This window comes from Kitasatospora sp. NPDC036934 (assembly GCF_055608425.1).
In genome coordinates this window covers 1-41,063 of the sequence record NZ_JBVJQR010000044.1, presented here as the reverse complement: position 1 = coordinate 41,063, position 41,063 = coordinate 1, and the positions used below count along the sequence as shown (strand labels likewise).

Genomic DNA, 41,063 nt, shown 5'->3' with positions numbered 1-41,063 from the left:
TGGCACGCTGTTGAGTTCTCAAGGAACGGACACTTCCTTCGGACCGCCTTCCAGCGGGCCCTCCGGGCGCTTCGTTCTTTCGTGTTTCCAGCTTACCAGATGTTTTCCGCTCCGTTTTCCGGAGTTTCATTCATCCGATTCCCGCTGGCGGGATTTCCTGCGAACTTCGTTCCGAAGCTTATCAAAGCTTTCGGAGTGTTCCGTCCGTGGGATTTGCTTCATCGGAGGGTGCGCATTTCGTGAAATGCGTTTGCCTCGATCTCGGCGGTGTCGTAGACACTAGCGCCCGGGGCTGACCGTTGTCCAGTCAGTCCCAACCGTTGAAACCTACTAGCCCACCCTCACCACGTCAATGGTTTGGCCGGGATGCGAGAAGAGTAGCAGGTCAACGGCCTGTTGATCACATCGACTCAGGCGGCGACGGGCTGGAGGTCCGCCCGGTCGGCCGCCTCCACATCGCCGAACTCTCCGCTCGCCGCGGCCTTCCGGCCCAGCACCAGCGCGTAGAGGAGGAAGGCCACCTCGGCCAGGGCGCCGATGGAAATGCGCGCCCAGGTCGGCAGGCCGGACGGAGTCACGAAGGCTTCGAGCACGCCCGAGACCGCCAGGACCGTCGCCAGGCCGATCGACATCCCGATGATCGAGCGGCCCTGTTCGGCCAGCGCCACCGCGCGGGTGCGCGGGCCGGGGTCGATGACCGTCCAGCCGAGGCGCAGGCCGAGGCCGCCGGCCACGAAGACCGCGGTCAGCTCCAGCAGTCCGTGCGGGATGAGCAGGCCGAGGAAGATGTCGAGCCGTCCGGCGGAGGCCATCAGTCCGATGCCGACCCCGAGGTTGACCACGTTGGTCCACATCACCAGGAGCACCGGAATGCCCAGAGCGATCCCGAAGAGCAGGCACTGCACGGCGACCCACGCGTTGTTCGTCCAGACCTGGGCCGCGAAAGAGCTGGCCGGCCGGTCGGAGTAGTACGCCTCGTACTCTCCGCCGGGGCGGGTCATCTCCCTCAGCTCGTCCGGGGTGATGAGGCTGTTGCGGACCTCCGGGTGGGTGGCCATCCACCAGGCGAGCAGCACGGTGAGGGCCAGCGAGACGGCCGCGACCGGCACCCACCAGCGACGGGCGCGGTACAGCGCGGCCGGGAAGCTCACCGTGTAGTAGCGGGCGACGTCCTGCCAGCCGTTGGTACGGGCGCCGGTCACCGCGCTGCGGGCCTGCGAGACCAGGCTGGTCAGCCGGCCGACCAGGGCCGGGTCCGGTGCGGCGGCCTGGACCTTGGCGAGGTGGCCGGTGACCCGCTGGTAGAGGCCCACCAGCTCGTCGGCCTCCTCGCCGCTGAGCCGGCGCCTACGGGCGAGGGCGTCCAGCCGGGCCCACTCCCCCTGGTGGGTGGCGACGAAGACGTCCAGGTCCATTCGGCGGCTCCATGGTCGGCGATGGCGCGAGGCGCGCGTGAGCGGTCGCGCGGGTACGTGCGGACACGTGCGGGCCCAGCATGCCAGCAGCAGCCGCTGCCCCGGCCGTCGGGATCTCACTTCCCGTGCGCCCACCGGGCGCCGTATGTTTGCGGCTGCGGATCAGACTGCGGAGAGCGGGCAGTGGGGGGCCGATCCAACCGCACTCCCACCTCTCGCATGAGCGTGAACGGACAGGTGTCTTGAGCGACCTGGTGACGGGTGAGGCGGTCGTCCTCGACCTCCAGACGGCGAAGCTTCCGAGCAGGGCGCTGGCCATCGTGCTCGACCTGCTCATCGAGTTCGCCGCCCTGTTCGTGTCCGTGCTGGTGATGAGCGTCGCCCTGTCCGACATCGACAGCGCGGCGCTGGCGGCCACCATGCTCGGGATGACGGTGTTCTACCTGGTCGGCCTGCCGGTGATGATCGAGACCCTCAGCAACGGGCGCTCGGCCGGCAAGGCCGCGCTCGGCCTGCGGGTGGTGCGCACCGACGGCGGACCGGTCCGGTTCCGGCACTCGCTGGTGCGCGGGCTGGTGGGCTTCTTCGAGCTGATCGCGATAACCGGCGCCCCGGCCGTGATCACCTCCGCGCTGAACTCGGACGGCAAGCGGCTCGGCGACGTCTTCGCGGGGACGGTGGTGATCCGCGAGCGCACCCCGGGCGGGGTCGGCGCGGCCGGCCCGCTGCCGCCGGTGCACCCGCAGCTGCTGCACGACATGGGCCGCGAGCTGGTCGCGATGGACCTCTCCGCGGTGCCCGAGGCGCTCTGGCTCGCGATCCGCCAAGTGCTCAGCCGGATGGGCCAGTTGGATCCGGGCGTGACGTTCCGGATGGCCATCGAGCTGGCCGACGACCTGGCCGCCCGGGTCGGGCACCCGGTACCGCCCGGCCTGCACCCGGCCGCCTATCTGGGCGCGGTGCTCACCGAACGCCAGCGCCGGGAGTGGATGCGCGCCCAGCAGCGGTTCGCGGCCTCCGCCCCCGTCCCGATGCCCGCCCCGCACCCGATGGCCGCCCCCGCCGTCACGGCCGACGACCGGCCCCACCGCGTCCTCGGCGTGCCCGCCGCTCCCGCTCCCGCTCCCGTTCCCGCTCTCGCGCCCGCAGCTGTCGCACCCGCCCCGGCCGCCCCCGCCGCGCCGTCCTTCGTCAAGCCCGCACAACCCGCCGCACCGGCACCGGCCCCCGCCACCGGCTTCGCCCCGCCCGCCTGAGCTGAGCCCGCTTGAGCTGAGCCCACCTGAGCCCCGCCCCGCTACTCCCCCACCGGCCAGGCGTTCGGCGGCGACGCCAGCTCCTCCAGCTCGATCCCCTCCGCCGCCAGCACCACGTCCCCCGCCAGGTGCACGACCTGCTGCTCCCCCGTCTCCAGGTCCGCGACCTGGTACCGCTCGACCGACAGCGGCCCCGAGTCCGTCTCATGGGTGTCCACGCCCTCCAGCAGCCACCCCTGGTCGAAGGTGCGCGGCGCCAGCACCGGCTCGGTGAACGCCACCAGCCGCACCCGCGCACTCGCCCCCTCCCGCAACCGCAGCATCCGGGCGGTGGCGACCAGGAAGCCCGGCGAGCGCCCGGCGAACCCGTGCGCCCGGTCGTGGCCCTCCACCGTGTGCTCACCACCCGGGTCGGCCGCGTCGGTGCGCACCCAGGCGACCCCGTCCACCGCGCCGCCGCGCACCTGCCAGCCACCGGCCCGCAGCTCCATCCGCAGCGGCCGGGCCCGCGAATCCACCGTCAGGTCGACGCTGCCGAGCACCCGGCCGTCCGGCGCGTAGGTCTTGGAGACGTACCGCCAGCCGGCCGCCCCGGGCGCGCAGCTGAAGCGCTCCTCACCGAGCAGCAGGTGGTCGTGGGTGTCATGGAGCGAGTACCGGCCGTTGGGCATGCCCGAAAGCCTACGTGCGCCCGTGATGCAACATTCCCCGCAGTTGCGCGCATTAGAGGGTCGGACGGCGCGGGAGAGACGCCGCCCGGACGACGAGGGGGGTGCGGATGGCGAAGCAGACGCGCGACGCGGAGTTCACGGAGTACGTGACCTCCAGGGGCGGCTGGCTGCGCAAGGTGGCCTATCTGCTGTGCGGGGACTGGCACCGGGCCGACGACCTGGTGCAGGAGACCATCACCAAGCTGTACGTGCACTGGTCGAGGGCGAGCCGGGCGGACAACATCGACGGCTACGCCCGCCGCACGCTGGTCAACACCTTCCTCGCCGAGCAGCGCACCTCCTGGTGGCGCCGGACGGTACGGACGGAACTCGACCCGGAGGCCCTGGCCGCGAGCCTCGACCTGGACGCCTCGCTCGACCTGCGCCGGGCCCTCGCGGCCCTGCCGCCCCGGCAGCGGGCCACCGTCGTCCTGCGCTACTTCTGCGACCTCTCGATCGACCAGGCCGCCGAGGCCCTGGGCTGCTCGACGGGCAACGTCAAGAGCCAGAGTTCGCGGGCCCTGGCGGCCCTCCGCAGGACGCTCACTCCCCACCCCGTCGCAGCCGCAGAGAGGACGTCATGACCACGCACTCAGTTCTGGCCGCCCGCCTGGCGGACCTGGCCGACGAACCCGCTCCGCCGCCCGCCTTCGACACCACCGCGTCCATCGCCCGGGGGCGGGCCCGCCTACGCACCCGTCAGCGAGCCACGATCGGGGCGGTGGCCGTCGCGACGGCGCTCACGGTCGGCCTCACGGCCATGTCGCCCCGGCCAGGGAACGCGACGCCCGCAGCTCCACCGGCCGCGGCCACCCCGACGCCGGCCCCCACCCAGACGGCCGTCGACGGCACCCCCGCGCTGACCTCCGAGTTCAAGGTCGGCTGGCTGCCCGACTGGGTGGACCGCGAACACGGTCTCGGCTACACCGCGGGCACCTTCGGTTCCAACATCACCGCCGTCGAACCGAAACTGGGCTTCCGGCGCCTCCAGATCGTCCTGCTCGCCCCCGGCCCCGAGCCGGCGCTCGGAACCCACCCGGACGAGGCCAAGGTCCCCGCCGCCCCGATCAACGGCCGGACGGCGTACTGGGTCGAGCATCCGTCCGAGCCCCGCTACGACAGCAGCGACCGGGTCCTCCGCTGGCAGACCGTCGACGGCCGGTGGGCAGTGATCCGGGCGACGCACCTCGAAAACAGGGTCATCCCCGACGGGGACCTGATCCGGATCGCGGAGTCCGTCACGGGCGGCAGCCGGGACGTCCCCATGCCGCTCTGGCTGAGCAGGCTGCCGGCATCGATCCGGCCGGACTCCGCCGCCGTGGTCCGCAACCCCGGCACGGTGCCGTGGGAAGCCCGGATCGTCCTCGCGGTCGGCGGCAAGACGGTCACCGTCACGGCGGCTCCGGAGGGCGACCTGAGGGACCTCCCGCCCGACTCGCAGTGTCGGCACGAGGGAGGCCTGCAGGTCTGCGCCTCCACGTCGCCCGACGTCGTGCCCCGGCTCGACCCGGTCGGCGGACCGGCCGGCCTGCTGAAGCTGGTGCACGTCACCGGCGCGGACGAGAGCACCTGGACGACCAGCAACCTCCGCTGACCCCGGACGCGCCGGTGGCCGGCACCCCGCCCAGGGGTGCCGGCCACCGGCGTTCACTGCTCACCGCATCAGTAGCGGTACTGCTCCGCCTTGTACGGGCCCTCGACCGGAACGCCGATGTAGTCGGCCTGCTCCTGGGTCAGGGTGGTGAGCTTCACGCCCAGGGCGTCCAAGTGCAGCCGGGCGACCTTCTCGTCCAGGTGCTTCGGCAGCACGTAGACGCCGATCGGGTACTCCTCGGTCTTCGTGAACAGCTCGATCTGGGCGATCGTCTGGTTCGCGAAGGAGTTGGACATCACGAAGGACGGGTGGCCGGTCGCGTTGCCCAGGTTCAGCAGGCGGCCCTCGGAGAGGACGATGACGGTGCGGCCGTCGGCCTTGCGCCACTCGTGGACCTGCGGCTTGACCTCGGTCTTCACGACGCCGTCGAGCTTGGCCAGGCCGGCCATGTCGATCTCGTTGTCGAAGTGGCCGATGTTGCCGACGATGGCCTGGTGCTTCATCCGGGCCATGTGCGAGGCCATGATGATGTCCTTGTTGCCCGTGGTCGTGATGAAGATGTCGGCGGTCTCGACCACGTCGTCCAGGGTGGCGACCTGGTAGCCGTCCATCGCGGCCTGGAGCGCGCAGATCGGGTCGATCTCGGTGACGATGACGCGGGCGCCCTGGCCGCGCAGCGACTCGGCGCAGCCCTTGCCGACGTCGCCGTAGCCGCAGACGACGGCGACCTTGCCGCCGATCAGGACGTCGGTGGCGCGGTTGATGCCGTCGATGAGCGAGTGGCGGCAGCCGTACTTGTTGTCGAACTTCGACTTGGTGACCGAGTCGTTGACGTTGATCGCCGGGAACAGCAGCTGGCCGTCACGGTGCATCTCGTACAGGCGGTGGACACCGGTGGTGGTCTCCTCGGTCACGCCCTTGATGGTGGCCGCGACCTCGGTCCACTTGTTCGGGGTCTCCTTGAGCGTGCGGTTGAGCAGCTCGAGGATGATCCGGAACTCGTCGTTGTCCGCGGTGGACGGGTCCGGAGCGGCACCGGCCTTCTCGAACTCGACGCCCTTGTGGATCAGCAGGGTGGCGTCGCCGCCGTCGTCCAGGATCATGTTCGGGGTCTTGCCGTCAGGCCAGGTCAGCGCCTGCTCGGTGCACCACCAGTACTCCTCCAGGGTCTCGCCCTTCCAGGCGAAGACCGGGATGCCCTGCGGGTTCTCCGGGGTGCCCTGCGGGCCGACGGCGATGGCCGCGGCGGCGTGGTCCTGGGTGGAGAAGATGTTGCAGGAGCACCAGCGGACCTCGGCACCGAGCGCCGTGAGGGTCTCGATCAGCACCGCGGTCTGGACGGTCATGTGCAGCGAGCCGGTGATCCGGGCACCGGCCAGCGGCTGCGCCTCGGCGTACTCGGCGCGGATGGACATCAGGCCGGGCATCTCGTGCTCGGCCAGCTGGATCTCCTTGCGGCCGAACGGCGCCAGGGAAAGGTCGGCGACCTTGAAGTCACCGGTGATGTCGGTCGACATGCGTCTGCTCCTCGCTGATGGGGGTGGGGCACGGCCGAGGTCCGGATGTGCGTTGCGCATGGCGGGCCGTACGGGTGCACGGCTACGCCGGGGCGACCTGGTCCATGGATCACGGACCGGTTCCCCGCTGCGCAGCACAAACCGCCGGAGGACCTCTCTCCCTCGACCGGCGCACACCCTACGGGTGCGGACCGCCGATCGACCGCCATCAGCAGCGACGTTCTGGCTCTGGTGACGAATCTACACCGGCCGCCCCACCCGCCGTCCGCGGATGACCGATTTCGAGCGCCGGATCCGACCGCCGCCCGACCGGGATCCCACCCCGGAACCACCGGGGCGGACGGCCGGGCGGGCGGCCCGTCAGTGCCCCGGGTCCGGGCCGGGCCCGCCCGGGGTGGCGGCCGGGTCCTCGCCGGCCGCGGCCTTCTCGGCGCTGTAGACGTCCGGCTCCAGGTAGATCGCCCGGGCGATCGGGACGGCCGCGCGGACCCGCTCCTCGGCGGCGTCGATGGCCCGCGCCACCCGCTCGGCGCTGTCCTCCGCGTTGACGGCGATCTTGGCGGCGACCAGCAGCTCCTCCGGGCCGAGGTGCAGGGTGCGCATGTGGATCACCCCGGTGACCGCCTCGCCGTCCACCAGCGCGGCGCGGATCCGCCGCACCGACTCCTTGTCGGCGGACTCCCCGAGCAGCAGCGACTTGGTCTCCAGCGCGAGCACCACCGCGATCACCACCAGCAGGACGCCGATGCACAGGGTGCCGACGCCGTCCCAGACGCCGTTGCCGGTGATCACGGTGAGCCCGACGCCGAACAGCGCGAGCACCAGGCCGATCAGCGCGCCGGTGTCCTCCAGCAGCACCACCGGCAGCTCCGGAGCCTTGGCGGTGCGGATGTACTGCACCCAGCCCTGGCTGCCCTTGGCCTTGACGGACTCCCGCACCGCGGTCAGGAAGGACCAGCCCTCCATTGCGATGGCGAAGAACAGCACGCCCACCGCCCAGCCCCAGGAGTCCAGCGCCTCGGGGTGGTTGACCTTGTGCCAGCCCTCGTAGACCGCGAACAGGCCACCGACGCTGAACAGCACGATCGCCACCAGGAAGCCGTAGACGTAGCGCTCGCGCCCGTACCCGAACGGGTGCTCCTCGTCCGCCGCCCGGCGCGCCCGCTTGCCACCGATCAGCAGCAGCACCTGGTTGCCGGAGTCGGCCACCGAGTGCACGCCCTCGGCCAGCATCGAGGAGGAGCCGGTGAACCCGAAGGCGGTGAACTTGGCCGCCGCGATCGCCAGGTTCGCGGACAGCGCCGCCACCAGTGCCTTGGTCCCACCCTCTGTGCTCATGCGCCGAGACTAGCGCCTGTCGGGTGGGCTCAGGACTGCGCGGCGGCGAGCCCCAGATAGACGGCGGCGAAGTCGGTCAGCGCGATCAGGTCGGCCAGCGCGTGCAGCGGGTCCGGGCGGGTGCTCGCGTACTCGGTCAGCCGTACGTCGTGGGCGGCGGCCAGCCGGTGCGCGCGGCTCGCGCCGAAGCTGCGCGGGCGCTCGTCGTCCTCCGTCACCTCGGCGGGGCCGTCCTGCTCCTGCGCGGGATCCGGGGTTCCGGTGCCGGGGACGTGCCGGAGCAGCAGCACCTGGAGGTGCAGCGGGTCGGGCTCATCGACCCGGTCGCGGAAGAAGTCGTCCGGGTCCGCGCCCGCGCCCAACTGGCCGGTGAACATGCCGCGGTGGGCGGTGAGCACCTGCGGCAGCGACCCGGCCAGCGCCGGGCGGCCGGCCCGGTCGGCGAGCTGGGCGGCGAACCGGGAGACGGCGGCCCCGGCGACCGGGCCCTCGGCCCACAGCAGCGGGACGGTCCCGGCCAGCCGCGCGGCCAGCCCCTTGGCCGGGTTGGTGTACGCGGCGGCGTCCGGGCGGCAGCGCACGGCGGTGGCGTCCAGCAGGTCGGCGACGGCCGGCAGCGCGTCGTACGGCAGCTGGGTGAGGCCGAGCTTCTGGGCGAGCGCCAGCAGCGGAGTCAGGTGGGACCACAGCGCGGCCGGATCCTCGGCCGGGAGGTCCGGCTCGGCGGCCGGCGCGGCGGGCCGGCCCTCCTCGGGCAGCACCGCGGTGACGTACGGCAGCGGCAGCGCGCGCACCTGCAGCGCGGCCTCGGCCAGCGGGCTGCCGGCCGGGGCGGTGACGACGATGGCGCAGCCGCGCGCGTAGGCCTGCTCGGCGAGGCCGATCAGGCCCTGTTCGCCGCCGTCGGCGGAGCTGATCACCAGCAGGTCGAGCGGACCGGCCCAGCCGGGCAGCTGCCAGCCGAGTCCGGCGGTGAACACGGGCGGGGCACCGGCCCGGTCGACGCGCGGGGCGGCGGCCTCGACCGGCGGCAGCGGGGTGACCAGGGCGGCGGAGCCGCCCAGCGCGGCGAGGATCTCGGCGGCCGTCAGGGCGCTGCCGTGCCCGGCGACCAGGACGGCGCGCGGGCGGCCGTCCGGGCGCAGCCGGTCGAGGCCGGCCGTGTCGGCCTGCCGCAGCGCGGTGCGGACCCGGGCGCCGGCGCCGGCCAGGGCCAGCAGGGCGCGGTCGTGGTCGGCGCGCTGGAGGGCGGCCGGGTCGTCGAGCAGGGTGTCGTCGAGCATGCGGCGGGCCTCCGGCTGTCCTGTGGTCGGCGGGCGCGGGTGGGGCTGTCGGGCCCCAACAGGATCAGGCCGGGCGGCGGGCCTCGTCCACCAGGAGGACCGGAATGCCCTCGCGGACCGGGTACGCGAGGCCGCAGTCCGCGCCGGTGCAGAGCAGTTCGGGGTGCTCCTCGGTGCCGCCCTCGGTGAGCGCGGCCCGGCACTGCGGGCAGACCAGGATCTCCAGCAGGAAGGATTCGAGCTTCATGAGGGCTCTCCAAAGTTCGGGGGTGGCACGGAGGTGCCCCGGCCGATAGGCAACCCTACCGGCCGGGGCACCGCGCGCCTCGGTCAGGCGCGGTCCGCTCAGGCGCGGACGACGGCGAGCACGCCGTCGCGCAGCTCGGCCATCTTCGCCGGGTCCTTGGCCTCGACGTTGAGGCGCAGCAGCGGCTCGGTGTTGGAGGCCCGCAGGTTGAACCACCAGTCCGGGCCGGCCACCGTGAGGCCGTCCAGCTCGTCGACGGCGGTGCCCTCCAGGCCGGCGTAGGCGGCGCGGACGGCGGCGGTGCTGGCGGCCTGGTCGGCGACCGTGCTGTTGATCTCGCCGGAGGCGGCGTAGCGGTCGTACTCGGCGGTCAGCGCGGAGAGCGTGCCCGGCTGCCCGCCGAGCGCGGCCAGCACGTGCAGCGCGGCCAGCATGCCGGTGTCGGCGCGCCAGAAGTCGCGGAAGTAGTAGTGGGCGGAGTGCTCGCCGCCGAAGACGGCGTCGGTGACGGCCATCTCCTGCTTGATGAAGGAGTGGCCGACCCGGGTGCGCACCGGGGTGGCGCCCAGCTCGCGGACCACCTCGGGGACGGTCCAGGAGGTGATCAGGTTGTGGATGATCGTCGGCTCGGCCTCGCCGGCGGCCTGGGCGCGGGCGATCTCGCGGGCGGCGACCAGCGCGGTGATCGCGGACGGGGAGACCGGCTCGCCGCGCTCGTCGACGACGAAGCAGCGGTCGGCGTCGCCGTCGAAGGCCAGGCCGATGTCGGCGCCGACCTCGCGGACCCTGGCCTGGAGGTCGACCAGGTTCTTCGGGTCGAGCGGGTTGGCCTCGTGGTTGGGGAAGGTGCCGTCCAGCTCGAAGTACATCGGGACGAGCTCGATCGGCAGGCCGTCGAAGACGGTCGGCACGGTGTGGCCGCCCATGCCGTTGCCGGCGTCCACGGCGACCTTCAGCGGGCGGATCGCGGTGAGGTCGACCAGGCCGAGCAGGTGGTCGGCGTAGCCGCGCAGGGTCTCCTGGGCGGAGAGCGCGCCGGGCTGCACGTCCTTGGCCGGGACGGTGACGGTGTCGTCCTCGGCGGTCCAGGACTCGACCAGTTCGCGGATCTCGGACAGGCCGGTGTCCTGGCCGACCGGGGCGGCGCCGGCCCGGCAGAGCTTGATGCCGTTGTACTGGGCCGGGTTGTGGCTGGCGGTGAACATCGCGCCGGGCAGGTCGAGCTTGCCGCTGGCGTAGTAGAGCTGGTCGGTCGAGCACAGGCCGATCTCGACCACGTCGGCGCCGTAGGCCGCGGCGCCCTCGGCGAAGGCCCGGCTGAGCGACGGGGAGGAGGGGCGCATGTCGTGGCCGACCACGATCGCGGACGCGCCGGTGACCTGCACGAACGCGGCGCCGAAGGCCCGGGACAGGCTCTCGTCCCACTGGTCCGGGACGACGCCTCGGACGTCGTACGCCTTCACGAGCTGCTTGAGGTCGCGCACTGCGGCTCCACCCTGGTTCTGTGCTGATCGATACGTCGGGCCACCCCGCCCGCCCGTGGACGGGCGCGGTGAGGTCAGACGGGCAGCGTACCCGGGCCGGGCGAACGGGCGGCGCGGGGCGAGTCGTCAGTTGTCGGGCGAGCGCAGGACGCGCAGGTGGCCGCGGCGGCCGCCCTCGGTGGACTCGCCCTCGGGGGACCGGCCCTGACGGGGGGTCTGCGGGCGGGCGGCCTCGCGGACGGCGTTGGCGAGCGCCTCCAGGTCGTCGCTGCTGCGGCGCAGCGGACCGGCCTCGGCGGCGAGCCGGACGACCTCCCAGCCGCGCGGGGCGGTGAGCCGCTCGGCGTGCTCGGCGCACAGGTCGTAGCAGTGCGGCTCGGCGTAGGTGGCGAGCGGGCCCAGGACGGCGGTGGAGTCCGCGTAGACGTACGTCAGCGTCGCGACGGCCGGTCGGCCGCACGCGGTCCGCGAACAACGACGTACAGAGCTCACGAGGGTGGACGGTACCGCACTCCCCGCCGGGGAGCGAAGACCGCCTGCCCGGCGGGGGCGCCGTGTCGCGGTCCGCGCCCCCGTGCGCACCCCCGGGCGTGCCACCCGGCTCCCGCCGCCGGGCTCGCTCCGGCCGTCCGGGCACGCGCCCCGCCCCGGCGATTCCCCCGTCGGAGTGGTCCACTTCCGACCCGCCAAGGACTACTCTCGGCAGTGATATGGACAGCTCCGCACCGCAGTCATCGACAGGCCCCTCGCGCCGCCCGCGGCACCGCGACCGGCACGGCAGGGGGTTGCGCGGCCCGCTGGCGCCGCCCCAGGTGCCGATCTCGCTCACCCGCTCCGAACTGTTCGACGACTACGTGCGCGAGTCGGTGGAACGGCTGGAGCGGCGGTGGCCGCAGCTGATCGAGGTGGAGTTCGCCGTGCAGGAGGTGCCGCTGCACGAGGTGGACGGCGCCGACGGCGAGGACGGCGTGCCGCTGGGCCGGGTGCTGCCGGGCCAGAAGGGGCACAAGAGCCAGATCGTGGTGTACCGGCGGCCGGTGGAGATCCGGGCGAAGACCCGGGAGGACCGGGCGGCGCTGGTGCACGAGATCCTGATCGAGCAGGTGGCCGAGCTGCTGGGACTGTCGCCGGACGCGATCGACCCGCGCTACGACGAGGACTGACCTCCCGGGGGCCGGGGTCGGTCCGGCGGATCCCGCCGGACCGACCCCGGCCCCCGGTGCTCAGCGCAGGACGACGCCCGGGTCCTGGGTGGCCTGCGGGACCTGGACGGTGCTGTGGTCGTCGCGCAGCGCCTGGACGGTGAACATCGGCACGTCCTTGGTGGGGATGGCGAGCATTCGGGCGGCCACCACCGGGCCGCCGGACTCGGTCTCCACGGTGAGCGCGAAGACGCCGTTCAGCCCGGCGGGCTCGGGCGCCGGGATGGCGACCGTACCGCCGGCCGGGAGCTGGACCTCCTTGGTCGCCGGGGTGCCGCCGCCACTGCCGGCCGAGGCGGTGACCTTGACGGTGGCGGCGTCGCCGGTGGAGGTCAGGAACAGCGTGGAGGCGCCGGCCCGGTTGTCGGCGACGGTGGCCCGGGCGCCGACCGGGGCGCTGCCGGAGAGCCAGGCCGCGTCGCTCTTGCCGTTGCCGCCCGTGCGGTCGACCCGCAGCCCGGCCACGATCTTGGTGGGGTGCTTGTCGTCGCTGGGCGACAGCCGCAGCCCGGCGACCTCGTCCCGGGTGACCTTGCCGAGGTCGACGGCGGCCACCATGCCCGCCTTGACGTGGATCGACTCGTTGCCGGCCGGGGTGAACCAGCCGTTCTTGCCGGAGAGCTGGATCTTCAGGTCGGCGTCGTCCTCCGGCGGTGCCCAGACCACCAGGTGGGCCGCGGCGGTGTCGGCGGGCAGGCCGGGCAGCACCTGGGTGGGGGCCGGGTCGGCGGAGGCGGGGATCCAGTCGGCGCCCTTGGCGCCGTCGGCGGCGTGCAGCCCGGCGCCGATCCGCCCGGAGCGCACCACCACGTTCACGGCGAGGTCGTTGACGGCGCCCTTGCTGATGGTCGACAGCAGGACGGATTGCGAACTGCCGGGGGCGACGGTGATGCCGTTGGCGGCGTCGTTGTCGATCAGGCCCTTGTCGCCGTAGAGCTTGATGTCGACCACGGCGGCCGAGGACTCGGGGTTGACCAGGCTGACGTAATCGACCCGGTCGCCGGCCGTGCTGGCCCCGGCGAACCAGAAGCCGGTGCTCTCCGGGGTGCAGGTGAGGCCGGACAGACCCATGCCGCGCTGTTCGGTGACCACGGTGGTCTGGGTGACGGTGAAGCCGGGGGCGAGCGCGCCGGTGGCGACGGCCCCGGTGCCGGGCGCGCCGTCACCGTTGGTGGCCGGGCCGGTGACCGGGACGCCGGGCTTGGCGAGGGTCAGCCTGGCGTCGGCGGGCGCGGCGTTCTTGTCCGGGGCCGGGGTGGCCGGGGCGCCGGAGCCGCTCGGGGCCGCGCCCGGCGTGCCGGTCGCGGCGGGGGTCGCCGGGGCCGAGGGGGCCGTGGTCGGCGGGGCGACCGGGGCGGCCTGGTCGGACAGCCAGCCGGCGCCGCCGGTGGCCGAGCCGGTGCCGGGCGGGGTGTAGGCGTTGAGCGTGGTCGAGCCGGTCAGGCCCTGGAACGGCTGCGGGCAGACCGCGGCCGTCCGCTCGACCTGGGCACTGCTCGGGGCGGCCCCGCCGTCGGCCTTGGCCTGGCCGGCCGGCGGCCGCGCCTCGGCGATCCCGAACACGGCGGCCAGCACCACGGCCGCGGCCAGCAGCGACTGGGTGGTCTTCCCGGCGGACCGGCCGAGGCCCTTCCCCGCCGGGCGGGCGGGCCCCGCAGCCTCGACCGACTCGGCGGCGGGCTCGAAGGGCTGCTCGTCCCCGGTGCCGGACTTCTTCCTGAAAGCGGGCTTCTTCATCGCGGGTCAGCTCCCCGATCCGTGCTGGTGGGGGCGGTAGTTCCCGGGGCCGCCCGGTTCGTTGGGGTCGTAGTACGGCTCGCCCTGCTGCTGGCCCGGCAGCCAGGTCTGCTGCGGCTGGCCGCCCTGCTGCTGGTAGGGGTCGTAGCCGTACTGCTCCTGCGGGTACTGCTCGTAGCCCTGCTGGGGGTAGCCCTGCTGCTGCCCGTCGTACCCGTGGGTGTCGTAGCCCTGGCCGTCGTAGCCCTGATTGCCGTACGGCGCGGCCACCGGCTGCTGGGCCGGGTACTGGTCGTAGCTGTACGGGTCGGCCTGCTGGTACGTCTGGTACGGGTCGGTGTACGGCTCGGCCTCCTGGACCGCCCCGGCCACCGGCTCGCCGGTCGGCTGCGGCGGGATCGCGCCCGGCCGGCCCTCGTACACCCCGGCCTCCTCGGCGCCGGGCTCGCCGCCCTCGCCGCGCTCGGCCATCCGACGGGCCCGGCGGCTGCCGGGGACGGGGGTCTGCGCCTGGGCGGCGGCCAGCGCGGCGGCGGCCACCGCCTCCTCGGGCAGGTCGTCGTCCTTGTGGCTGCGGCGGCCGGGCAGGGCCAGCACCAGGATGGTGAGGCCGAGCACGACCTGGGCCCAGATCCAGCCGGTGTGGGCGAGGCTGCCCTCCCGGGTGACGCTCAGCTTGCCGCCGGCGGCCGGGAGCTTGAAGCCCTGCGCCCAGCCGTCGACCGTGACGGACTCCAGGGCGGTGCCGTCCACGGTGGCCTTCCACTCGGGCGCGGCGGACTCGGCGAGCCGCAGCACCCGGCCGTCCGGACCGGCCGGGACGGTGGTGGCGAGGTCGCGGACCCCGGCCGGGACGACCACCGGATTGGCGCCGGGGGCGGTGATCACCGCACGCACCGCGGGGGCGCCGTTGACCTGCCAGAGCGCGGTGTCGCCCTCCTGGTTGGCCTTGACCAGGCCGGGGGTGGTGTCCAGGACGTCCTTGAACGCGGCGACGGCCTGCCGCTCGACCAGCACGTAGGCGATGCCGTAGCCGGCCAGGGCGTTCGCCTGGTCGGCGCCGGAGCCGGCCAGCAGGCTGCCGACCATCTTGTTCAGGCCGTCCTGGGTGCCGGTCGCCGGGTCGACGGTGGACTCCGCCTGGCCAAGGGTCAGACCGGAACCGCGCACCACGGTGTAGCGGACGGCGCCCTTCTGCCCGGTGACGACGAGGGTGCGGGCCCGGTCGGTGGTGCCCGCCTCCTCGGCGATGAAGGCGGGCACCTGGTCGGCCTGGGAGCGCTGCAGCGGACCGCCGGCGCCGGTCAGCGCCCACCACAGGCCGGTGCCCAGCGGGGCCAGCACGGCGGTGGCCACCACCAGGGCGGCCACCGGCTGGCGCCAGCCGAAGGCGATTCCGGCGACGCGGGCGTTGGCGCCGTCGGCGCCGATCGCGGCGGCGGCGAGCAGGGCGATCCCGGCGATCAGGGTGGCCGGGCCGGCCCAGGCGGGTACCGGCTGGCCGCCGGAGGCCGGGGTGACGGAGGTACCCGCCACGACGACCGCGAAGACCAGTCCGGCACCGGCCGCGCCCCAGGCGGCGAGCACCGCCCGGCGCCGGTCGGCGCGCAGCAGCGCGGCCAGCGCGGCCAGGACGACACCGGCGGACAGCCAGACCGGCGGCACCCCGGCACCGCCGGGGTTGACCAGCAGCAGTCCGGCCCCGCTCGCCCCGGCGCCGTGCAGACCGGGCAGCCCGGCCTCCAGCAGCAGCAGCTGGGGGTGCGACAGCACCTTCAGCGACCAGGGGGCGAGCAGCGCGACGGGCACCGCGAGGATCACCAGGACGCGCAGGCCGAGCAGCCGCAGCGCGGTCCCGCCGGAGCCGAGGGCGCCGCCGCGCAGCACCGCGAAGACCAGCATCGCCAGGCACAGCGGTACGGCGAGTGCCCAGGTCAGCGGTACGAAGGCGGTGGCCAGGGTGAGCAGCAGCACGGTCATCCAGACCGGCCGCCAGCCGGGCCGGGCGCCCTTGGCGGCGCTCTCCCGGCGGATGCCGAGACCGGCCGAGATCGCGGCGGCGCGGGCCAGCGGCGGCAGCAGCACGGCGAGCACGGCGGTGCCGATCCGGCCCTGGGCGAGCGCGCCGGTCGCGGCGGGCAGCAGGGCGTAGGTGGCGCTGGCCCAGGCGCGGACCAGCTTGGAGTCCAGCAGCGGGCGGGAGACCAGGTAGGCGCTGACCGCGGCGAGCGGGACGGTGAGCACGACCAGCAGGGTCAGTGCGAGGTCGGCGTGGCCGAACAGCAGCCAGGAGAGCACCGCGAGCACGCCGAGGTACGGCGGTGCGGCGGCGCTGGAACCGGTGCCGATCGGGTGCCAGGCGTCCGCGTACATCGCCCAGAGGCCGCTCGCGCCGTCGGAGGCGGGAAGCAGCGCGCCGCCGAACAGCTCGCCGCTGCCGAGCAGGCTGCGGCAGGCGATCAGGGCGAACACCAGCAGGGCGGCGAACAGCACCGGAGCGGGGCGCCGGGCCAGTTTCTTGATCAGCGCGAACTGCTCGACGACGAGGTCCTCGCCGTCCTCGTCCCCGCCGGCCTCGACCGAGCCGTGCCGGCTGCCGGAGTCGTCGCCGCCCCCTATCCCGAGCGAGCCGATGACGCCCTCGACGGCCAGCCGGGTGGTGGCGCCGGGGGCCGGGAAGAGCGTGCGGTCGTCCAGGGCGTCCGCCGCACGGGTCCGGGCCCGGCGCTTGCGCGCGGCCAACAGCCGTGGGAAGCGGACGAGTTCGTGGCCGAGGCCGGCCAGTTCGTCGACCGCCTGGCGCGGGTCCTTGCCGAGCAGGTTGGTGACGGCCCGCACCAGGGTGCCGAGCACCAGGCGCAGCAGCACGTACGGGAAGAGCGCGCCCTTGCAGTTGGCGAGCAGGGAGTAGACCGCGCCGGCCTTGTCCACCCGGTGCGGGTGGGCGGGGCCGCAGTCGATCGCGCGGCGCTCGCGGCTGGCCGCCTCGGCGTGCCGGAGCACGGCGTCGGGGGCGACCACGACGCGGTGGCCGGCGGCGTTGACCCGCCAGCAGAAGTCGGTGTCGTCCCGCATCAGCGGGAGGGCCTTGTCGAAGCCGCCGAGCTCCTCGAAGACGTCCCGGCGCACCAGCATGCCCGCGCTGGAGACGGCGAGCACCGGGCGGACCTGGTCGTGCTGGCCCTGGTCCTGCTCGCGGCGGTCCAGGCCGGTCCAGCGGCGGCCGGAGCGGGCGATGGTGACGCCGACCTCCAGCAGCTGCCGGCGGTCGTACCAGCTGCGCAGCTTGGGGCCGACCACGCCGGCGCTCGGGGTGGAGTCGGCGACCTGGAGCAGGCGGCGCAGCGCGTCGGTCTGCGGCTCGCAGTCGTCGTGCAGCAGCCAGAGCCACTCGACCGGCTGGGTCTCGCGCGGGCCGCCGCGGCCGAGGTCGTCCTCCTGGGCGAGCGGGTCGCCGAAGTCGTCCCAGCCACCGGTGACCGGGTCGTAGCCGGAGGGGTCGAGCCGGTACGGGAGGTCCTCGGGGCGCAGCGGCGGGCTGTTGAAGACGGCCTCGGCGACGGCGGTGCCGAAGCCGACCCGGCGGCCGAGCACCAGCGGACCGCTCTCGGGAAGCCAGTCCTCCAGGGTGTCGGCGAGCAGCTGCGGGGAGTTGTCGGTGGATCCGGTGTCGACCGCGAGGATCCGCTGCACCTGGCGGTCCTGGCCGAGCAGGCCGGCCAGGACCTGCGGCAGCCAGCGGGCTCCGTCGTGCGAGACGATCACCGCGGTGACCAGGTGACGCGGATAGGCGGGCGGCCTGGAAGCGGTGAAGCCGCTCTGGTGGCTGTAGACGGTCATCGAGTGCGCGGGCCCCAGTTCTCGGTGGACACAGCCGGTGAACGGCAACCGGATGGCGCACCACACTAACGGCTCCGGATGGCCGCCTCGTGCCCGGTGCCGGTGCGGAGGCGGTGAAGAAGCGGGGTCCGGGACGGCGGAGGGGGTCCCGGGAGCACGAAAGCGCCCCACCGTCGCGGTGAGGCGCTCGTACAGCTTTGTGACGGTCCGCGACTGGCGGAGGGTCAGCGGGGGCCGGGGATCACCCCGGTCAGACCGCGCTCTTCTTGAGCCGGCGGCGCTCGCGCTCGGAGAGGCCGCCCCAGATGCCGAAGCGCTCGTCATTGGCGAGCGCGTACTCCAGGCATTCCGAGCGGACCTCGCAGGCGAGGCAGACCTTCTTGGCCTCGCGGGTCGAGCCGCCCTTCTCGGGAAAGAAGGACTCCGGGTCGGTCTGGGCGCACAACGCGCGCTCCTGCCAACCGAATTCCTCCTCTTCCTCCGTGATGCCATCCCCGATCAACAGCTCAAAGAGCTCGCTCATGTGGCGCGCCTCCTCTGCCCCTACTTGGCGTCCCCGTGGTTGCCGTTGCCTCGTGCGGCTGACGACACGAGTGAAATTACAGTTGCGTCACTCTGGCCCAGTCAAGCCGAGCTCTGGTATTGAGGCCGGGATTCACTCCCTGGCACCAAGCCGTTACGAATAGTGTGCATATCCGGACACATCGGACCTCCGGCCCGAAAGCCCTGGATGGCACAGAAACGTTCGCAACCACTTGCCGGGTGACGCACGGTCACCGGCACAGGCCGGTCATCGGCCTGCCTTCCCGGCGTTCTTCCCATCGAAACATAGAGAGTGATGAATCACCCCATCCGGGCAAGATCCGGACCTAACCCACTCGAATGCCGCATCATTCGGTTTGACACCGGCCCCGCACATGCGGTGTCCTGTGCTCTATGTCAGAGTTCGCCAGCCCCCGGAGCGGTTCCACGCTCCGCCGTGCCGTGAACTCCTGTTGTCGCCTCTGTACCTGCTGTATCTAGGCGCCCGCGTCCCACCGCGCGCCGCCGCCAGGAAGCACAGAGGCCGCCCGCGAGATCCCGCCCCAGGACATCCCGGATCCGGCTGCTCCCCGACCAGCCGACCCATCCGAGGACGACTCCCGTGCGCATGATCCGCATCCGCAAGCGGAACCGCGACCGCAGCAAGCTCGCCCGCCGCGGCCTCTCCGCCACCCGCACCCCCGGCCGCGCCGACCGGCACCGCTGGGCCGACGGCCTCAGCGACGTCTCCATCGCCGGCGACCCGCTCGCCTTCCCGCACCTGGCCCGCACCGACCTGCCCGCCCACCCCACCACCGTCGCCGGGTACGCCCGGCTGGTCCGCGAGATCGCCGCCGACCGCGCCCGCTGGGAGCCGCTGGTCCGCTACGACGCCCTCACCCGCTGGTACGCCCGGCTGGAGACCGGCCCCGGCTACGAGGTCTGGCTGCTCAGTTGGCTGCCCGGCCAGAGCAGCGGCTTCCACGACCACGGCGAGTCCTCCGGCGTGATGACCGTCGTCCGGGGCGAGCTGATCGAACGCTCCCTCACCCACAGCGGCGAGGCCGCCCGCACCCTGCGCCCCGGCGGACAGCGGGTGTTCTCCTCCGGATACCTGCACGAGGTGGTCAACGGCGCACTCGAACCCGCCGTCTCCATCCACCTCTACACCCCGGGCCTGACCGAGATGAACCAGTACGGCGCCGCCTCCGCCGTCCCCGAACAGCACGCGCACGCGGCCGAGTCCGAGCGGCACTGAGCGCGGGCTGACGAGGAGTCCGACCGTGGCAGGATGACCCCATGCGCATCGTGGCACTGGCAGGCGGAATCGGCGGGGCGCGCTTCCTGCGCGGACTCCTCGCGACGGTCGGACCGCAGGACGAGATCACCGTCATCGGCAACACCGGCGACGACATCCACCTCTACGGCCTCAAGGTCTGCCCCGACCTCGACACCGTGATGTACACCCTCGGCGGCGGCATCAACGAGGAGCAGGGCTGGGGCCGGACCGACGAGACCTGGTCCATCAAGGCGGAGATGAAGGAGTACGGCGTCGGCCCCGAGTGGTTCGGGCTCGGCGACCGGGACTTCGCCACCCACCTCGTCCGCAGCCAGATGCTCACCGCCGGGTACAGCCTCAGCCAGGTCACCGAGGCGCTGTGCGTGCGCTGGCAACCCGGCGTGCGACTGCTGCCGATGAGCGACGACCGGGTCGAGACCCACGTGCGGATCACCGACGAGCAGGGCACCCGGGCGGTCCACTTCCAGGAGTACTGGGTCAAGCTGCACGCCGCCGTGGACGCCGAGGCGATCATCCCGGTCGGCGCGGACACCGCCAAGCCCGCGCCCGGCGTCCTGGAGGCCCTCGCCGAGGCCGACGTCATCCTCTTCCCGCCGTCCAACCCGGTGGTCTCGATCGGCAGCATCCTCGCCGTCCCCGGCATCCGGGAGGCCGTCGCCGCCGCCCCGGCGCCGGTGGTCGGGCTCTCCCCGATCATCGGAGGGGTGCCGGTGCGGGGCATGGCCGACAAGGTGCTCGCCGCCGTCGGCGTCGAGGCCACCGCCGAGGCGGTCGCGCTGAACTACGGCTCCGCGCTGATCGACGGCTGGCTGGTGGACACCGTGGACGCCGGGGCCGTGGACGCCGTCGAGGCCGCCGGGATCGCCTGCCGGGCCGTCCCGCTGCTGATGACCGACGTCGAGGCCACCGCCGAGATGGCCCGGGCGGCGCTGGCACTGGCGGAGCAGGTCCGGAGGTGACGGCGGCGATGGAGGTCCTGGGGGTCGACGGGATCCCCGAGATCGAGGCCGGGGCCGACCTCGCCGGACTGATCGCCAAGGCCGGGACGTACCGGGACGGCGACATCCTGCTGGTCACCTCGAAGATCGTCAGCAAGGCCGAGGGCCGGCTGCTGCACGCCGTCGACCGGGAGGCCGCGATCGACGCCGAGAGCGTCCGGGTGGTCGCCCGGCGCGGGCCGGTCCGGATCGTGGAGAACCGCAACGGCTTCGTGATGGCCGCCGCCGGGGTCGACGCCTCCAACACCGCCCCCGGCACCGTGCTGCTGCTGCCCGAGGACCCGGACGCCTCGGCGCGGGCGCTGCGCGCCCGGCTCCAGCAGCTCACCGGCTGCCGACTGGCCGTCGTCGTCACCGACACCTTCGGCCGACCCTGGCGCAACGGGCTCACCGACGTCGCGATCGGTGCCGCCGGGCTGTCCGTCCTGGAGGACCACCGGGGGCGCACCGACAGCCACGGCAACGAGCTGGTGCTCACCGTCACCGCGACCGCCGACGAACTGGCCGCCGCCGCCGACCTCGTCAAGGGCAAGGCCAGCGGCGTGCCGGTCGCCGTGGTGCGCGGGCTCGGCCACCTGGTCACCACCGAGGACGGCGCCGGCACCCGGCCGCTGGTGCGGCCCGCCGTCGACGACATGTTCCGGCTCGGCACCTCCGAGGCGCTGCGCCAGGCCGTCACCCTGCGGCGCACCGTCCGCTCCTTCACCGCCGAGCCGGTCGACCCGGCCGCCGTCCGGCGCGCGGTGGCCGCCGCCGTCACCGCGCCCGCCCCGCACCACACCACGCCCTGGCGCTTCGTCCTGCTGGAGTCCGCCCGGACCCGCACCCGGCTGCTCGACGCCATGCTCGACGCCTGGCAGCGCGACCTGCGCGAACTCGACGGCTGGGACGAGGCCAGGATCGCCCGGCGCACCGCCCGCGGCGACGTCCTGCGGGACGCGCCGTACCTAGTGGTGCCCTGCCTGGTGACGGACGGCTCGCACGACTACCCGGACCGGCGCCGGGCCACCGCCGAGCGGGAGATGTTCACCGTCGCGGCCGGCGCCGCCGTGCAGAACCTGCTGGTGGCCCTCACCGGCGAGGGCTACGGCTCCGCCTGGGTGTCCTCCACGATGTTCTGCCGTGACACCGTCCGGGCCGCCCTGGACCTTCCGGACGACTGGGACCCGATGGGCGCCGTCGCCGTCGGCCGCCCCGCCGAACCGCCCCGGGCCCGCCCGGACCGCAGCGCCGACGCCTTCATCGAGGTCCGGTAGGGCTTCCCCCCTCCGCTCAGCGGCGGCGGTGGTCGTTGGGGGTGAGCCTCGGGCCGTAGCGGGGGGCGTGGGTGCCGGTGGCCAGCAGGAGGCGGCAGACCCGGTGGCGGTGGGGGCGGTAGGGCTCCAGGAGGGCGAGCATCTGGGCGTCGTCGCTGCGCGGCCGGCCGGCCAGGGCCCAGCCGACCAGGTTGGGCAGGTGGAAGTCCCCGACCGAGACCGCGTCCGGATCTCCGTTGCTGCGCTGCAGGGTCTCGGCGGCCGTCCAGACGCCGATGCCGGGGACCGCCGTCAGCCGGGCGAAGGCCTCCTCGTGGCCCATCGCCGAGGCCTCCTCCAGGCGCGGCGCCAGCCGCACCGCGCGCAGCACCGTTGCCGAGCGCTTGGGGTCGACGCCCGCCCGGTGCCACTCCCAGCTCGGGACCATCGCCCACTCCCGGGCCGACGGCGCCACCCGCATGCCCTCGGCCGGCCCCGGCGCCGGGGCGCCGAAGTCCCGCAGCAGGGTGCGCCAGGCGCGGTAGGCCTCGTCGGTGGTGACCTTCTGCTCCAGGATCGCCGGGACGAGGGACTCCAGGACCAGGCCGGTCCGGGTCAGCCGCACCCCCGCCGTGCGGCGCTGGGCGTCGCGCAGCGGACCGGGCGGCAGCACCAGCGCCTCCGGGTGGTCCTCGGCGCCGAGCAGCACCGGCAGCCGCTCCAGCAGCCACTGGGCGCCCGGCCCCCAGGCCGTCGCCTCCACCTCTCCCGCGCCGGGGTGCGGCAGCACCCGCAGGGTGCCGAGCCCGGCCGGGGTGCGGGAGGCGCGCCAGACGGCGCCGTCGCCGGTGGTGCGGTACGAGGGGTCGGCCGGGCCCCGGCGCAGCGGCAGCAGCGTCCGGACCGGGTCGAGCGGGAAGCCCGGCCGCCAGCGCCGTACCGCCTCGCCGCCGCCCGTCACTGCCGTCGCCTCCTGTGGTCCCTGGGGCTATGAACGATACGCGGGGGCGCCGACAGGCCGGGGCGCGCGCGGGAACGGCCCAGCGGGAGGCGGGAGTTCGGCGGCTGGGGTCCGGAAGGCGGGCCGGGCCCTACGGCGCCTGCAGCCCGGCCGCGGCGGAGCGCAGGGCGGGGAGCCGGGCGTAGAGGGCCTTGCCCGGGCACTCGGTCTTGAAGGCGTCCCGGTGGCCGGAGATGGCGTCGAAGTCGACGACCGTGCCCTTGGGGTAGCGGCTGGCGTCGGAGGCCGAGGTGAGCTTGGTGTGCCCGTCGGCGGCCTGGCCGTGGAGGCCGAGCTTCCAGGCGGCGAGGGCGGCGATGCCGTTCAGGAGGGACTGGGGCGGGGTGGCGTCCACGAAGGTGCCGATCGCGGCGACGCCGGAGGAGTCGGTGTTGAAGCCCAGGGTGTGGGCGCCGTGGACGGGCTGGTCGACTCCGCCGGCCCGGCCCTCGTAGATGGTGCCGCAGCGGTCGACCAGGAAGTTGTAGCCGATGTCCCGCCAGCCACTGGTCTTGACGTGGTACTGGTAGATCGACCTGATCACCCGGGGGGCGTCGCTGCAGGCGTAGTCGGTGGCGGTCGCGGTGTGGTGGACGAAGACCTCGCGGACCGGGCCGGTGTACTCGAAGCCCGGTTCGCGGATGGACTCGTCGGCGCCCCAGCCGGCCCGGGTGACGATCCCCGGGCGCGGCGCCTGGTGGGCGCCGTCGACGGCCTCGGGCCCGGCGGGCACGGTCCGGGGGGCGGCGGGCGCGGGTGCGCCGGCGCCGGGGTCGACCAGTTCGAGCCGCAGTCCGGGCGGCGGTCCGGCCGGGCCGGGCCGGACCTCGACGGCGACGCCGTCGCTGCGGCCGGTCCACAGCGGGGCGGTGGCACCGTGCGGGGCGCGGTCCGGGCCGTCGTCGGTGTCGGCCTCCAGGGCGTGCCAGTCGCCCCAGCGGCCGGTGGCCGCGTCCCGGGTGCGGACCCGGACGCTTCCGCCGGCCAGCGCGCCGGCCGGTCCGTCCCAGCCGACGCCGAGGAGTTCGAACGGCCGGGTGGTGCTCGGTGCGAGCCCGGCCCCGGCCGGCAGCGGGAGCGAGACGGTCGTCCCGCCGCCGGGGAAGTCCTGTTGCCCGGTGGGGGCAAGGGGCACGGCGGAGGCGGCCGGAGCGGGCTGGAGCAGCAGGGCGGCGGTGCAGCCGGCGAGCAGCGCGGCCGGGAACGGGAGGCGCACGGTTCTGTTCGAGGGGTGCACGGCCGGGTCTGAAAGGCGCACAGCTTTGCGTGAGAGGTGCATGAGGGGGATCGTCGCCGCAAACCGGACCACTCGCCATGCCGCCTCGCGCCCGCCTTGCGGCCCCTCCCGGCCTACCACCCGAAGGCCGTAGGCTGGGGCGCACCATGACTGCGCCATTCGCTGCCGATGCCCGCACCCCCGTCGAGCTGCTGCACGCCTACCTGCGCGGCGGCACCCATTCGGTCGATCCCGCGGCCCCGCTGGTCACCTTCTACGACGACGCCACGGGTGAACGGGTGGAGCTCTCCGCCCGGACCTTCGACAACTGGGTCGCCAAGACCGCCAACCTCCTCCAGGACGAACTGAACGCCGGCCCGGACGACCGCGCCGCGCTGCTGCTGCCCGCCCACTGGCAGAGCGCCGTCTGGCTGCTGGCCTGCTGGTCGGTCGGCGTGACGGCGGTGCCGGCCGGCGACCCGGCCGCCGCCGACCTGGTGGTGAGCGGCCCGGACGGCCTGGAGGCCGCCCAGGCCTGCGAGGGCGAGCGGGTGGCGCTCGCCCTGCGCCCGCTCGGCGGCCGCTTCCCGCACCGCCCGGACGGCTTCCTCGACTACGCCGCCGAGGTCCCCGGTCAGGGCGACCGCTTCGCCCCCTACTCCCCCGTCGCCCCGGACGGCCCGGCCCTGGAGACCTCGGTGGACGGGCTGCCGCTGAAGCTGACCGGTGAGCAGACCGTCGCGCTGGCCAGGGAGGGCGCCGTGCGCCTCGGCCTCAAGCCCGGGGACCGGGTGATGTCCACCCTCTCCTTCGACGACTGGACCGGTCTGGAGGCCGGTCTGCTGGCCCCGCTGGCGGCCGGCGCCTCAGTGGTGCTCTGCCGCAACTCCCAGGGCCTGGACGACGGGCAGTGGGAGAAGCGGGCCGAATCCGAACGGGTGACTGTGCGCCTGGGCTGACCCCCGGCGGCGGCCCGGCGGGTAGGGATCCCTGCCATGGCCGAGGACGACACCGAGCACCCCCCGACCGACGAGACTCCCCCGAAGGACGCTCCCCCGAGCGCACCCGGACGCCCGCGCAGGCGCCGGCGGTGGCTGATGATCACCGCCGGCGTCGTCGCGTTCCTGCTGGTCGCGACCGGGGTGCTGCTCTGGATCGCGTACCGCAAACTGGACGGCAACATCCGGACGGACTCGGTCACCGACCGGCTGCTGGCCAAGCTGGAGGCCGAACGCCCGAGCCGTACGGCCGGGGCCGGGGGCGCCGAGAACATCCTGCTGATCGGCAGTGACGACCGCTCCGGCAGCAACTCCTCGTACGGCGGCCAGGCCGGCACCCCGCGCTCGGACACCACGATCCTGCTGCACCTGGCCGCCGACCGGAAGCACGCGACGGCGGTCTCCGTCCCGCGCGACGTCATGGTCACCGTGCCCTCCTGCGAGAAGCCGGACGGCAGCCGCAGCAAGCCGGGGACGATGCAGTTCAACTGGGCGTTCGAGCTGGGCGGTCCGGCCTGCTCGATCCGCGCCGTCGAGCAGCTGAGCGGGATCCGGATCGACCACTACGTGATCCTCGACTTCAGCGGCTTCAAGACCATGGTCGACGCGATCGGCGGGGTCGAGGTGTGCGTGCCGCAGCCGATCCACGACAAGGACGCCAAGCTGGACCTCCCGGCCGGCCGCCAGATGCTGCACGGCGAGCAGGCGCTCGGCTACGTCAGGGTCCGGGAGAGCCTGGGCGACGGCTCCGACACCCAGCGGATGGGCCGTCAGCAGCAGTTCCTGGCCTCGCTGATCCGCAAGGTGCAGTCGCAGGGGGTGCTGCTGAACCCGGCCAAGCTGTGGCCGGTGCTGGACGCGGCCACCTCGTCGGTGAAGGCGGACGGCGGCCTGTCCTCGCTCGGCGCGCTGTACGACCTCACCCAGAACCTGCGCGGCATCCCGTCGCCGGACGTGGTGTTCCTGACCGCGCCGCGCCGTCCGTACCGCTACGACTCGGACCGGGACGAGTTCGTCCAACCGCAGACCACCCAGTTGTTCGACGCGCTGCGCGACGACCGGCAGGTCGCCGTCCGGCCGCCCGCGCCGGACACCGGGGCGAGCCCGCGAGCGGCCTCCGGCACCGGTACCGGCTCGGACGGGACCGCGGCGTCACCCTCGACGAGCGCCTCGCCCACCTTCGAGGGACGCACCGCCGACGTGGACGCCTGCGCGCAGCGCTGACCCGGGCCGCGCCGCAGGTCGGCGGCACCCTCGGGGGAAATGCCGCACCCGACTGTGGCTTTACCGACGCTTTGCTCCCGCATGACGGAGATCACACCCGGAACGATGAGGCCGTTCGACTCGTCTAGTGTGTCCGGATCGGGCCACCAGTACGGGCGGCCCGCAGCCGTGACCGGTCGGAGGTGGGGATTCCCCGTGTACGAGGAACAGCCGGAAACCGGTCAGTACCGGACCGGACCGGCCGACGGGATCCCCCGGCAGCAGCGCCGCAGGGGCGCCGGCCCCGCGGCGGCGCCCGCCGCACCCGCCGGTGAGGGCCGCCGGGACAGCCGGCGGCGGGCGGCCGCCGCCGCCAAACGGCAGCGGCGCCGACGGGTGCTCAAGTGGACGGCCGGGACCGGCGCCCTGGTGATGGTCGCGGGCTGCGGCGGGGCGTACTACCTGTACCAGCACTTCAACAGCAACCTGACCTCGGTCAAGGTCCAGCTGGGCAACGAGGAGGAGCGGCCCAAGGCCGCCGGGGACGCGCTGAACATCCTGGTGATCGGCACCGACAGCCGACAGGGCCTCGGACGCGAGTACGGCGACGCGGGCAGCACCGGGCACGCCGACACCACCCTGCTGTTCCACGTCGCCAAGGACCGCTCCAACACGACGGTGGTCAGCATCCCGCGCGACCTGATGGTGCCGATCCCGGAGTGCCGGAGCGACAAGGGCCAGAAGATCCCGGGCTCGGCGCGGGACATGTTCAACAACAGCCTCGGCCAGGACGGGCGCGACGCGGGCTGCACCTGGAAGACCGTGGAGAAGGTGACCGGCATCCGGGTCGACCACTTCGTGCAGGTCAACTTCGAGGCGGTGAAGACGCTCTCCACGGCCGTCGGCGGGGTCGAGGTCTGCGCGGCCAAGGACATCGACGACAAGGACTCGCACCTGAAGATGTCCAAGGGCCGCCACGTCGTCCAGGGCGAGGAGGCGCTGGCCTTCGTCCGCACCCGGCACGCCGTCGGCTTCGGCGGCGACCTCACCCGGATCCCGCTCCAGCAGCAGTTCATCAGCTCGATGATCCGCAAGGTCAAGAGCGGCGACACCCTGACCAGCCCGAGCAAGCTCTACCAGCTCGCGGACGCCGCCACCAAGGCGCTCACCGTGGACTCCGGCATCGGCAGCGTCGACAAGCTGAAGGACCTGGCCCAGGACATCAGCACGGTGGACACCAAGAACATCACCTTCACCACCGTGCCGGTGCTGGAGGACCCGAAGGACAAGGACCGGCTGATCCTGAAGCAGCCTGACGCCGGGCAGGTCTTCTCGATGATCGCGGGCGACCGCTCGCTGACCGAGACGGCCACCCCGCCCGCCGACGCCACCACCCCGGCCGCGCCGGCCCCGGCGGCGCCGAGCGCCACCACCCCGGCGGTGGACGCCAAGGACGTCCAGGTGACGGTGCGCAACGGCAGCGGGACCCGCGGACAGTCCGGGCCGACGGTCGACAAGCTCAAGGCCAAGGGCTTCGCCCGGGCCGCGGTCGGCTCCGACGCGCCGCCCGCCGCCACCACCACGGTGTCCCACCCTGCGGGCCAGGAGGCCGGGGCCGCCGCGCTGGCCGCCGCCCTCGGACTGCCCCCGGACGCCGTCCGGCCCAACCCGAAGGCCGGCCCGAAGGACCCGCTGCTGCTGGTGCTCGGCAAGGACGTCCTCGCGGCCGCGCCGCAGCAGCCGACCGAGGCGCCCAAGGACCTCCAGCGGGTGCAGGCGGACGACGAGGACGTCTGCGCCAAGTGACTACAACTGCCTGAGTGTTCCGTCCGTCTCGCAGTAACCCTCGCCGGTCCGGGGGCAGTTCCAGAGCCCCGGGCCGGCCGGGCGCAGCGGCTCGCCGGCCCGGCCGACCCAGCCGATCCGGCGGGCGGGCACCCCGGCCACCAGGGCGAAGTCCGGGACGTCCCGGTGCACCACCGCCCCCGCCGCGACCAGCGCCCAGCGGCCGACCGTCACCCCGGCGACCAGCACCGCCCGGCCGCCGATGGAGCAACCCCGACGGAGCGTCACTGGCTCGGCGTGCCAGTCGAGTTGACTCTTGAGGCGGCCATCGGGGGTGACCGCGCGGGGGTGGCGGTCATTGGTCAGCACGGCGGCCGGGCCGATGAACACGCCGTCCTCGACCACGGCCGGCTCGTACACCAGCGCGTGGTTCTGCACCTTGACCCGGTCGCCGATCCGCACGCCCGGGCCGATGTAGGCGCCGCGGCCGATCACGCAGTCCGCGCCGACCACCGCGTCCTCGCGGACCTGGGCCAGGTGCCAGACCCTGGTGCCGGCGCCGATAGCGGCCCGCTCGTCGACGTCCGCGCCCGGTTCGATCCGGGCCGCGGCCGCGCCGTCCTCAACTGTCCCCATGCGGACCGACGGTAGCCGGTCCGGGGCGCAGCGTGCGGGCCGACCGGGTCAACCGGTCTGGGAGAGCACGTCCTTGGCGGACGGGCGGACACTCCCTATCACCCGGCGGGCCAGCGAGCGGGGCGAGGTGATGAAGCCGAAGCCCCAGCTGAGGTGCATGGTCGCGAGCGCCACCGGCAGCAGCGCCTTGGCCCGCAGCGACAGGCCGCGGCCCTCGACCACCGAGCCGCCGAGGATGCCCAGCAGGTACACGCCGGGCACCGCCAGGAAGGCCGGGTGGACGGCTGCGCCCAGCACCAGGCCGAGCACCACCGCGAGCAGCGCGCTCGGCGGGGCGAGGTAGCGCAGGTTGACCGAGCCGCGGTGGTAGCGGGTGACCACCCGGCGCCAGCGGCCGTAGTCCTTGTACTGCTTGGCCAGCGCCCGGACGGACGGCCGGGGCCGGTACGTCACCATCAGCTGCGGGGTGAACCAGACCAGTCCGCCGTCCTGGCGGATCCGGTAGTTCAGCTCCCAGTCCTGGGCGCGGATGAACTCCTCGTTGTAGCCGCCGAGCTTCTCCAGCACCTCGCGCCGGAACACCCCGAGGTAGACGGTGTCCGCCGGACCGGCCAGGCCTCCGGTGTGGAAGGCCGCGTTGCCGACGCCGATCTTGGAGGTCATCGCGGCGGCGACCGCGTGCTCCCACTCGGTCTCGCCCTCGGCGTGCATGATGCCGCCGACGTTGGCGGCGTCCATCTCGCCGAGCAGCCGGACCGCCGTGGCGATGTAGCCGGGGGTTAGCAGGCCGTGGCCGTCCACGCGCACCACTATCGGGTGCTGCGAGCCCCGGATCGCGGCGTTCAGCCCCGCGGGGGTGCGGCCGGTGGGGTTCTCCACCGTACGCACCCGCGGGTCCTCGGCCACCAGCTCGGCCGCGATCTCGGCGGTGCGGTCGGTGGAGGGACCGAGCGCGATCACCACTTCCATCGGTCCCGGGTACTCCTGATTCAGGATGCGCCGGACCGCCGTGCGCAGGTGTCGTTCCTCGTTGAGCACCGGCATGATCACGGAAACAGCCGGCAGCTCCTCAGCAGCCTTGGTGTTCATCGGGGCCAACCGTACCGGTGCCGACACGTCTCCGTCTCGTCCCGGTTCGTCGGTTCCCGGTCCCCCGAAGGGTGGCACCGGCGCCGTGATCGAGATCACCGTACCGCTCCGCTCCCCGGGGCCCGAATCGGCGGGGGAACGGTGCAGGTTCGGCGCAGGTTCGGCGCACGGGGTGAACGGCGGTGAACGGGGCCGATCCGGTCGGCGGGACGGGGTGCACCCGGTGCCACGGGCTTGCCCGGACGGTCCTGGTCGTCCCACGGCGCGGGGGCCGGGCGCGTGTTCGCACCCGGCCCCCGGCCCCCCGTCCCCCGTTCCCCCGTGGGGTCGACCCGACGTCCCCCGTCGTCGGGTCAGTCCGTCGCGATGGCCGCGAGGACGTTCATCCGTCCGGCCCGGAAGGCCGGAACGAGGGCGGCGACCAGACCGATCACCACCGAGGAGACCAGCGTCACCACGACCGTGGTGGTCGGGACGGAGAGCGTCCCGAGGCCCTGGTCGCGCAGTACCCGCTGGGCGGTGACGCCCCAGGCCAGCCCCAGCCCGGTGCCGAGCACGGCGCCGAACAGGGCGATCACCACGGACTCCAGCCGGATCATCCGGCGCAACTGGCGGCGGGAGAGCCCGATCGCCCGCAGCAGGCCGATCTCGCGGGTCCGCTCCACCACCGACAGCGCCAGGGTGTTGACCACACCGAGCACCGCGACGGTGATCGACAGGCCGACCAGGCCGTAGATCAGGTAGAGCAGGGTGTTGACCTGGGACTGCACGAGTTCCTTGTAGCCCGCCTGGTCCTTGACGGTCAGCTGCGGGTACTGCCGGAGGGCGTCCTCCAGGGCGGTGAGCGTCTTGGCGACGTCGGCGCCTGAGGCGGCCTTGGCGTAGAAGGTCCGGTCGGCGGGCCGGTCGGCGGCCGGGACGGCCTCGGCCATGGTGGCGAAGTCGACGAAGGAGGCGTCCCCGTAGAGCGAGTCCTTCCCGAAGACGACGCCCACCGGGAGCACCTGGGTGTGACCCCCGGCGTAGCGGACGGTGACGCTGTCGCCGACCTTGAGGTGGTGGTCGGTCGCGAAGGCCTCGCCGATGCCCAGCGAGCCGCGCCCGATCGAGTCCACCGTGCCGGAGGCGACCGGCAGCCGGAAGTCGGTGGCGAAGAAGGCCGGCGGCACCGCCGCGACCCCGGCCCGGCTGGTGGTGCCGTCGGGCAGCTGGAACCTCGCGTCGAGGTCCTTCTCGGTGGTGACGTGGTCGATGCCCGGGGTGCGCTTCACCGCGTCGATCATCTCGGCGGTGACGCCGGTGCGGTCGCCGCGGATGATGTAGTCCACGCCCACCGACTTGTCGATCTGCGCACTGGCCGACCGCACCGCCGAGGCGCTGAACACCGAGGAGCCGATCACCAGTGCCAGCCCGATCATCAGGGCGGCGGCGGTGGCGCCGGTCCGGCGCGGGTTGCGCATCGCGTTGCGCTGGGCGAGCTTGCCGGAGGGCCCGAACAGGGCCGGGAGCAGGGCCCCGAGCACCTTGATGAGGACGGTGGCCAGCAGCGGGCCGAGCACCACGAAGCCGATCAGGGTGAGCAGCAGGCCCAGCCCCAGGTACTCGCCGCCGGTGCCCGCCTTGTCGGCCGTACCGGCGAGCACCAGCAGCCCGGCGCCGCCCCCGGTGAGCAGCACGCCGAGGATCGAGCGGACGAGGTTGGAGCGGGCCTCGGCCGGGGTGCCGTGGTCGCGCAGGGCGGCCATCGGCGCGATCCGGCTGGCCCGGCGGGCCGGGATCCAGGCCGCGATGACGGTGATCAGGATGCCGACGGCGTAGCCCGCCGCGAAGACGTCGGGCCCTATCTCCAGGTCGCTCGCGTTGAGGTCCATGCCGATCGCGTTCATCAGCTTGATCAGCCCGAACGCGACGCCCAGGCCGACCGCCACGCCGAGGGTCGAGCCGAGCACGCCCAGGATCAGCGCCTCGACCAGCACCGAGCCGTTCACCTGGGCGCGGCTGCCGCCGATGGCGCGCAGCAGGCCGATCTCGCGGGTGCGCTGGGCGACCAGCATCGAGAAGGTGTTGATGATCAGGAAGCCGCCGACGATCAGCGAGATGCCGGCGAAGCCGAGCATCGCGTACTTCATGAAGTTCAGGCCGCTGCCGATCGACTTGGTGTTCTCGTCCTTCTGCTCGGCCGCGGTCTTGACCTGGTAGCCGGTGCCGACCTCGGCGAGGGCGGCGGTCTTGAGCTGGTCGTTGCTGCGGCTGCCGTCGCCGAAGGCCTCGACGGAGGTGTAGGCCTGCTCGCCGAGCAGCACCTGCTGGGCGGTCGGGGTGTCCAGGAAGGCCAGCGCGGCGCCCGGGTTGGTGGTGGTGAAGGTGGCGATGCCGACGATCGTGTACGGGTGCTGCCCGCCGGCGTTGTCGACCCGGATCCGGTCGCCGACGCCGAGCTTGGCCTTCTTGGCGGTGTCGGCGTCCAGCACCAGCTCGCCGGAGTTCCGCGGGACGTGCCCGGAGGTGATCCGCACCGGGTTGCGCGGGGTGTCGGTCCAGTTGCCGACCAGGGTCGGCGCACCGGTGGTCGGGCCGACCAGCTTGTCGGTGGCCGGGTTGACCAGGATCGCGTTGCCGACCATGACCTGGCCGACGGCGCTCTTCACGCCCGGCACCGCGGCGACCCGCTGGGCGAGCGAGGCCGGGACGGTGGCGGGCTTGTCCCCGGCCGGCGGCTCCTCGTCGTCGGCCGGCTTGGGCGGCTGGACCGAGATGTCGGAGGCGGTCGCGGCGAACAGCTTGGAGAAGGTGCTGGTGGCGGTGTTGGAGAACACCAGGGTGCCGGACACGAAGGCGACCGACAGCACGACGGCGACGAGTGAGAGCGCCATCCGCCCCTTGTGGGCGAAGAAGCTCCGCAGCGAGGTCTTGAGCAGCATGGTTTGGTCGTCCCGCCGATCAGCTGGTGCGCTTGCCGTCGAAGCGGCGCATGCGTTCGAGGACGGAGTCGGCGGTCGGCGCGTGCATCTCGTCGACGATCACGCCGTCGGCGAGGAAGAGCACGCGGTCCGCGTAGCCGGCGGCGACCGGGTCGTGGGTGACCATGACCATGGTCTGGCCCAGTTCGTCCACCGAGCGGCGCAGGAAGCTCAGCACCTCGGCGCCGGCCCGGGAGTCCAGGTTCCCGGTGGGCTCGTCGCCGAAGATGATCTCGGGCCGGGCGGCCAGCGCGCGGGCCACCGCGACGCGCTGCTGCTGGCCGCCGGAGAGCTGGGTCGGGCGGTGCTTGAGCCGGCCGGCCAGGCCGACGGTCTCCACCACCTGGTCCAGCCAGGCCTGGTCGGGCCGGCGGCCGGCGATGTCCATCGGCAGGGTGATGTTCTCCAGTGCGTTCAGGGTCGGCAGCAGGTTGAACGCCTGGAAGATGAACCCGATCTTGTCCCGGCGCAGCCTGGTCAGCTGCTTGTCCTTGAGGCCGGTGATCTCGGTGTCGCCGATCCGGATGCGTCCGCTGCTGACCGTGTCCAGGCCCGCCAGGCAGTGCATCAGGGTGGACTTGCCGGAGCCCGAGGGGCCCATGATCGCGGTGAAGCGGCCGCGCTGGATGTCCACGTCGACCGCGTCGAGGGCGGTCACCTCGGTCTCGCCCGATCCGTACGCCTTGGTCACCTGGCGGGCCGAGGCCGCGACGGCGGACGGTCCGCCGGGAAGCTGGGGGTCGTACACGGCTGCTGCCGTCGTCACTGGATTCTCCTCGGAAGTGGTCCACCCGTTGACCCCCAACCTTCCGGCACGGTCGGGCCGCGGACCCGACGAAAGCGGGCCGCTCGCGGAGGGGCGGGGACGTGAGAACCACGTTAGGAGCCGGCTCCGGACGGCTCGTCCTCCGTCGGAATGAAGCGCTGCAACCAAGGTTCTACGGGTACGGCTCCCCTCCCCCCTAAGGGGTGCCGCGGGCCGTCTCGGGGTCGCCCCGTACGGGGTCGCGCGGGCCGCCGCTCAGCCGGTCAGCACCGGTGCGGCCAACCGTTCGAGGGCGTCGGCGAAGCCCTCCACGACCGGCACCAGCCGGGCGTCGGTCTCGCACTCGACGAGGGTCCGGCCGTCCTCCCCGGCGGTGATGTGGCGGTCGAGCACGAACCAGCCCTGGGTGATGTGGCCGGCGCCCATCGAGCTGAGCACCGGGCGCAGCGCGTAGTCCACCGCGAGGACGTGCGCGGACGAGCCGCCGGTGGCCAGTGGCAGGACGGCCTTGCCGGCCAGCGCGTACTGCGGGAGGACGTCCAGCAGGGCCTTGAGCAGACCCGAGTAGGCGGCCTTGTAGACGGGGGTGCCGATCACCACACCGTCGGCGCGGGCGAACAGTTCGGTGACGGCGACGATCGCCGGGTGGTCGAAGTCGCCCGAGAGCAGCGCGTGCGCGGGCAGACTGCGGGCCTCGAAGGGGATCACCCGGTGGCCGCGGTCCACCAGGCGCGCGTCGACGTGGCGCAGCAGCCGGGTGGTGCGGGAGGTGGCGGAGGGGGAGCCGGAAACGGACAGGACGGTGGCCATGGTTCACCTCTGGCTGGAAGCGGGAGCGCTTCGCAGCGGCCTCTGCTCGGCTGCTGCGGACGGTGGTCGGTGTGTTCGACGGGCGCGCTTCAGCGACGACAGAGCGAACCGGACACCCGCTGCAGGTCGACGTGCCGCCGACGCGTGAGTGCCCGACCCTGGTCCATGTCCGAAATGCAAACACGGTCCGTTCGAACCGGTCAAGAATCGTTTCGGCAAGCGGAACGGGGGTGACGGGCGCGTTTCGCGCCGGAGCGATCCGGCGCGTGCATCAAAACTGCTACAAGAGGCCTGGCAGGGGCCCCGGGGGGAGTCAGCCGAAGCGGGGTCGGGCATCCTCGACGGCATGAACACGTGGCAGGAGGGCCGCCCGGGCGGCGGCGGGAACCCCTACGGAGGCAACGGCGGCGGTGCGGCGGCCGAGCCGCCGCTGCCGGCGTCGCTGAACCCCCGCGGGGCGGGCACGCCCGGCCCGCGGCAGCCGGAACAGCCGTCCCGCCTCGGCGGCGTCCCGCCGCAGGCCGCCCCCGGCGGCCCCGGACGGCCGGGCTCGGGCGGCCCCGGCGGCGGTCGACCCGGCGGCCCGGGCGGTCCCGGCGGTGCGCGGCCGACCGGCGCCCAGGCCCGGCGCTGGCCGCGGCGGCGGATCGTGAAGTGGACGGTCTTCGGCCTGCTGATCGCCGTCATGGTGACCTCGGTGTCCACCTGGTTCTGGGCGGACTCCAAGCTCAACCACGAGAACGTGCTGGCCGACTACCCGGGCCGGCCGGCCGCCGGCAAGGGCACCAACTGGCTGATCGTCGGCTCCGACAGCCGCGACGGCCTCAGCGAGTCCCAGATGGACACCATGCACACCGGCCACGACGTCGAGGGCAAGCGCAGCGACTCGATGATGATCCTGCACGTCGGGGACCACGGGAACACCCTGATGAGCATCCCGCGCGACTCCTGGGTGCCGATCCCCGAGTTCAGGACCAGCGCCGGCAAGACCGTCAAGGCCACCACCTCGAAGATCAACTCGGCCTTCGCCACCGGCAACGGCCGGCTCCTGGTGCAGACCGTCGAACTGAACACCGGCATCCGCATCGACCACTACGCCGAGATCGGCTTCGCCGGGTTCGCCGGCATCGTCGACTCCATCGGCGGCGTCGAGATGCACATCGACCAGGACATCAAGGACCGGGACTCCGGCCTCGACCTCAAGGCCGGCGACCAGACCCTCAACGGCACCCAGGCCCTGGCCTTCGTCCGCCAGCGCCACCAGATGGCCGACCAGGACCTCGGCCGGATGCGCAACCAGCAGAAGTTCCTCGGCGCCCTCGCCCACCAGGCCGCCTCCCCGGGCACCGTGCTCAACCCGTTCACCTTCTACCCGCTGGTCGACTCGGCGCTCGGCACCCTGATCGTCGACGAGGACTGCGGGCTGACCGACCTGGGCTCGCTCTTCCTCGCCATGAAGGACGTCAACGGCGGCGGCGGCAAGACCATGACCGTCCCGATCGGCAACGCCGACTACCACACCAGGACCGGCGAGTCCGCGGTGCAGTGGGACGCCGCCAAGTCCAAGCAGGTCTTCGAGGCCTTCAAGAACGACACCGCGGTGCCGGACGTCAAGTAGCCGCGACTCCCGGTCGCCGGATCGCCACAATGAGTGGATGTCCCTCGTCACCGCCCTCGTCTACCGCCGACGCCACCGCCTTCTGGGCCGCCTGGTCCAGGAGGCGCTCGCGCTCTACGGCATGGAGGTGCCCGCCGCCTGCGAGATCGGGCCCGGACTCATCGTCTTCCACCGCGGCTTCGGCACCGTCCTGCACCCGTACACCACGCTCGGAGCCGGCGTGACCCTCTACAACGGCGTGACCATCGGCCGGGCCGACCCGTGGGTGCCGCAGGAGCGCAGCGCGATGCGGCGGGTGGTGGTCGAGGACGGCGCGGTGCTGTGCGCGGGCGCCAAGGTGGTGTGCAAGGAGGGCGTGCTGACCGTCGGCGCGGGCACCGTGGTGGGGGCCAACGCCGTACTCACCCGCTCGACCGGGCCCGGCGAGATCTGGGCCGGGGTGCCCGCCCGCCGGGTGGGGACGCGGGACGGCGCCTGGGCACCCCCGACGGGGCTGCGACGGGCCTAGTTTCCGGCCTCCGGGGCGGCGTTGGGCGCGGCCCCGGATGCGGTTTCGGATGCGGTTTCGGGCGCGGCCCCGGGTGCGGTTTCGGGTCCGGCCCCGGATGCGGTTTCGGGTCCGGCCCCGGGTGCGGTCGGCAGCCGGTCGAGCACGATGCCGAAGTGCTCGCGGTACGCGGCCAGCGCACCGGCCTCGGTGAGCTGCTCCTCGGTGCGGGTGCCGTCGGGCGCGGTCCGGATCAGCCGGGTGCCGCTGAGGGTGGTCCGGCCGCCGTCCGCGGCGAGCATCGAGCAAGTGTCCGAGCGGGTGAACGTGGACTGCGGCGAGGTGGCCCGCCACCAGCAGGTGGGCACGAAATCGGCCAGCGGGTGGGTGCGCCGGTCGATCCGGTACTGGGGCGCACCGTCCAGGACGACGTCCAACTCGCCGTGCTCGCCGTACGGGCGGAGCACCACCGTGCCGTGCGGGTCGGACTGCTCGCCGCGCCCGTCCAGTCGCAGCGGGAGCCGGGCGAAGCGGCCGAACCCCACGTCGACCAGCCAGGGTTCGTCCAGGTCGACCCGCAGCGCCAGGTGGTCGAACGGCGGACCGAGCCGCTCCCCGTCGAAGGCCCGGGCCGCCAGCAGGCTCACCCGGTACCCCAGCGAGCGCAGCAACTCGGCGAAGGCGCCGTTGAGTTCGTAACAGAAGCCGCCGCGCCGACGGTCCACCACCTTGGCCACCAGGACGGCCGGCTCCAGCACGACGGGCTCGCCGAGGTGGATGCTCAGGTTCTCGAACGGGACGGCGCGCAGATGCGCCTCCTGCAGCCGCGCCAGCCCCTCGGCCGACGGCGGCCCGGACTCCGTCAGCCCGATCCGCTCCAGGTACGCCGCCCGTACCGCCGGTGTCAGTCCCTCGTACGCCTTCTCGTGGTCCACCCGCCCATTCCACCCGGGCGGCGCCCGTTCGGCCATCGGCCCTTGGACCTACGCCGCCCCGCCGGCGCCCGCGCGGGGAGTCGGACGGGCCGGCTTCCCGTGCGGCAACCGGGCCACCTCCGGACGGGCCGACCGCGGTTACCAGCTGACGATGACGTGGCCGGGCCTGCCGTGGGCGTCCTCCGTACCGTCGACGCCGGGCGCGCCGGGCCTGCCGTGGGTGTTGTCATTGCTGCCGGTGTCGTCACCGTGGCCGCCGTTGCCGCCCCCGGTTGCACCACCGCCCCGGAGCCGAAAGTCGGACCGGCCGACTTTCCGCTCCGGGGCGGTACGTGGAGGAGGTGACTACTCGACGACGCCGGACTTGGCGATCTTGATGGCGGCCGAGGTGCGGCCGCTCTGCGAGCCGAGGCCCTCGATCTTCTTCACCAGGTCCATGCCCTCGACGACCTCGCCGAAGACGACGTGCTTGCCGTCCAGCCAGTCGGTGACGATGGTGGTGACGAAGAACTGCGAACCGTTGGTGTTGCGGCCGGCGTTGGCCATCGAGAGCAGACCCGGGCGGTCGTGCTTGAGCGTGAAGTTCTCGTCCGCGAACTTCTCGCCGTAGATGCTCTTGCCACCGGTGCCGTTGTGGTTGGTGAAGTCACCGCCCTGCAGCATGAAGGCGGGGATCACGCGGTGGAAGCCGGAGCCCTCGTAGCCGAAGCCGTTCTGGCCGGTGGCCAGCTCGCGGAAGTTGCGGGCGGTCTTCGGGACGACGTCGTCGAACAGCTTGAAGACGATGCGCCCGGCCGGCTCGTCGTTGATGGTGATGTCGAAGAAAACGTTGGAACCCATGCAGGGATCATGGCACGAGCGGCTCCGCGTCGCGCGCCACCCCCTCGGAGCCCGAGGTCACGGCGGCGTGTTAGGCCGGCCCGGCGGGAACCGGGGTCGGGCGGAGGCGTGCGCTCAGGCCTTGAGCTTGCGCCAGACCGTCTCCAGGGCCGCGATGTCCGCCGCGTCCAGCCGGTCGGTGAAGACCGGGGCGAGGACGGCCCGGCGAGTGGCGTCGGCCTCGGCGAAGGCGGCGCGGCCCTGCTCGGTCAGTTCGATCCGCACCGATCGGGCGTCCGAGGCGGAGGGCGCCCGGGACACCAGCCCGCGCCCGGCCAGGGCGTCCACCACCCGGGAGACCTGGCTGCGGCTGAGCATGGTCTTGGCGCCGAGGTCGGAGACGGCCACCGGCTCCCGCTGGCCGTCGAGCCAGAGCATCACCTCGAACCAGGACAGCGGCAGCCCGTGCACCCGGGTGAGTTCCCGGTCGATCCGGGCGGCCAGGGTGGTGCCGGCCCAGACCAGGCCGTAGAAGACGTGGTCCTGGTCGCTCAGCGGGCCCAGGGTGAGATCGGCGCGGTCCATGGCGTTCATCGTACCGAGATTGCGTGCGCATGCACACAGTCCCGAGACGCGCGCGTGCGCACCGTGCGCACCAGTAGCATCGGCCTCCAACCACCCGGAGGGGGACCGAACATGAGCGAAGGCGGGGGCATGAGCCGGATCGGGGTCTACCTGGCACACCCGCGGCCGGGCAGCTTCAACCACGCGCTGCACGAGGCCGTGGTGGACGAACTGCGCGGACGCGGCTGCGAGGTGCTCGCCCACGACCTCTACGCGGACGGCTTCGCGCCGCTGCTCACCGCCGAGGAGACCGGCACGGTCGACGCCGCCGGCGCCACCGCCGATCCCCAACTCGCCCTGCACCGCGCCGAGGTGGCCACCCTTGACGCTCTGGTGGTGATCCACCCCAACTGGTGGGGTCTGCCGCCGGCCGTCCTGACCGGCTGGGTGCAGCGGGTGCTGGTCCCCGGCGTCGCGTACAAACTCGGCACCGCCGACGGCGAGCCGACCGGACTGCTGCGGGCCGGCCGGGCCCTGGTGCTGAACACCTCGGACACCCCCGAGGCCCGGGAGCGCGAGGAGTTCGGCGACCCGCTGGAGCGGATCTGGGCGGCCTGCGTGCTGCCGTACGTCGGCGTCACCGACGTCCGGCGGACGGTGTTCCGCACCGTCACCGACTCCTCCGCCGCCGAACGGGCCGGGTGGCTGCGCCAGGCCCGCGAGCAGGCCGCCGCGCTGCTCGACTGAGCCCCCCTGCCGTCATGAACCCCTACAGTTCGACCTCCGCCACCTCCTGGTCGCCACTCAGCTCACCGGTCGGCCGGAAGCCCAGCCGGGCGTAGAACCCGGCCGGGCCGCCCGGGCCCGGGTGGTAGGTGACGGTGGCGCGGGTGCCGCCGCGGCGGCGGACCTCCGCGCAGACCTGCTCGACGGCGAAGCGGCCGTAGCCGCCGCGCTGCCGCCCGGCGTCGACCAGCAGGCGCCAGAGGCCGGAGCGGGGGCCCACCCCGGGGCGGCCGGAGTCGAAGGTCACGTCGAAGAAGGCCATCACGAAACCGACCGGCCGGCCGTCGTCCAGGATCAGCCGGGGCCAGGCCGTCTCCCCGTGGACGTACGCCTCGGCCAGTGACGTCGCCACCGGTGCGACCAGGCCCTCCTGGTCCGGTCGCACCCGCAGGGCGAGGGCGGCGTCGATGTTCTCGGGGGTGAGCGGGGCGAGGCTGAGCACGCCTTGCGTCGCGGGCAGGTCGGGCAGGTCAGCCGGGTCGGGCAGCGCAGGCGCCCCGGGCAAGTCGGGCGGGTCGGGCAGCGCAGGCGGCGCGGGCAGGTCGGACATGGCGGGCAGCCTAGGAGACCGGGCCGCCCGCCGCCCCTGGTTTACCCGGGACGTCAGGCCCCCGCCGGGTAGTCGGCGCCGCGGCCGACGGCGGCCCAGGTGTCGGTCTCGGTGCGGGCGGCGTCCAGGTTGCCGAGGATCGCGTCGACGGCGGCGGAGCCGAGGACCAGCCGCAGCGGGGTCCGGTCGGCGGCCAGGGCGGTCAGGATCGCCTCGGCGGCCCTCGCCGGGTCGCCCGGCTGCTTGCCGTCGGAGTCCGGCAGGCCGGTGCGGACCGGGCCGACCACCGGCTCGTAGGCTTCGATCGGGGTCGCGTGGGCGAGCGCGCCGCCGCCCGCGAAGCCGGTCCGGAACGCGCCCGGCTCGACGATCAGCACCTTGATCCCGAAGCCGGCCACCTCCTGGGCCAGCGCCTCGGAGAGCCCCTCCAGCGCGAACTTGGTGGCCGAGTAGGCGCCCACGCCGGGGAAGGAGAAGCGGCCGCCCATGCTGCTCATCTGCACCACGGCGCCGGTGCCCTGGGCCCGCATGTGCGGCAGAACGGCCCGGGTGAGCGCGGCCGGGCCGAAGAAGTGCAGCTCCATGAGGTCCCGCAGCTCGCGGTCGGTGTACTCCTCGACGGCGCCGATCAGGCCGCGCCCGGCGTTGTTCACCAGGACGTCGATCCGGCCGTGCCGCTGCACGGTCTCGGCGACCACGGCGGGGATCCGCTCCTGGTCGGTGACGTCCAGCCGGACGGGGACCAGCCGGCCCGGATGGGCGGCGGCGAGGTCCGCCAGCGCCTCCGGGCGGCGGGCGGCCGCCACGACGGTGTCACCGGCGGCCAGCGCGGCCTCGGCGATCGCCTGGCCGAAGCCGGAGTTGGCGCCGGTGATCAGCCAGACCTTGCCGTCGGCGTACTGCTCAGGGGTGCTGCTCATGATGGATCGTCTCCCGCAATCGTCTTGCGCTGCAAACAAGTTGACGATCATTTATGACATTCGCCGGCCCGGTCCGTCCAGGAGGGTTCGAGGCCGGACGACAAACGGCCCCCGACCGCGCGGAAGCGGTCGGGGGCCGGCCGTCGGCGCCGGTCGGGCGGTCGTTACGGCAGGTTGCGGGCCATCACGATGCGCTGGACCTGGTTGGTGCCCTCGTAGATCTGGGTGATCTTCGCGTCCCGC

The 41,063-nt window shown here is 73.6% G+C and carries 38 protein-coding genes; 13 read left to right on the top strand and 25 right to left on the bottom strand.

What is annotated here, in order from left to right; genetic code table 11:
• Window positions 1–410: 410 nt before the first annotated feature.
• Window positions 411–1,415: a stage II sporulation protein M gene (locus tag ACZ7BZ_RS36180; protein WP_470362061.1), complete on the bottom strand. Its 1,005-nt coding sequence runs from the start codon at window positions 1,413–1,415 to the stop codon at window positions 411–413.
• Between the two features lie 242 nt (window positions 1,416–1,657).
• On the opposite strand from ACZ7BZ_RS36180, the gene ACZ7BZ_RS36175 reads away from it, so the two are divergent.
• The gene (locus ACZ7BZ_RS36175; RefSeq protein WP_470362060.1) at window positions 1,658–2,671 is read left to right on the top strand and encodes an RDD family protein; all 1,014 of its coding nucleotides are present in this window, start codon (window positions 1,658–1,660) and stop codon (window positions 2,669–2,671) included.
• Window positions 2,672–2,712: 41 nt separating this feature from the next.
• On the opposite strand, the gene ACZ7BZ_RS36170 is transcribed toward ACZ7BZ_RS36175, so the two are convergent.
• Window positions 2,713–3,342: a hypothetical protein gene (locus ACZ7BZ_RS36170; RefSeq protein WP_470362059.1), complete on the bottom strand. Its 630-nt coding sequence runs from the start codon at window positions 3,340–3,342 to the stop codon at window positions 2,713–2,715.
• 107 nt (window positions 3,343–3,449) lie between these two features.
• Between ACZ7BZ_RS36170 and ACZ7BZ_RS36165 the strand changes: the two genes are divergently transcribed.
• A complete protein-coding gene (locus ACZ7BZ_RS36165; RefSeq protein WP_470362058.1) occupies window positions 3,450–3,965 on the top strand; it encodes a SigE family RNA polymerase sigma factor in 516 nt (171 codons plus the stop codon).
• Window positions 3,962–4,975: a hypothetical protein gene (locus ACZ7BZ_RS36160; protein WP_470362057.1), complete on the top strand. Its 1,014-nt coding sequence runs from the start codon at window positions 3,962–3,964 to the stop codon at window positions 4,973–4,975. Before ACZ7BZ_RS36165 ends, ACZ7BZ_RS36160 begins: the two co-directional genes overlap by 4 nt.
• A 68-nt stretch (window positions 4,976–5,043) precedes the next feature.
• Here ACZ7BZ_RS36160 and ahcY read toward each other — a convergent pair whose 3' ends face one another.
• From ahcY to ACZ7BZ_RS36130, 6 genes are all read right to left on the bottom strand, one after another.
• The gene (ahcY, locus tag ACZ7BZ_RS36155) at window positions 5,044–6,492 is read right to left on the bottom strand and encodes an adenosylhomocysteinase (protein ID WP_470362056.1); all 1,449 of its coding nucleotides are present in this window, start codon (window positions 6,490–6,492) and stop codon (window positions 5,044–5,046) included.
• Between the two features lie 360 nt (window positions 6,493–6,852).
• Window positions 6,853–7,830, bottom strand: a complete 978-nt coding sequence (locus ACZ7BZ_RS36150) for a cation diffusion facilitator family transporter (protein ID WP_470362055.1) — start codon at window positions 7,828–7,830, stop codon at window positions 6,853–6,855.
• A gap of 29 nt (window positions 7,831–7,859) precedes the next feature.
• The gene (locus ACZ7BZ_RS36145) at window positions 7,860–9,113 is read right to left on the bottom strand and encodes an SIS domain-containing protein (RefSeq protein WP_470362054.1); all 1,254 of its coding nucleotides are present in this window, start codon (window positions 9,111–9,113) and stop codon (window positions 7,860–7,862) included.
• A gap of 64 nt (window positions 9,114–9,177) precedes the next feature.
• Window positions 9,178–9,360, bottom strand: a complete 183-nt coding sequence (locus tag ACZ7BZ_RS36140; RefSeq protein ID WP_380463457.1) for a Trm112 family protein — start codon at window positions 9,358–9,360, stop codon at window positions 9,178–9,180.
• 98 nt (window positions 9,361–9,458) lie between these two features.
• Window positions 9,459–10,844, bottom strand: coding sequence for a phosphomannomutase/phosphoglucomutase (locus ACZ7BZ_RS36135; protein WP_380463459.1), 1,386 nt, complete (start codon window positions 10,842–10,844; stop codon window positions 9,459–9,461).
• A gap of 126 nt (window positions 10,845–10,970) precedes the next feature.
• Window positions 10,971–11,336 (bottom strand): DUF3499 domain-containing protein, encoded by a 366-nt coding sequence (locus tag ACZ7BZ_RS36130; protein ID WP_380463461.1) that lies wholly within the window; start codon window positions 11,334–11,336, stop codon window positions 10,971–10,973.
• Between the two features lie 218 nt (window positions 11,337–11,554).
• Here ACZ7BZ_RS36130 and ACZ7BZ_RS36125 point away from each other — a divergent pair, with 218 nt between their 5' ends.
• Window positions 11,555–12,007 carry a metallopeptidase family protein gene (locus ACZ7BZ_RS36125; RefSeq protein ID WP_470362053.1) on the top strand — a complete coding sequence of 151 codons (453 nt, stop codon included), beginning with the start codon at window positions 11,555–11,557 and terminating at the stop codon, window positions 12,005–12,007.
• A gap of 60 nt (window positions 12,008–12,067) precedes the next feature.
• Here ACZ7BZ_RS36125 and ACZ7BZ_RS36120 read toward each other — a convergent pair whose 3' ends face one another.
• The 3 genes from ACZ7BZ_RS36120 to ACZ7BZ_RS36110 all read right to left on the bottom strand — a co-directional run bounded on the left by ACZ7BZ_RS36120 (window position 12,068) and on the right by ACZ7BZ_RS36110 (window position 18,146).
• Window positions 12,068–13,783, bottom strand: a complete 1,716-nt coding sequence (locus ACZ7BZ_RS36120) for a DUF5719 family protein (protein WP_470362052.1) — start codon at window positions 13,781–13,783, stop codon at window positions 12,068–12,070.
• A gap of 6 nt (window positions 13,784–13,789) precedes the next feature.
• A complete protein-coding gene (locus tag ACZ7BZ_RS36115; RefSeq protein ID WP_470362051.1) occupies window positions 13,790–17,623 on the bottom strand; it encodes a glycosyltransferase family 2 protein in 3,834 nt (1,277 codons plus the stop codon).
• A 250-nt stretch (window positions 17,624–17,873) separates the two neighbouring features.
• Window positions 17,874–18,146, bottom strand: coding sequence for a WhiB family transcriptional regulator (locus tag ACZ7BZ_RS36110; RefSeq protein WP_350509620.1), 273 nt, complete (start codon window positions 18,144–18,146; stop codon window positions 17,874–17,876).
• A gap of 621 nt (window positions 18,147–18,767) precedes the next feature.
• On the opposite strand from ACZ7BZ_RS36110, the gene ACZ7BZ_RS36105 reads away from it, so the two are divergent.
• From ACZ7BZ_RS36105 to ACZ7BZ_RS36095, 3 genes are read left to right on the top strand one after another with little or no spacing between them, the layout of a single operon-like run.
• Window positions 18,768–19,403, top strand: a complete 636-nt coding sequence (locus ACZ7BZ_RS36105) for a cysteine dioxygenase (protein WP_470362050.1) — start codon at window positions 18,768–18,770, stop codon at window positions 19,401–19,403.
• 41 nt (window positions 19,404–19,444) lie between these two features.
• Window positions 19,445–20,404, top strand: a complete 960-nt coding sequence (gene cofD / locus ACZ7BZ_RS36100; protein WP_470362049.1) for a 2-phospho-L-lactate transferase — start codon at window positions 19,445–19,447, stop codon at window positions 20,402–20,404.
• An 8-nt stretch (window positions 20,405–20,412) separates the two neighbouring features.
• Entirely contained in the window at window positions 20,413–21,699 is a 1,287-nt protein-coding gene (locus ACZ7BZ_RS36095) for a coenzyme F420-0:L-glutamate ligase (RefSeq protein ID WP_470362048.1), read from the top strand.
• A 16-nt stretch (window positions 21,700–21,715) separates the two neighbouring features.
• Here ACZ7BZ_RS36095 and ACZ7BZ_RS36090 read toward each other — a convergent pair whose 3' ends face one another.
• Together ACZ7BZ_RS36090 and ACZ7BZ_RS36085 are read right to left on the bottom strand one after the other, a co-directional pair.
• On the bottom strand, window positions 21,716–22,639 hold the full coding sequence (locus ACZ7BZ_RS36090; protein WP_470362047.1) for a DNA-3-methyladenine glycosylase family protein: 924 nt from the start codon (window positions 22,637–22,639) through the stop codon (window positions 21,716–21,718).
• 130 nt (window positions 22,640–22,769) lie between these two features.
• Window positions 22,770–23,894 carry a peptidoglycan recognition protein family protein gene (locus ACZ7BZ_RS36085; protein ID WP_470362046.1) on the bottom strand — a complete coding sequence of 375 codons (1,125 nt, stop codon included), beginning with the start codon at window positions 23,892–23,894 and terminating at the stop codon, window positions 22,770–22,772.
• 167 nt (window positions 23,895–24,061) lie between these two features.
• Between ACZ7BZ_RS36085 and ACZ7BZ_RS36080 the strand changes: the two genes are divergently transcribed.
• The 3 genes from ACZ7BZ_RS36080 (at window position 24,062) to ACZ7BZ_RS36070 (ending at window position 27,901) form a co-directional block, all read left to right on the top strand.
• The gene (locus tag ACZ7BZ_RS36080) at window positions 24,062–24,853 is read left to right on the top strand and encodes a TIGR03089 family protein (protein ID WP_380461616.1); all 792 of its coding nucleotides are present in this window, start codon (window positions 24,062–24,064) and stop codon (window positions 24,851–24,853) included.
• 36 nt (window positions 24,854–24,889) lie between these two features.
• Window positions 24,890–26,116, top strand: coding sequence for an LCP family protein (locus tag ACZ7BZ_RS36075; RefSeq protein WP_470362045.1), 1,227 nt, complete (start codon window positions 24,890–24,892; stop codon window positions 26,114–26,116).
• A 195-nt stretch (window positions 26,117–26,311) separates the two neighbouring features.
• Window positions 26,312–27,901 carry an LCP family protein gene (locus ACZ7BZ_RS36070; protein ID WP_470362044.1) on the top strand — a complete coding sequence of 530 codons (1,590 nt, stop codon included), beginning with the start codon at window positions 26,312–26,314 and terminating at the stop codon, window positions 27,899–27,901.
• Here the strand turns inward: ACZ7BZ_RS36070 and ACZ7BZ_RS36065 are convergent, their stop codons facing one another.
• The 6 genes from ACZ7BZ_RS36065 to ACZ7BZ_RS36040 form a co-directional block, all read right to left on the bottom strand.
• Window positions 27,902–28,516, bottom strand: a complete 615-nt coding sequence (locus tag ACZ7BZ_RS36065) for an acyltransferase (RefSeq protein ID WP_470362043.1) — start codon at window positions 28,514–28,516, stop codon at window positions 27,902–27,904. It abuts the gene before it with no gap.
• A gap of 48 nt (window positions 28,517–28,564) precedes the next feature.
• Window positions 28,565–29,605: a glycosyltransferase family 2 protein gene (locus ACZ7BZ_RS36060; RefSeq protein WP_380461612.1), complete on the bottom strand. Its 1,041-nt coding sequence runs from the start codon at window positions 29,603–29,605 to the stop codon at window positions 28,565–28,567.
• A gap of 353 nt (window positions 29,606–29,958) precedes the next feature.
• Window positions 29,959–32,526, bottom strand: a complete 2,568-nt coding sequence (locus tag ACZ7BZ_RS36055; protein ID WP_470362042.1) for an ABC transporter permease — start codon at window positions 32,524–32,526, stop codon at window positions 29,959–29,961.
• Window positions 32,527–32,545: 19 nt separating this feature from the next.
• Window positions 32,546–33,331, bottom strand: coding sequence for an ABC transporter ATP-binding protein (locus ACZ7BZ_RS36050; RefSeq protein WP_380461610.1), 786 nt, complete (start codon window positions 33,329–33,331; stop codon window positions 32,546–32,548).
• 255 nt (window positions 33,332–33,586) lie between these two features.
• Window positions 33,587–34,141 (bottom strand): NADPH-dependent FMN reductase, encoded by a 555-nt coding sequence (gene ssuE, locus ACZ7BZ_RS36045; protein ID WP_380461609.1) that lies wholly within the window; start codon window positions 34,139–34,141, stop codon window positions 33,587–33,589.
• 89 nt (window positions 34,142–34,230) lie between these two features.
• Window positions 34,231–34,308 carry a putative leader peptide gene (locus ACZ7BZ_RS36040; RefSeq protein WP_380461625.1) on the bottom strand — a complete coding sequence of 26 codons (78 nt, stop codon included), beginning with the start codon at window positions 34,306–34,308 and terminating at the stop codon, window positions 34,231–34,233.
• A 179-nt stretch (window positions 34,309–34,487) separates the two neighbouring features.
• Here ACZ7BZ_RS36040 and ACZ7BZ_RS36035 point away from each other — a divergent pair, with 179 nt between their 5' ends.
• Together ACZ7BZ_RS36035 and ACZ7BZ_RS36030 are read left to right on the top strand one after the other, a co-directional pair.
• The gene (locus ACZ7BZ_RS36035; RefSeq protein ID WP_470362041.1) at window positions 34,488–35,759 is read left to right on the top strand and encodes an LCP family protein; all 1,272 of its coding nucleotides are present in this window, start codon (window positions 34,488–34,490) and stop codon (window positions 35,757–35,759) included.
• 37 nt (window positions 35,760–35,796) lie between these two features.
• Complete coding sequence (locus ACZ7BZ_RS36030; protein ID WP_380461607.1) at window positions 35,797–36,267, top strand: LbetaH domain-containing protein; 471 nt, start codon at window positions 35,797–35,799, stop codon at window positions 36,265–36,267.
• Here the strand turns inward: ACZ7BZ_RS36030 and ACZ7BZ_RS36025 are convergent.
• The 3 genes from ACZ7BZ_RS36025 to ACZ7BZ_RS36015 form a co-directional block, all read right to left on the bottom strand.
• Window positions 36,264–37,181: an arylamine N-acetyltransferase family protein gene (locus ACZ7BZ_RS36025; RefSeq protein WP_470362040.1), complete on the bottom strand. Its 918-nt coding sequence runs from the start codon at window positions 37,179–37,181 to the stop codon at window positions 36,264–36,266. The genes ACZ7BZ_RS36030 and ACZ7BZ_RS36025 overlap by 4 nt on opposite strands.
• Before the next feature lie 345 nt (window positions 37,182–37,526).
• Complete coding sequence (locus ACZ7BZ_RS36020) at window positions 37,527–38,021, bottom strand: peptidylprolyl isomerase (RefSeq protein WP_380461605.1); 495 nt, start codon at window positions 38,019–38,021, stop codon at window positions 37,527–37,529.
• 114 nt (window positions 38,022–38,135) lie between these two features.
• Window positions 38,136–38,585, bottom strand: coding sequence for a MarR family winged helix-turn-helix transcriptional regulator (locus ACZ7BZ_RS36015; RefSeq protein ID WP_470362039.1), 450 nt, complete (start codon window positions 38,583–38,585; stop codon window positions 38,136–38,138).
• Window positions 38,586–38,696: 111 nt separating this feature from the next.
• Here ACZ7BZ_RS36015 and ACZ7BZ_RS36010 point away from each other — a divergent pair, with 111 nt between their 5' ends.
• Window positions 38,697–39,311: an NAD(P)H-dependent oxidoreductase gene (locus tag ACZ7BZ_RS36010; protein WP_470362038.1), complete on the top strand. Its 615-nt coding sequence runs from the start codon at window positions 38,697–38,699 to the stop codon at window positions 39,309–39,311.
• Window positions 39,312–39,333: 22 nt separating this feature from the next.
• Here the strand turns inward: ACZ7BZ_RS36010 and ACZ7BZ_RS36005 are convergent, their stop codons facing one another.
• The 3 genes from ACZ7BZ_RS36005 to ACZ7BZ_RS35995 all read right to left on the bottom strand — a co-directional run.
• On the bottom strand, window positions 39,334–39,900 hold the full coding sequence (locus ACZ7BZ_RS36005; protein ID WP_470362037.1) for a GNAT family N-acetyltransferase: 567 nt from the start codon (window positions 39,898–39,900) through the stop codon (window positions 39,334–39,336).
• A 53-nt stretch (window positions 39,901–39,953) separates the two neighbouring features.
• Window positions 39,954–40,820, bottom strand: coding sequence for an oxidoreductase (locus tag ACZ7BZ_RS36000; RefSeq protein WP_470362036.1), 867 nt, complete (start codon window positions 40,818–40,820; stop codon window positions 39,954–39,956).
• A 164-nt stretch (window positions 40,821–40,984) separates the two neighbouring features.
• Window positions 40,985–41,063 (bottom strand): acyl-CoA dehydrogenase family protein (locus ACZ7BZ_RS35995; RefSeq protein WP_189278101.1); only part of this gene is annotated, 79 nt, incomplete at its 5' end.

Bases quoted from the DNA above. Each gene is read 5' to 3' on its own strand.
- ACZ7BZ_RS36180 (WP_470362061.1), bottom strand. From the start codon at position 1,415: ATGGACCTGGACGTCTTCGTCGCCACCCACCAGGGGGAGTGGGCCCGG.
- ACZ7BZ_RS36170 (WP_470362059.1), bottom strand. From the start codon at position 3,342: ATGCCCAACGGCCGGTACTCGCTCCATGACACCCACGACCACCTGCTG.
- ACZ7BZ_RS36165 (WP_470362058.1), top strand. From the start codon at position 3,450: ATGGCGAAGCAGACGCGCGACGCGGAGTTCACGGAGTACGTGACCTCC.
- ACZ7BZ_RS36160 (WP_470362057.1), top strand. From the start codon at position 3,962: ATGACCACGCACTCAGTTCTGGCCGCCCGCCTGGCGGACCTGGCCGAC.
- ahcY (WP_470362056.1), bottom strand. From the start codon at position 6,492: ATGTCGACCGACATCACCGGTGACTTCAAGGTCGCCGACCTTTCCCTG.
- ACZ7BZ_RS36150 (WP_470362055.1), bottom strand. From the start codon at position 7,830: ATGAGCACAGAGGGTGGGACCAAGGCACTGGTGGCGGCGCTGTCCGCG.
- ACZ7BZ_RS36145 (WP_470362054.1), bottom strand. From the start codon at position 9,113: ATGCTCGACGACACCCTGCTCGACGACCCGGCCGCCCTCCAGCGCGCC.
- ACZ7BZ_RS36140 (WP_380463457.1), bottom strand. From the start codon at position 9,360: ATGAAGCTCGAATCCTTCCTGCTGGAGATCCTGGTCTGCCCGCAGTGC.
- ACZ7BZ_RS36125 (WP_470362053.1), top strand. From the start codon at position 11,555: ATGGACAGCTCCGCACCGCAGTCATCGACAGGCCCCTCGCGCCGCCCG.
- ACZ7BZ_RS36120 (WP_470362052.1), bottom strand. From the start codon at position 13,783: ATGAAGAAGCCCGCTTTCAGGAAGAAGTCCGGCACCGGGGACGAGCAG.
- ACZ7BZ_RS36115 (WP_470362051.1), bottom strand. From the start codon at position 17,623: ATGACCGTCTACAGCCACCAGAGCGGCTTCACCGCTTCCAGGCCGCCC.
- ACZ7BZ_RS36110 (WP_350509620.1), bottom strand. From the start codon at position 18,146: ATGAGCGAGCTCTTTGAGCTGTTGATCGGGGATGGCATCACGGAGGAA.
- cofD (WP_470362049.1), top strand. From the start codon at position 19,445: ATGCGCATCGTGGCACTGGCAGGCGGAATCGGCGGGGCGCGCTTCCTG.
- ACZ7BZ_RS36095 (WP_470362048.1), top strand. From the start codon at position 20,413: ATGGAGGTCCTGGGGGTCGACGGGATCCCCGAGATCGAGGCCGGGGCC.
- ACZ7BZ_RS36080 (WP_380461616.1), top strand. From the start codon at position 24,062: ATGACTGCGCCATTCGCTGCCGATGCCCGCACCCCCGTCGAGCTGCTG.
- ACZ7BZ_RS36075 (WP_470362045.1), top strand. From the start codon at position 24,890: ATGGCCGAGGACGACACCGAGCACCCCCCGACCGACGAGACTCCCCCG.
- ACZ7BZ_RS36065 (WP_470362043.1), bottom strand. From the start codon at position 28,516: ATGGGGACAGTTGAGGACGGCGCGGCCGCGGCCCGGATCGAACCGGGC.
- ACZ7BZ_RS36060 (WP_380461612.1), bottom strand. From the start codon at position 29,605: ATGAACACCAAGGCTGCTGAGGAGCTGCCGGCTGTTTCCGTGATCATG.
- ACZ7BZ_RS36055 (WP_470362042.1), bottom strand. From the start codon at position 32,526: ATGCTGCTCAAGACCTCGCTGCGGAGCTTCTTCGCCCACAAGGGGCGG.
- ssuE (WP_380461609.1), bottom strand. From the start codon at position 34,141: ATGGCCACCGTCCTGTCCGTTTCCGGCTCCCCCTCCGCCACCTCCCGC.
- ACZ7BZ_RS36040 (WP_380461625.1), bottom strand. From the start codon at position 34,308: ATGGACCAGGGTCGGGCACTCACGCGTCGGCGGCACGTCGACCTGCAG.
- ACZ7BZ_RS36035 (WP_470362041.1), top strand. From the start codon at position 34,488: ATGAACACGTGGCAGGAGGGCCGCCCGGGCGGCGGCGGGAACCCCTAC.
- ACZ7BZ_RS36030 (WP_380461607.1), top strand. From the start codon at position 35,797: ATGTCCCTCGTCACCGCCCTCGTCTACCGCCGACGCCACCGCCTTCTG.
- ACZ7BZ_RS36020 (WP_380461605.1), bottom strand. From the start codon at position 38,021: ATGGGTTCCAACGTTTTCTTCGACATCACCATCAACGACGAGCCGGCC.
- ACZ7BZ_RS36015 (WP_470362039.1), bottom strand. From the start codon at position 38,585: ATGGACCGCGCCGATCTCACCCTGGGCCCGCTGAGCGACCAGGACCAC.
- ACZ7BZ_RS36010 (WP_470362038.1), top strand. From the start codon at position 38,697: ATGAGCGAAGGCGGGGGCATGAGCCGGATCGGGGTCTACCTGGCACAC.
- ACZ7BZ_RS36005 (WP_470362037.1), bottom strand. From the start codon at position 39,900: ATGTCCGACCTGCCCGCGCCGCCTGCGCTGCCCGACCCGCCCGACTTG.
- ACZ7BZ_RS36000 (WP_470362036.1), bottom strand. From the start codon at position 40,820: ATGAGCAGCACCCCTGAGCAGTACGCCGACGGCAAGGTCTGGCTGATC.